We start from the raw sequence: 47,835 nt of genomic DNA, 5'->3' as shown, positions 1-47,835 counted from the left end.
CGTTGGGGGGGTTGTTTATAAACACACTCGGGGCCCCACCCCCACACCTTTTACGTCTTCCCGCCGCCCCCCCCCGCCGGGGCGCGCCCCCCCCCCCCCCCGGGGGGGGCCCCCCTCCACCGGGAGGGGCGATACGACGCGGGACCGCCCAGGTGACCTCCAGGGCGACGGGGACGTGACCGGTCGCCGCGCGGCCGACGGGGACCTACTGTCACAGGGCTGCCCGCCTGGGCGAAGACGATGGTGTGGTCGCCGTCGCGGATCAGCCCGAGCGGCTCACCGGCCTTGCGGAAGGCCTCGTGGACAAGGGCCGCGTGCTGCCTGGGGCCGACGAACTCGAAGCCGGCCCGGCCCGCCATGCCGTGGCGCAGCGCCTTGAAGGTACGACCGTCCAGGGTGACCGGGATGGAGTGGAAGAACCTGGTCTCGGCCGCCACCCATTCGCCGGGGGCAAGCGCTGTCCGTTCGCTCCACCGGACGGGCCACCGGGCGAGGCGGATTCGCCCGGTGGTCCGTGCGTTGACCACCGATGGTTTTGATTGAGCTTTGTACCACTTCGCTGGAAACCGCTTCACAGAAACACCGGTCACAGCCGATCGCTGGGTGTTAGAACTTGGCCACAGAACGTCGGGCTGTGAACGGCCCTGCGCACCCTCCCTGTTGTGAAGTGGAACGACCTTGTCCAAGTTCAGACCTCTGACCGGCAACTGGCGCGTCGCCAGACGCCTCCAGGCCATCCTGCTCATCCCGGTGCTGGTCGCTCTCGGTCTCGGCGGTGTCCGGGTGAAGAACTCGGTCGACACCCTGCGGGACGCCGACGACGCGGTGCGCGTGGCGGAGTTGGTGCAGGCGGCGAACACCTACGCCAGTGACGCGATCAACGAACGGGACGTGTCGGTCATCCCGCTGCTGGAGGGCGAGCGGAACGCAACGGCGGTGGCGGCGGCGCGCAAGGTGACCGACGCGGACGCCGGGACGTTCGACCGGGCGGTGGCCCGCGCGCCCAGGACCACGGGCCTCATCAGGCGGATCGAGCTGGTCCGGGCGGGCGAGAAGCAGTTGCCCGCGGTGCGGGCCGACGCGTTCACGGCCCGGCTGACGGGGGTGCAGACCGAGGAGAGCTATCACGCCGTCCAGCACCCGCTGATGGAGCTCTCCAACGAACTGGGTTTCGGCAGCAACAACCAGGCCAGCTTCGGACGCACCCTCTACGCCATCTCGCTGACCCAGGCGGCCGAGTCGCTGATCCGTTCCATCGGCACGCATCTGCTGGTGGAGGACCGCACCGCCCTCGCGGAGGGCGAACTGCCGATCCAGCTGGGCTCGTTCAGCTCGTACGCCTACCTGGAGCAGGTGGCGCTCCAGGAGTACGCGGGCGCCGGTACCGCGCAGGACATGACCAGGCTGCGGGCCGCCTTCGCGGACGCCGAGAAGAAGGGCGCGGAGCAGACCGCGAAGGCGGCCGAGGAGGCCAAGGCGGCCGGGCGGACGTTCGTGGCACCGCCGAAGCTGGCGAAGATGATCAGCGAGATCGCCGGCGGGAAGACGACCGAGCAGCTGGCCGCCGAGGGCATCACACCCGAGTCGTTCTTCGCCGCGTCCACCCTCGCCTTCGACGCCTGCCGGGGCATCGAGGTCCACCTCACCGACACGGCGCTCGCCGATGCCCGGAGCGTCGCCGCCGAGGCGAAGCGGAACGCGATCACCAACGGCTCGCTCGCGCTCGGCGCCGTCCTCGCCGCGCTGCTGCTCGCGGCCTGGGTGGCCCGTTCGATGAGCCGGGGCATGCGCCGGCTGAGCGCCTCGGCGATGGCGATCGCCGAGCAGCGACTGCCAGCGGTGATCAGCCAGCTGTCCCAGGCCGTGCCCGGCCAGGTGGACACCAGGGTCACGCCGATCCCGATCACCACCACCGACGAGATCGGCGAGGTGGCCCGGGCCTTCGACCACGTGCACCGGGAGGCGGTCCGGCTCGCCGCCGAACAGGCCCTGCTGCGCGGCAACATCAACACGGTCTTCACCAACCTCTCCAGCCGCAACCAGTCGCTGGTCGAGCGTCAGCTGGCCCTGATCACCGAACTGGAGGGGCGCGAGGCCGACCCCGAGCAGCTGGCGAACCTGTTCAAGCTGGACCACCTGGCCACGCGGGTGCGGCGCAACGGCGAGAACCTCCTGGTGCTCGGCGGTGAGCGGCCCACCCAGCAGTGGGACCACCCGCTCCCCCTGGTGGACGTCATCCGGGCGGCGGCCTCCGAGGTGGAGCAGTACGAGCGGATCGAGCTGTCGGGCGTCCCGGAGACCGAGATCCACGGCCGTGCCGTCACCGACCTCGTGCATCTGCTGGCCGAGCTGCTGGAGAACGCCACCGCGTTCTCCTCGCCGCGCTCGACGGTCCGGGTCACGGCGACCCGGCTGCCCGACACCCAGATCATGATCGAGATCCATGACCAGGGCATCGGCCTGATGTCCGAGGACTTCGCACTGATCAACCACAAGCTGGCGAACCCGCCGACCGCCGACGCCGGCGTCTACCAGCACATGGGCCTGTTCGTGGTGGGCAGGCTGGCCGACCGGCACGGCGTCCGCGTCCAGCTGCGGCCGGCCGCCGGGGAGTCAGGTACGACCTCGCTGGTGATGCTGCCGGGCACCGTCCTGCGGCGGGACGGCGCGCAGTCCGACGCCGACACGCTGACCCTGGCCGCGGTCAAGACGCGCGCCAGGCCCGGCCTCGACATCGAGGCGCTGCTCGCGGAGGGGTCCGCCGACCCGTTCGGCGCCCACGAGGCGTGGGGCGACGGCATCCCGGCGCCCTCCCCCGCCGCGCCGTCCGGGTCCGCCGACCCGTCCGAGGCGCCCGCCCCGGCCGCCCCGTCCGGAAGGTCTCGCCGGGCCCCCAAGCGCACCCGCCGCCCCGCCAAGGACGGCTGAGCCCCGGGAGCCGGGTCAGGGCGGTGGTGCCGGCCGCAGGGCCCGCACCACCGCCCAGACCACAGAGACGAACGGCACGGCCACGACGGCGCCGATCACCCCCGCGACGATGCTGCCCGCGATGACGGAGACGGCGACGACAAGGGGGTGCAGGCGCACCGCCCAGCTCATCACCAGGGGGTGCAGCACATGTCCCTCCAGCTGGCCGATGACGACGATCAGCACGAGGACGGCGACGGCGGTGAGCGGCCCGCGCCCGGCCAGCGCCACCACGGTGGCCACGCCCAGGGCGATCGGTGAGCCGACCAGCGGGACGAACGCGGCGAAGAACTCCAGCAGGGTCAGCGGCAGCGCGAGCGGGACCCGCAGCACCAGGAGGGCGACGCCGACGAGCACGGCGTTGACGGCGGCCACGATGATGATGCCCCGGGTGTACCCGGCGAAAGTCCGCCAGGCGGCGCGCCCGGCCCGGTCCCATGCGCTCCGGGCGCCGGCGGGCAGCAGCTCGCGGCTGGTCCAGGCCCACAGCCGTTCGCCGGAGTTGAGGAAGAAGACGGAGGCGAAGAGCGCGAGCGCGCCCCCGGCGACCACTTCGACGAGGGTTCCCAAGCCGCTGAGCGCCCTGCTGGCCAGGTTGGAGCGGTTGGCCTGGATGTAGTTCACGATCTGCTGCTGGAGATGCGACAGGGCGCCGGGGCCGAGGCGGAAGGGTGGCCGCTGGAGCCAGACCTCGATGCGGTGGATGCCGCCGCGGAACTCGTCGGCCTGTGTCGCCGACTCCTGGGCGACCGCGTTGCCCACCAGGGCCAGCAGCCCCAAGAACACACAGATGCTGCCGATCAGGCTAACCGCCACCGACAGGGGTCTGGGGAGCCATCGGCTCAGCAGGTCGGTGAACGGGCGCAGCACCGAGGTGACGACCAGGCCCAGGAACAGGGCGACGGCGATCAGCTGGAAGCGGCCCAGGACGATGAAGACGCCGTAGACGACGATGCCGAGCACAATGAGCCGCCAGGCATAGGCGGCGGCGATCCGCAGGGTGGGGACGACGATCGCGCTGACGGAGGCGGCGGCACGCGGATCCCGGGCGCGCTTGGGGATCCACACCGGGCGGGCGGACCGGGCGCCCTGCACCGCGCCCCGCGCCCGGCGCGCCGGGCCCCGCCCGGCCGCCGGCCCGCCCGCACCCGCCACCGCGCCTCCCGTTGCCTGCCTCCGTCACCTCGGGTGCGCGTAAGGGCACCTCTAGTGCACGTTAGGGGCGATTCGGGCGGCGGGCGGGGTGTGCTGGGCCAAGGGGGTCAGTGTGCCGCCGTCGTGGTGACGGCCGTACGGGCGGCTCGTTCGACCAGTTTCACGCCGTCCGGCATGGAGGCGTTGCCGTTGGAGAGGACCGCGACGAGGTAGTGGTGACGGTCGGCCGTGACGCGTCCGACGCTGTTGATGTCCCACAGGTCGGTGGTGGTGCGCATGAGCCAGCCGTTCTTCAGCGCCCACCCGGAGTCGGCGGCGGCCGAGACGCCCCAGGACTGGTCGGCGGCGATCTCGGTCATCAGGGTGCCGATACGGCTTCGGGACGCCGTGTCGAGCGGTGTGGGGCCGGAGCCGAAGACCGCGCTCAGCAGTCGTATCTGATCGCCTGCCGTGGTCCGGGTGAGCCCCCAGCGGCCCGCGACACCGGGCGTGGTCGAGGTCAGTCCCAGCCGCTTGTTCGCCGACGCCAGGCCGGGGGCGCCGCCGATGGAGTGCCACAGGGCGTTGGCCGCGTCGTTGTCGCTGTCGCGGATCATCACCTCCGCCAGGGCGCTCTCCCGCGTGGTGAGGGCGCGCCGGTGGTCACGCGCATGGAGCAGCAGCGAGGCGAGAATGTCGACCTTGACGATGCTCGCCGTGTCGTACGGCGTGTCGTCGCCGTAGACCACGGGTTCCCGGCCGCTGCCGTCCAGGTCGAGGACGGCGGCGGTCACGCGTGCCTCGGCCGGTGCCTGCACGGCCGTACGGAACGTGGAGCTGGAACCGGAGGCGGCACCGGCCGCCAGGGCCGCCGGTGCGGCGCCGGCCAGAAGGGTCACCACCGTGGCCACGACGGCGAGGGGGCGGTTGAGCATGCGGGGCCTCGGCAGTTCAGTGGGAGGGACACAGAACTGTGAACATAGACAAAACGCCCGGTCGGCGACGTGACCACCGCCACGAAAAGGGCGGTTCCGGGCAAATTGTGAGCAGAGCAACAAGGCGGCCGGAGAGGCGGGCATTCCGGGGGACGGAACACGGATTCCGTAGGCCTCATCCGGGCCTTTCCGGGGGAAGAATGTGACCAGAGTGACGGACCGACCCCTGGGAGGTGCCCATGAGCACATCGGCGGAACCGCGGGTGAGCGGTCTGGAGGTCCGGTCCATCGACTATGTGCCGCTGGACGAGCGGCACGGCAAGCTGTGGCATCTGGGTCCGCTGTGGTTCATGTCGAACGCGCAGATCGCCACCCTGGCCGTGGGGCTGATCAGCATCACGGAGGGCGGCAATCTGATCTGGTCGCTGCTTGCGATCGTCGCGGGCACCGTGATCGGCACCTTCTTCATGGCCTTCCACTCGGCGCAGGGGCCGCAACTGGGGCTGCCGCAGATGATCCAGTCGCGGCCCCAGTTCGGCTATGTCGGGGCGCTGCTGGTGTGGCTGTTCGCGTATGTGCAGTACGCGGGGTTCAACGTCTTCAACACCAGCCTGGCCGGTGAGGCGCTGAACTCCACGATCCACGGCGGCGTGAAGCTGTGGGTGATCGTGGTCACCGTGGTCGCGTTCGTCATCGCACTGGTGGGCTACGACATCATCCACAAGGCCGAGCGGTTCCTGACCTACACCTTCCTCGTCATCTTCGGGATCTTCACCGTCGGCGTCCTGGTCACGCTGCACTACCCGGCGGGCTCCTTCGACCTCGGCGCCTTCAAGTGGACGCCGTTCCTGGCTCAGTTCGGCGTGGTCGCCGGCTACCAGATCAGCTGGGCCATCTACGTCTCGGACTACTCCCGCTATCTGCCGCCGGACGTGACGGTCCGCAAGACGTTCTACTGGACGTACTTCGGTTCGGCGCTCGGCGGTATCTGGCTGATGGTGCTCGGCACCCTGCTGGCCGCCTGGGCGGGCGACAGCTTCGACACGATCCCCTCGATCAACGCCGCTGGCGACAAGGTCTTCAACGGCTTCGGCGCGATCGTGCTGCTGTTCGCCGCCCTGGGCCTGATCTCCGTCACCGCGCTGAACATGTACGGCGGTTCACTGACGCTGATCAGCGCCATCGACTCGTTCAAGCGGGTGCGGCCGACGCTCGGCGTGCGGCTGATCACGATCGGCGTGACCGCGGCGCTCTCCCTGATCGGCGCGCTGGCGGCGACCTCGAACTTCCTGACGAACTTCAACAACTTCCTGCTGCTGGTGCTCTATCTGTTCATCCCGTGGACCTCGGTCAACCTGATGGACTACTACGTGGTGCGCCGCGGCCACTACGCGATCGCCGAGATCTTCAAGCCGAACGGCATCTACGGCCGTTGGGGCTGGCAGGGGATCATCTCCTACCTGGTCGGGTTCGCGGTCATGATCCCGTTCTTCTCCGTCGGCACGCTCTTCGTCGGCCCCGCCGCCAAGGCCCTCGACGGCGCCGACATCTCGCTGTTCGTGGGGCTGCCGGTCTCGGCGCTGCTGTACTGGTGGCTGACCCGCTCGATCGACGTCGAGGCGGAGACCCGCATCGCCGAGGCGGAGGCCACGGCGCTGGAGCAGGCGGCGCACGAGCACCGGGAGCCCTTCTAGCCGGGAGGCGTCACAGCCGGCAGCTGATCTCCATGCCGTCCTCGACCGGGAAGCCGACGCTGCGGTAGCCGTTCGCCGGGTCGCGGACGTAGTCGAGGTAGGGCCGCATGCTCGCGAAGGTGGAGTCGTCGCCCACGACGAGCGTGCCGGGCGCGAGGCGCGGCTCCAGCAGCTTCAGCACGGGCAGGCAGAGGCCCTTCCAGCCGTCGAGGAGCACGAAGTCGGCTGGGGCGTCGAGGCCGGCGAGGCTGTCGCGGGCGTCTCCCTCCAGCACGGTGATCAGGTCGTCAAGAGCGGTCTCGGCGAAGGTGCGCCGCGCGGCGGCGATCTTCTCCTTGCTGAGCTCCGTGGTGACCACCCGTCCCGCGCCGTTGTCCCGCACCGCAGCGGCCAGGTAGAGCGTGGAGATCCTGTACGACATCCCGAACTCGACCACCGTGGCCGGGCGGACGGCGCGGACCAGGCTGTAGAGGAGTTCACCGCCGGCGGCCGAGATCGGCATGTGGATCTCCGCGGCGGCGTCGGCGTGTTCCTGGGGAGACATCGACTTCGACCCGGATCCCCAGTCGACCCGCTCCGCGACGGCATCGTCCTGCTCGGCCTGCGCGAACATCCGCCGCAGGGCTGGCGTCCTCGACCCGGGGGTCGGCAAGTGTGTGCGTGTGCGTCATGGGCGCTGGAGTAGACGTGACGTTGCGTCTACTCTACGGAATTTCGGTCGCCTTCCGAGGCGCACACCTTGCCGAGGGGGCGAGATGACAGCCGGTGCGGAACGACGGCATCACGGCAATCGGCACGGCCGCAGTGAAGAGGCCCGGCTGGCCGTGCTGGAGGCGGCCGACGACCTGCTCGTCGAGAAGGGCTTCGCGGGCGTCACCATGGAGGGCATCGCCGCACGGGCCGGGGTGTCCAAGCAGACCGTCTACCGCTGGTGGGGGACGAAGACCGACGTCCTGATGGACGCCTTCCTCCAGGACGCGGACGAGGATCTCACCCCGCCCGACTCCGGGGACTTCGCCGCCGACCTGCGGGACTGGCTGCGCAGGCTCGCCCGGTTTCTCGGCGAGTCCGACTCCGGCGCCGCCTTCCGGGCATTGCTCGCGCAGGCCCAGCACGATCCGGCGTTCGCGGTGGAGTTCAGGTCGCGCTGCCTGGCGCCGCAGCGCCGGCGCGACCGTGCCCTGCTGGAACGAGCCGTGGCGGCGGGCCGATTGCCCGCCGGGCTCGACCCGGAGACCGAGACGGACCAGTTGGTGGGCCCGCTCTACTACCGGGTGCTGGTGTCGACCGGGCCGGTCGGTGAGGAGTTCACCGACGCCCTTGCCGACGCGTTCCTGCTGCGGCACGACGGGCCGGCATCGGCCCGGTGAGTCATCGCCACGCTCAGTACGCGGAGTTGACGTTGTCGATCGAGCCGTAGCGGTGGGCGGCGTAGTTGGCGGCCGCGGTGATGTTGGCCACCGGGTCGGTGACGCTGTGCGCGGTGCCGTTGACGTGGTACGCGTTGAAGGTGGGGTCGATCACCTGGAGCAGGCCCTTGGAAGGGGTGCCCTTCTGTGCGTTGACGTCCCAGTTGTTCTGGGCGCCCGGGTTGCCGCCGGACTCGCGCATGATGTTGCGCTTGAGGCCGTCGTAGCTGCCCGGAATGCCCTTGGACTTCATGATCTGCAGGGACTGCTTGATCCAGCCGTCGAGGTTGCTCGAGGAGCCGGACTTGTGGCTGTCGTTACTGGAGGCCGTGACCGCGGTGGAGGTGTGCGCCTGCGTCGCTTCGGCGGCCTGCGCGGTCGTCGGCATCAGGGTGAGGGCTGCCGCCGCGGCACCGGTGGTGGCGAGGCCGGTGAGGCCGATGGTGCGGAGGCGAGCAATGCGGGTGCGAGTGGTCATGGTCATGTGAACGAATCTCCGGTGGGGACGGCGTCGGCGCCGGCCGCTGTGTGCGGCGGCGTGGGGCGGAGCCCCGTACAACCGGCGGGAGTGGGCGGACCCGGCGGGGATCCGCTCGGTCCATCGCCCGTCTCCCGGCGACGACAGCAATGGTTAGCGGTGCCCGGAGCAGGACGCAATGATGTGACGTACTACGTAACTTCGTATAAACCGGCGAAATGCACCTTTTGGTGCAGCTTGCATGGCGTTCAGGGCGTTTTCCCTCTACTACCTCCGATAGGATGTGATCTGGCTCCTATGGGTGGCGTCACGCCTCCGGGGCCCCTCAGAGGGAGAAAACCGAGCGGTCCGCCATGATCATCGAGGGGCCCGAAGGGGCTCAGAGGGGGGGCGGAGAGGGGCGCCCCCCCCAGCTCGCGTACAGCCCGCCGGGAGAGCATCGGGGGCATGTCTGCCACCCCCACACGCGCGGCGGACGCGATCCGAGTGCTGATCGTCGACGACGAACCCGAGCCGACCGAGCTGCTCTCGGTGGCGGTCACCGCGGCGGGCTGGCGGCCGTTCGTGGCGCAGGACGGGTACGGCGCGCTGCGCACCGCCCGCAGATACAGCCCGCACGCCGTCGTGCTGGACGGCATGCTGCCCGACCTGGACGGGATCCAGGTACCGCGCCGGCTGCGGTACGAGAACACCCGGCTGCCCGTGCTCATGCTGACCGCCCGGGACGCGGTGGAGTACGTGCGGGTGCACAGCCCGGTGGTCTGGGTCGAGGTCGGCTGCCAGGCGCCCGGCCCGCTGCGCGGCGCGTACGGCGGCACCCAGGGCGTCCCGACCCAGATGCACGTCCACTCCGTCATCCGCACGCCCAACGGCAACGACTACGGCAAGGAGCTGATCCGCCGGCACTGCCTGACGTCACCCCACCACCGGTAGCCCCTCCCTCAGGGGCTTCCACCGCAGGTGAACGCTCTCCCCCGCCGGGTCCGCCCGCAGCAGGGACAGGCGGGGGCGAACGGCGTCGGTGCGTGCGGTGGGCGGTTTGCGGCGCCCGGCCCCGAACTGGACCGGCCACTCGGCGGCCGGGCCCCGGTACTCCTGGTCGGCGGCCGCGTGCAGGGTCCAGTGCGGGTCGTACAGATGGGTGCGTCCCACGGCGCACAGGTCGGCGCGGCCCGCCAGCAGGATCGAGTTCACGTCGTCGTAGGAGGCGATGGCGCCGACCGCGATCACCGCCGCGCCGCTCCCGGCGGCCACCTCATGGCGGATCCGGTCGGCGAAGGGGGTCTGGTAGGAGCGGCCGTAGGCGGGGCGCTCGTCCTTGGTGACCTGGCCGGTGGAGACGTCGATGGCGGCCGCGCCGTGCGCGACGAAGGCGCGGGCGATCTCCACGGCGTCGTGCTCGGTGTTGCCGTCGGGGGCCCAGTCGGTGGCGGAGATCCGCACGGTCATCGGCCGCTCGGCGGGCCAGACTTCCCGGACCGCGTCGAAGACCTCCAAGGGATAGCGCAGCCGGTTCTCCAGCGAGCCGCCGTACCGGTCGGTGCGCCGGTTGGCGAGGGGCGAGAGGAAGGAGGAGAGCAGGTAGCCGTGGGCGCAGTGGAGTTCGAGGAGGTCGAAGCCGGCCTCGGCGCCGCGGCGGGCCGCCGCGACGAACTCGGCCGTGACGGCGTCGAGTTCGGTGCGAGTGAGCTCGCGCGGGACGGGCGATCCGGGGCCGTACGGCAGCCCGGACGGGCCCACGACCTCCCAATTGCCGTCGGGGAGTGGTTCGTCCATGCCCTCCCACATCAGGCGGGTCGAGCCCTTGCGGCCGGAGTGGCCGAGCTGGAGGCCGATGCGGGCGGTGCTGCGGTCGTGGACGAAGGAGACGATCCGCTGCCAGGAGCCGAGCTGTTCGTCGTTCCACAGGCCGGTACAGCCTGGGGTGATGCGGCCCTCGGGCGAGACGCAGACCATCTCCGTCATCACCAGACCCGCCCCGCCCATCGCCTTCGAACCCAGATGGACGAGATGGAAGTCACCGGGCACGCCGTCGACTGCGGAGTACATGTCCATCGGGGAGACGACCACCCGGTTCTTCAGCTCCAGCCGCCCGATGCGGAACGGCTGGAACATCGCGGGCGCTTCGGTGTTCAGTCCCTGCGCCGCGGCGAAGGCGGCGTCGACGCGGTCGGCGAACTCCTGGTCCCGGGTGCGCAGGTTGTCGTAGGTGATACGGCGGGAACGGGTCAGGAGGTTGAAGCAGAACTGGGTGGGTTCCTGGTCGGCGTACATGCCGATGTTCTCGAACCACTCCAGGGAGGCCTGCGCGGCCCGCTGGGTGGACTCCACCACCGGACGGCGCTCGTTCTCGTAAGCGGTCAACGCGCTTTCCGCGTCGGGGTGTTCGTGCAGGCAGGCGGCCAGGGCGAGGGCGTCCTCCATGGCCAGTTTGGTGCCGGAGCCGATGGAGAAGTGGGCGGTGTGGGCGGCGTCGCCGATGAGGACGAGGTTGCCGTGGTGCCAGTGCTGGTTGCGGACGGTGGTGAAGTTCAGCCACTTGGAGTTGTTGGCGAACACCTGGTGCCCGCCGAGTTCGTCGGCGAACAGCTCCCGGATGCGGGCCACGGCCTGCTCGTCGGAGACGCCCGGCGCGAACGCGGCGTCCTCCGTGACATCGAAGCCGGCCCGTCGCCAGACGTCCTCGTGCATCTCCACGATGAAGGTCGAGCCGGTGTCGGAGTAGGGGTAGCCATGGACCTGCACGACCCCCCACTCCGTCTCCTTGACAAAGAACTGGAAGGCCTCGAAGACCCGGTCCGTGCCCAGCCACATGTACTTGCTGCGCCGCCGGTCCAGGGAGGGGCGGAAGGCGTCCGCGTGTGCCGCCCGGACGCCCGAGTTGACGCCGTCCGCGCCGACCACGAGGTCGTGCGAGGCGCGCAGCTCGGCCACCTCGGGTGCCGGGGTCGAGAAGTGCAGGGTGACGCCCAGCTCCCGGCAGCGCTCCTGGAGGAGGTGCAGCAGTTCCTTGCGGCTCATGGCGGCGAAGCCCTGGCCGCCGACGGTGTGGCTCTCGCCCCGGTAGTGGATGTCGATGTCCGTCCAGCGGGCGAAGCGGCGGGCCATGGCCTCGGAGAACACGGTGTCGGCGTTCTCGATGCCGCCGAGTGTCTCGTCGGAGAACACCACGCCGAAGCCAAAGGTGTCGTCGGGGGCGTTGCGCTCCCACACGGTGATCTCGTGGGCGGGGTCCAGCTGCTTCAGCAGCGCCGCGAGGTAGAGCCCTCCCGGGCCACCGCCGATGATCGCGATCTTCAAGGGAGTTCCTCTCACTGCTCAGCGGTCTGTTCGGCTTCGATGATCTTGCGGAGCGCGAACCGCTGGAGTTTTCCGCTGGTGTTGCGCGGCAGGGCGTCGTGGAAGCGGACGTCACGCGGGTACTTGTAGGGCGCCAGGACCTGCTTGACGTGGTTCTGGATCTCCCTGGCCTTCGCCGGGTCCCCGGTGACGCCCTCGCGCAGGACGACGAGGGCACAGACGACCGAGCCGCGTTCGGGATCGGGGCGCGCCACGACCGCCGACTCGACGACGTCCGGGTGGGTGTCGATGGCGGCCTCCACCTCGGGGCCGCCGATGTTGTACCCGGAGGAGACGATCATGTTGTCGCTGCGGGCGTGGTAGTGGAAGTAGCCGTCCTCGTCGCGGTGGAAGATGTCGCCGGTGACGTTCCAGCCGTTGACGACGTAGTCCTGCTGGCGCTTGTCGTCGAGATAGCGGCAGCCGACCGGGCCGATGACGCCGAGCCGTCCCGGCTCGCCCGGGCCGAGCTCCTCGCCGTCGAGACCGAGGATCGTGGCGCGGTAGCCGGGCACGGGACGCCCGGTGGCGCCGGGCCGGATGTCGTCGCCCGCGGCGGAGATGAAGATGTGCAGCAGCTCGGTCGCGCCGATGCCGTCGATGACCTTCAGCCCGATGCGGTCCCGCAGTTCCTGCCAGGTGGTGAGCGGTATGTGCTCGCCCGCCGACACGCCGACCCGGACGCTGCTCAGCTGCCCTTCCTTGCCGTCGCGCACGATCGCCTTGTAGGCGGTGGGCGCGGTGGCGAGGACGGTGACCCGGTGTTTCTCGACGAGGTCGGCGAGCTGGGCCGGGGTCGCCGTCTCGGTCAGCAGGGCGCAGGCGCCGGCCCGCAGCGGGAAGACGACCAGCATGCCGAGGCCGAACGTGAAGGCGAACGGCGCGGTGCAGGCCACCAGGTCGTCCTCGCGCAGCCCCAGGAGGTGCCGGCCGAAGGTGTTGTCGATGGACAGGATGTCCCGGTGGAAATGCATCGTGATCTTGGGGACACCGGTGCTTCCGGAGGTGGGGCCGAGCAGCGCCACGTCGTCGGCGGCCGTCTCCACGTCCCTGAACTCGCCGGACTTGACGGCGCACCGGGCCACCAGGTCGTCGGGGCCGGGCCCGCCGTACTCGACCAGCGTCAGGTCGGGCAGGACGGTGCGGAGCTCGTCGGTGAAGCGGTGGTCCACCAGGGCGATGGCCGGCTTGGTGCGTTCGGCGATCGGGGTGATCTCGCGGGCGCGCAGGGCGGCCATCGTGGTGACCACCACCCCGCCGGCCTTCAGGACGGCGAGCCAGCAGGCCACCGTCCAGGGGGTGTTGGGCGCGCGCAGCAGGACACGCCCGCCGGGCACCAGGCCCAGGTCCTCGGTGAGGACCTGGGCGACCTGGTTGGCGCGGGTACGCAGTTCGCCGTACGTCCACAGCTCCCCGGTGGGGGTACGCAGGGCGGGACGGTCGGGGCCGTGGCGTTCGACAGCCCTGTCGATGAGCTCGGTGGCCGCGTTGAGGCGGGCCGGGTAGCTCAGTTCGGGCGTGCTGAACTCGATCGCGGGCCACAGTTCGGCGGGCGGGAGATGGTCCCGGGCGAAGGTGTCCAGGTGCGAGGTCGGTGAGAGCGGAACAGCCAACGTGGGGTTCCTTCCGGGAGCCCGCCGGTGGATTGCGGCGGGCGGTCAGGCGGGGCGGATCATGCCCTCCTGGACGACTGTGGCCAGGTGACGGTGGTCGCGGGTGAAGAAGCGTCCGGTGCCGAGGCCGCGGCCCGCGTCGGCGGCCACCGCTTCCTGGGCGTAGAGCAGCCAGTCGCCCATCGGTGCGGGACGGTGGAACCACATGGCGTGGTCGAGGCTCGCGGTGACCAGGCCGGGGTCGGCCCAGGCCAGGCCGAGGACCCGCAGGACGGGTTCGAGGATGGTGTAGTCGCAGACGTAGGCGAGGGCGGCGAGGTCGCGCTGGGCGTCGGCGAGACCCTCGACGGGGCGCAGCGCGTCGAACGGCCGTAGCCAGACCGCCTGGTGGGGCAGCCGCTCGCCCTCGACGGTGAGGTAGACGGGGCCGGGGACGTGGCGCATGTCGAAGCCTCGGCCGCCGCGCCAGTAGTCCTTGGACTCGGCGGTCATGGTGCCGCCGGTGCGCTCGGCGAGGTACTCGGCCGAGCTGGGCAGGGTCTCGGGGGCGGGGAGCTCCCCGGCGAACTCGGTGTGGAAGGAGCCGCCCGGCTCCCCCGCCGCGAAGTTGGCGAGGCACACGTAGAGCGCCTTGCCGTTCTGGTAGCCGCGTACCTGGCGGGTGCTGTAGCCGCGGCCGTCGCGCACCACCTCCACCTCGTAGCGGATCTCGGCGCCGATGTCGGCCGGGCGCAGGAAGTAACTGTGCATCGAGTGCAGCGACTTGCCGTCGGTCACCGAGCGCATCGCGGCCGCGGCCGCCTGGGCGACGAGGTCGCCGCCGTAGGCCTTGGGCCAGGGGCAGGGCTGGGTGGTGGCGGTGAAGGCGAGGTCGAAGTGCTCGGGCGCGGCGGGCTTGAGGGTGAGGGCCGCGGTGACGGTCGCGGAGGTCGGGGCGGCGGTCATCGGTTCAGCCAGTCGCGCAGGTCGGTGTCGGCCACGTCGGGCAGGTTCACCACGATGTTCTCCGGGGTCCGGGTGGTCATCCACACCAGCGGCTTGCTCCGGGAGAGGTTGCACTCGACGTGCGGCATGAAGGGCGGGACGAAGACCCAGTCGCCCTCCGTCATGTCGACGTAGTCCTCGAACTTCTCGCCGAAGTAGATCCGGGCCCGGCCCGAGAGGACGTATCCGCCGGTCTCGGCCTCGCCGTGGTGGTGGGTGACCGAACGGTAGCCGGGCTCGTTGCTGACCTTGCCGTACCAGAGGCGGCGCGCCGGGGTGTGCTGGGCGCTGACGCCCGACACCCGGACGGCGCCGCCCGAGTCGGCGGTGTTCACGTCCTCCTGACCGGCCCGGGTGACGACGGGCGCGACGATGCCGGTGGGCAGCCGGTACATCTCGCTGTCGCCTTCGAGTCGGTACTTGCTGAGGTCGGGCTCCATGGAACGGCTCCGTTTCCGTGGGCTTGCCGGGATCGTCGGCCTGTCGGGGTCGTCGGCGCATCGGGGGCGTCGGCCTGTCGGGTCCGGACAAGGACCGCGCCCTATCTCGTATTTTTCACGGTCGTCATTTATTGTCAATACGACCGGCCGTGCGGCCGGAGCCGGACACCACCGAACCGGAGGCCTCATGACTCCCGTCGCCGTGAACCCGCCCGAACTGCCCGCCCCGAGCGGCTACTCGCACGGAACGCTCGCGGGGAACACGCTCCACCTGGGCGGCCAGACCGCGCTCGACGCCGACATGAAGATCGTTCCGGGCGGGATCGTGGAGCAGTTCCGCCAGGCATTCGGCAATGTGCTCACCACGCTGCGGGCGGCGGGCGGCGAGCCGGCGGACCTGGTGAGTGTGACGATCTATCTCACCGACATCCCCGACTACCAGGCCCACGGCAAGGAGATCGGCAAGGTGTGGCGGGAGCTGGCGGGGCCGGTGTATCCGGCGATGGCGGGCATCGGCTGCACCGCGCTCTGGCAGCCGGAGGCGATGATCGAGATCCTCGGGGTGGCCGTGATCCCGGAGGAACGGCTGGTCAGGCCGTAGGCCTAGGCAGTGTGGATGACCGCCAGGGCGTGTTCGCGGGCGGGCGCCCGGAGCGTCCTGTCGAGTTCTTCGAAGAGCGCGCCGGCGGTCTCGCCGCGCCAGCCCTGCGGCAGCAGGGAGAGCGGCAGGCCGGGGTCGCGGTACGGGAGCCGGCGCCACTCGGTGAGCATCGGCAGATAGATCCCGAACGCCTCCTGCGGCGCGATCCCGCCCACGGCGGCGCGCTCGCGCACCGGCGCGTACCGCGCGAGGAAGTCCGCGTAGAGCGCGGTGAGCTCGTCGAGGTCCCACCACTCACGAACCTTCGCCGACAGGTCGCCGAAGGCGAAGTGGTCGCCGGTGAAGATGTCGACGTACGGGGTCAGTTCGAGGCGTTGCAGGGTGCGGCGGGTCTCGTCGGCGAGGATTCCGGGGGCCACCCACACGCCGGGGGCGGCGGTGCCGAAGCCCAGCCGGGTCAGGGCCGTGCGCAGGGCGTGCCGCTTGTCGCGCTCGGACTCGGGCACCGAGAAGACGACGACGAGCCAGCCGTCGTCGGCCGCGGCCCGGTTCCGCTCGAAGATGCGTATGTCGCCCTCCGCCAGCACCTCCAGCGCGGTGTCGGCGACCGCGTATCCGGCGGCTCCCTCGTGGCGCTCGCTCCGCAGCACCCCGCGCCGCTTCAGCCGGGAGACCGCCGAGCGGACGGCCTGCGCCTCGACGCCGAGGTCCGCCATGAGGCGTATCACCGAGGCCACGGAGAGCCAGTTGTGCTCACCGCGCGCATACAGCCCGAAGAGGGTGATGATCAGCGGGCCCAGCCGGCTGTCCCGGCCGCCCGCGCCGACGGCGGACGACGGCTCGGCCTCCGCTGTCATGTCCACCCACCTCCGGCCGCTGTCACCCTTCTGATCGCCAAGCAGCCTACCGCGCATGCCGACACGCCACCGGCGCTGTGGATGGCCGCAACCCGGCGGTGCGGACCGCCGCTCGCCACGGCTGTGGAGCACCGCGCCCGCCCGCGCGGACCGCCACACCCCGACGGGGCGGACCGCCACACCCCGCCCACGCGGACCCCCACACCCCGACGGTGCGGATCGCCGCCCCCACCCGTGCGGACCGCCGCACCCCGGCGATGCGGGCCGTCGCCCCCGCCCGTGGGGACCGCCGCTCCCCCGGTCGCGTGCCCGCCTCGCGCTGCGCGTCGGCCGTGTGCGGCACATCGTGGTGTTACGGCGCGGGAAGCTGCGTACCCACGCCTCGCCTGGGCAGAACGAGTGACCTCTGCGGGTCAAGCGCGAGAGACTGCGTGGCGCCCGTACCGGGCATCGTATTCTTCCGCGCCACCATTGCCTCAGATGCCTCTGTCGCCATCTCTGTTGGGGAGTCCGACATGACCACACCCCGGGACCTGTTCATCGTCACCGTGTACGACGCCGCAGGCCGGTCCGTCGAGCAGGGCGACCTCTCGCTGGCGCTCGCGGGAGCCGAACTGGTTGATCTCCTCGGCGCCGGGGCGGTCACCCTGGACGACGAGATCGTCGTGCCCGCTTCCCAGGGCGGGACGGGCGACCGGCTCCTCGACGAGGCGGCGGCGGCGCTGAAGCGCGAGGCGCCGTACGAGTCGGTCGAGGACTGGCTGTGGCGCCGGGGGCGTGGCCTGTCCGCCGCCTATCTCGCCGAACTGGAGGAGGACGGGACGGTCACCCGGCAGCGGCGGCGCTGGCTGCCGCTGCCGACCGGGCGGACGGCGCCCGCCGACTCGCCCGAGCATGCCCGGGCGCGTGAGCGCTGGACGTCCGGTGAACCGGTGCTCGCCGCGTTCGCGGCCGCCGTCGGCATCCAGGACGAGACGCCCAAGGACCTCGCCAGTGCCGTCTCCGACGCGACCGTGACGGTGGTCGCCGCCGTGGACGGTGCCGTCACGGAGCTGGCCGCCGTCCGGCAGCGGCGGGAGATCGAGGACGCGGCCTTCGACAACGTGTGGCGCGGCCTGTGACGGCCGCCGTGCGCGGCCGCCCGCCGATGAGGCGCCTTCTCCCCGGTTGACCCGACCGCGAACCACTTCCCGTCGAGTCCCTGGCCGTTCAGGTCACCCGGCTCTGCGGTGGAGCCGAGCACCTGGAGCGCCGAGTTGCCCGCGCCCCGGCCGGGTGCCGTGGTGGAGGAGGACAAGGAGGCCGGGACTGCCGGGGTGGTCCTGCCGGCGTCGGCCACGCCGCCGATGGCGTTGATCATCACCGCCGACGCCGGTTCGTCGGTCGCGGGCAACATCGCCCGGGCGCGGGCGAGTTCGCTGTGGCGGCCGGTGAAGGCTGCGGTCTCCGCCCGGCCGGCCGGGTCAGGTGTCGTCGAGGTAGTCCCGCAGTACCTGGGAGCGGGACGGGTGACGGAGCTTGCTCATCGTCTTGGCCTCGATCTGCCGGATGCGTTCGCGGGTCACGCCGTAGACGACGCCGATCTCCTCCAGGGTGTGGGGGCGGCCGTCGGTGAGTCCGTAACGCAGCGCGATGATGCCGGCCTCACGGGCGGTCATGCCGGTGAGCAGGCCGCGGATGGTGTCCTGGAGGAGGTGGTGGGCGACGGCCTCCCAGGGAGCGGGCGTGTCGGTGTCCTCGATGAGGTCGCCGAACTCGCCGTCGCCCTCCTCGTTGAGCGTGGCGTGCAGGGAGACGGGTTCCCTGGTGTAGGCGTCGATTTCGGCGAGCCGCGCGACCGGGATCTCGGCCTTCGCGGCAACCTCCTGCGGGGTGGGCAGGACGCCCGTGTCCTGTATCAGTTCCCTGCGTGCCCGGGCCACCCGGTTGATGATCTCCACGGTGTGGACCGGGATCCGTATGGTGCGGCTCTGGTCGGCCAGGGCGCGGGTGACCGCCTGTTTGATCCACCAGGTCGCGTACGTGGAGAACTTGAAGCCCTTGGTGTAGTCGAACTTCTCCACCGCGCGGATGAGACCGGAGTTGCCTTCCTGGATGAGGTCCAGGAAGTCCAGGCCCCGGCCGGTGAAGCGCTTGGCCACGGAGACGACCAGGCGGAGGTTGGCCTCGGTGAGGTGGGCCTTCGCCCGGTGGCCGTCCTCGGCGAGCAGGACCAGCTCCTGCCGGGGGTGCCGGTTCTCGCCCTCCGCCAGCAGCCGCTGCGCGTACAGGCCTGCCTCGACGCGCCGGGCGAGGTCGACCTCCTGCTCCGCGCTGAGCAGCTTGACCCGGGCGATGAGGCGCAGGTAGTCCTTGACGGGGTCGGTGCTGCCGCCCTCCGCCGAGAGCCGCGGTTCAGGACCGTCGGTCTCGTCGTCGAACGGGGACAGCGCCTGCGCCGTCGCGGCTTCCATGTGGGCGAGGCTCATAGGGTCTCCTCCAGCAGCGCACCGAGGTACCCGCCGGTGTGCGATCCCGGGTGGGCCGCGATCTGTTCCGGGGGGCCGGCGGCGATCACCTGTCCGCCCCGGTGGCTCCCTTCCGAGCCGATGTCGCGCGGACAGTCGGCCGTCCTGACGACGTCGAGGTGGTGCTCGGTGACAACGACCGTGTTCCCGCCGTCGACCAGTCGATGCAGGGCGGCCGGCAGGCGTTCCCCGTCGGCGGAGTGCGGACCGGCGGTGGGCTCGTCGAGCTGTCCGAGGAATTGCCACGCGTCTGCGGACAGCGATTTCATATACCTCGGCCGGCCTTCCGTGAATACGGTGTCGGACGCCCGGTTCGACTTACCCGAACCGGAAACTCCCTTGAATACGACTTGCGAGTTCTCGGGAGATTCCTCGGAGACATCGCGAAGGTTGTGTCGGCCGGCGCCTTTGACGAGGAGTCGATTGCTCACTCATTTGAGGTTACCACCGCAAAACTGCTGTAGACGGCCGCCCTGGAGCCGCTTTTTCCTGTGAGGAACATCGCGCTTGACAGGTCTTTTCGAGGTGTGTGCACACAAACCACACGAGGGTGACGACGATTTCGGTCACGGAGCCCACGTGCCACACGAGCCCCGGCGGTTCGCCCCCGTACCCTCGTTCGGTACACGCCTCACCCATCCATATGCCGGCCCAGCTGCCGAGAACGAGGGGAATCCGTATGCGGATCGCGATCCTGGACGACTATCAAGGCGTGGCCCTGGGCCTGGCCGACTGGGATTCGCTCCGGGCCGACGTGCACGTCTTCAGGGATGCCTTCGAGGACGAGGAGGCGGTCGTGGCGGCGCTCGCCGAGTACGAGGTGGTGGTCGCCATGCGGGAGCGGACGCGCTTTCCGGCCTCGACGCTCGACAGACTGCCGCACCTGAAGCTGCTCGTGACCACCGGGCCGGTCAACGCGGCGATCGATCTGGACGCCGCACGCCGGGCGGGGATCACCGTCTGCGGTACAGGCTATTTCGGATACCCGACGGTCGAACTCACCTGGGCGCTCATCCTCTCCGCGGCACGTATGGTCCCGCAGCAGGTGGACTCCGTACGCCGGGGCGGCTGGCAGGAGGGCCTGGGGACGAGCCTCAGGGGCGCCACCCTCGGGGTCCTCGGCCTCGGCCGGCTCGGGACCGCGGTCGCGGAGATCGGGCGCGCCTTCGGTATGCGGACCATCGCCTGGAGCCAGAACCTGACGCCCGCGGACGCACAGGCGAAGGGAGCGGAATACGTCTCGATGGACGAACTGTTCGCCCGCTCCGATGTGCTGAGCATCCACCTCGTCCTCAGCGAGCGCACCCGGGGCCTGGTCGGTGAGCGCGAACTGGGCCTCATGAAACCGACGGCGATCCTGGTGAACACCTCGCGCGGGCCCCTGGTGGACGAGGCGGCACTGGTCGACGCGTTGACCGGGAAGAGGATCGCGTCGGCGGCGCTGGACGTATTCGACCGGGAACCGCTGCCCGCCGGTCACCCGCTGCGCACCCTGCCGAACGCCGTGGTCACTCCCCACATCGGCTATGTCAGCCGGGATCTGTACGAGGTCTTCTACCGGGACGCGGTCGAGGACATCGCGGCCTGGAGCGCGGGCACGCCCGTGCGCACGCTGTTCTGACGCCGCGTTCCCGGCAGGACAAAAAGGCCGGCAGGCCGCGGGCTGCGGCTTGCCGGCCCCTTACGGGAGGGCGGTTCAGGACGGCAGTGTCCAGCTCTGGTTGGCGGAACCCGAGCACGACCAGATCTGCAGTCGGGTGCCGTTGGCCGAGCTGGGGCCGGTCGCGTCGAGGCACTTGCCCGACTGCGGGTTGACCAGGGAGCCGTTCGCGCCGGGCTGCCAGACCTGGGAGCCGGTGCCGTTGCAGTCGTAGAGCTGTACCTTGGCGCCGTTGGCGGTGGAAGCCCCGGTCACATCCATGCACTTGCCGAGCGAGCTGACGGTCCCGGCCGTGGAGACCGTCCAGTTCTGCGCGCTGGTGCCGTTGCAGTCGTAGAGCTGTACGGCGGTGCCGTTGGCGGTGGCGGCGCCTGCCACGTCCACGCACTTGCCGCCGTAGCCGTGGATCGGACCGGTGGCATTCGTGGGCGGGGTGACCGGACCGGACTGGCCGGACGCCCACTTGATCTCCTGGAGCAGGAGCTGGTTCTGCTGGGCGCTCCCGAACGTCGAGGACAGGGTGGTGTTGGTCGCGTAGTCCATCGCGTTGTGGCCGAAGTTGTTGTAGACCATCTTGTAGTTGCGGTTGGACCAGACGATCGGGTAGTAGCCGCTGTACCAGGTCTGGTTGGGGTCGGTGCCGATCGGGAAGGTGGACGGGGCCATCGAGGCGAGGATGTCGATGGCAGGGTTCTGCCGCAGGTCGTTCTGCCAGCTGTACCACTCGCTGACCGAGGACGTGATGGTGGCCGGGAGGTTCGCGGTCGCGGGGTGGGTGGGGTCGTCGATCTGAAGGGTCTCCGCGGTCGGACCCCAGCTGTTGCTCTTGAAGGTGCCGGTGCCGAGGAACGTGTTGTGGTACCAGGGCCAGTCGCTGGTGTTGTCGTTGTACGCCGAGACGTGGAAGCCGATGAATCCGCCGCCGCCCGCCACGTAGCTCTGGAAGGCGGACTGCTGCGACGCGGTGTGCGGGTAGTCGTCGAGGAACATGACCACCTGGTAGTTGGCGAGCGTCGCGGTGTTGAGCCGGCTCCAGTCCGTGGTCTGGGTGTAGGTGAAGCCGTTCTGGGCGCCGGCCTGCGGGAACCAGGTGCTGGCCTCGTGGTCGAAGCTGATGTGCGCCGCGTCGTATGTGCCGTCGTAGAAGGCGATCACATTGACGGGCGTGGCGGCCCGGGCGGTGTGTACGGGCGCTGCCTGGACGCCGAGCACCACGGCGACCAGGGCGAGGAGTCTCAACAGGGTGCGGGGCCAGGCTATGTCCGGGTGGGGGGTGATCATGCCAGGACCTTCCTCATACGTGAACGCCGGAAGACATACGTAGACGTGCCGCATTGAAGGCCCTGGTCCGTGGGCATGTCAATGGTTCAGACCAAACCTCGGTGAGCGTCCTGTCGGCGGGAACCGGGACGCGCGCGTCCCGGCCGGTGCGCGCTCACGCCGTGCGGAAGCGGTTGATGGCCGGCTCGTGCCGTTTCCGCAGTTCGGGGTCGGTGACGCCGAGGCCCTCTCGCGGGGCCAGGCACAACACGCCGACCTTGCCGTGGTGGTGGTTGCGGTGGACGTCGGTGACGGCCCGGCCGGTCTCGGTGAGCGGGTAGGTACGCGAGAGGGTGGGGTGGATGCGGCCCTTGACGACGAGCCGGTTGGCCTCCCAGGCCTCCCGGTAGTTGGCGAAGTGGGAGCCGATGATCCGCTTGAGGTGCATCCAGAGGTAACGGTTGTCGAACTCGTGCCGGTAGCCGGAGGTGGAGGCGCAGGTGACGATCGTGCCGCCCCTGCGGGCCACGTAGACGGAGGCGCCGAAGGTCTCCCGGCCCGGGTGCTCGAAGACGATGTCCACGTCGTCGCCGCCGGTCAGTTCACGGATGCGTTTGCCGAACCGCTTCCACTCCCGCTGGTCCTGGGACTCCTCGTCCCGCCAGAACCGGTAGTTCTCCGCGCCGCGGTCGATGATCGCCTCGACGCCCATCGCCCGGCAGATCTCCGCCTTCTGCTCGCTGGAGACCACGCAGATCGGTATCGCGCCGCCCGCCAGCGCGTACTGGGTGGCGTACGAGCCGAGACCGCCGCCCGCGCCCCAGATCAGCACGGTGTCGCCGACCTTCATGGCGGCGCCGTTGCGCGAGACGAGCTGACGGTAGGCGGTGGAGTTGACCAGGCCGGGGGCCGCGGCCTCCTCCCAGGTCAGGTGCCCGGCCTTGGGCATCAGCTGGTTGGCCTTCACCAGTGCCAGCTCGGCCAGCCCGCCGTAGTTGGTCTCGAAGCCCCAGATCCGCTGCTCCGGGTCGAGCATGGTGTCGTCGTGGCCGGCCGCGTCCTCCAGCTCGACGGACAGGCAGTGCGCGACCACCCGGTCACCGGGCTGCCAACGGCGCACCCCGGGCCCGGTGCGCAGGACCACACCGGACAGATCGGAGCCGATCACGTGGTACGGCAGGTCGTGCCGGGCGGCCGGGCCGCCGGTGCGGGCGTAGCGTTCGAGGAAGGCGAAGGTCGGCACGGGCGAGAACAGCGCGCTCCACACCGTGTTGTAGTTGACGGAGCTCGCCATGACGGCGATCAGCGCCTCGCCGGGGCCGGGCTCCGGGGTCGGTACGTCAGCGATGTGCAGGGCCTTGGCGGGTTCGCGGTCGCCGACCGGGACACCGTCGAACATGTGCTGTTCGTCCTTGCGCAGCACGGCGGCCCGGTAGGACTCCGGTACCGGCAGGGACGCGAAGTCACGTGACGGCGCGTCGGGGGACTCGATCGCGGCGGCCAGGTCGGTCATCACCACAGGCTTCCTTCGGTCTGGGGGCGTGCTCGGGGAAGGTTCGGTCAGGCGCCGTGTCCCGGGCCCGGGCCGAAGGCCGCCAGGTCCTCGGTCAGCGCCCGGACCACCCCGGCCTGCTGCTCGGCCAGGTAGAAGTGGCCTCCGGGGAAGTCACGCAGGGTGAAGGCGCCCTCGGTGTGCTCGCGCCACTCCTCGGCCTCGGCGAGGGTGACCTGCGGGTCGTCGTCGCCGACGAGCACACTGATCGGGCAGCGCAGCCGTGGCCCCGGCAGGTACCGGTAGGTCTCCACCGCCGTGTAGTCACCGCGGACGGCCGGCATGATCATCTGGATGACGTCCTCGTCGAGGAGCAGCCGCTCGTCGGTGCCGTTGAGACGGCGGATCTCGGCGACGACACCGGCGTCGTCCATCGAACGGACCCCGCGGTCGCGCACCTTGGGCGGGGCGGTGCGGCCGGACGCGACGAGCCCCAGCAGGTCGAGCGAGGAGCGCTGCTCGATCCGGCGGGCCACCTCGAACGCCACGCAGGCGCCCATGCTGTGCCCGAACAGCACCGGCCGGCGCGGCGCCAGGGACTCCAGCACGGTGAGGATCTCGTCGGCCAGTCGGTGGATCGACGTGCGAGGCGGTTCGGCGCGCCGGTCCTGGCGGCCCGGGTACTGCACGGACAGGACGTCGGCGACGGGGGCCAGCGCGTCGGCGAGCGGCCGGAAGTAGCTGGCGGAGCCGCCCGCGTGCGGGAAGCAGATCAGCGACAGGTCGGTGTTCCGGGTCGCCGGCCGGTAGCGGCGGATCCATAGTTCCGGTGCGGTCAGGGTGTCGGTCATCCCCGTAGTCTCCGTGTGCGGTGAGGCCGTCGGCGGGTGGTCGGGTGCGGGACGCCGTGCGGATGCGGTGCGTGCCCACCGGAGGCCTCCGGTGGGCATCCGCCCGGCGTTCTGCGGGTCAGCGTCCTGCGGGTCAGCCGGTGACCCGGACGGGCAGTTCGGCCAGGCCGCGCATGATGATGTTGGGTACCCGGGCCGGGCTGTCGGTGACCGGCTCCAGGTCGAGGGCGGCCAGGGCGGACACCGCGGCCTGTGCGGTGAGCCGGGCCAGCGGCGCGCCGACGCAGAAGTGGATGCCGAGGCCGAAGCCCAGGTTGCGGCCGGCGGGCCGGTCCAGCCTCAGCTCGTCGGGGTCGTCGTAGACGTCCGGGTCGTGGCTGGCGGCGCCGATCATCAGCATGACCTGCTCGCCCGGCTGGATGGTGTGCCCGGCGATCTCGGCCTCGGCCAGGGCGACCCGGGAGATCATCTGCACCGGCGTGTCGAAGCGCAGCATCTCCTCGACCGCGGCGGGCAGCTGGCCGGGGTGGGCGCGCAGCCAGTCCCGCTGGTCGGGGCGGCCCAGCAGCGCGAACATGCCGTTGCCGATCAGGTTCACGGTGGTGGCGTACCCGGCGGAGAGCAGCAGGGTGCAGGTGACCTCCAGCTCCTCCGGGGTCAGCGTGTCGCCGCCCTCCTCGACGGCGACCAGCTCGCTGATGAGGTCGGTGCCCGGCTTCGCCCGGCGCTCCTCGGCCAGCTCGCCGATGTACCGGTACAGCTCGGCGCGGGCGTTGTCGCGTTTGGCGATCTCCTCGGGCCCGAGCAGGAAGCTCGGGTCCAGGCCGCGGGCGATGTCGCCGGACAGCTCGTCGAAACGGGCCGCGTGCTCGGCCGGGACGTCCAGGAGCGCGTTCTGCATCCGCCCCGGCAGCGGATGCGCCACCGCGCTCATCAAGTCGATCGGACCGTCGCCGGCCTCGGCGCGCGCGGTCTCGATCAGCTCGCGCACGACCTGTTCGGCGGTGCTGCGCATCCGGTCCACCTGGCGGGCCGCGAACGCCTTGCCGACCAGGGCCCGGATCCGGGTGTGCTCGGGCGGGTCGGAGAAGATGAACGGCCGCACCACCGTGCCGTCGGCCTCGGTGCGGAAGTGGTCGGCGACGGTGGCGCCGTCGCCCCAGCCGAAGCGCTGGTCGCGCAGCACGGCCGAGCAGGCCTCGTGTCCGGTCACCGCCCACAGCCCCAGCGGGGTGCGGGTCACCGGGCCCTTCTCCCGGATCTGCGCGTAGATCGGGTAGGGGTCGGCCAGGAAGGCCGGGTCGAAGGGGTCGAAGGGCAGCAGCTGGGCTATGAAACCCGGGTCGAGCATCGGTGCCTCGGTCATCGCTGTCGTTCCCAACCCCGCGCGGGGACGGCCGTCACCACGCGGAAAAGAGTCTCGGTATGGAGAGGGGCAAGGGATACGCGGGAGAGGTCAGCCCGTGGCGGCCGGGGTGGCCGCGGTGAAAGTCACCGGCAGGTGGTCCAGGCTGTTGGCCACCAGGCTGGGCGTCCAGGTCAGCTTCTCGTCGGGAACGGCGAGTCGGAGATCGTCGAACCGGTCGAACAGGGTGCGCAGCGCGATCCGGGCCTTGAGCCTGGCCAGGGGGGCGCCGATGCAGAAGTGGGTGCCGTGGCCGAGCGCCAGGTGCTTGGAGGCGTCACGGTGGATGTCCAGCGTCTCCGGGTCGCTGAACTGGCCCGGGTCGTGGTTGGCCGCGGCCAGCGAGATCATCACGTGCTCGCCCGCCTTGACCTGCGCGCCGCCCAGCACCATGTCCTCCGTGGCGAAGCGGTACACCACGGTGAACACCGGGCTGGTCAGCCGCAGCAGTTCCTCGATGGCCGGGGCCAGCCCCTCGGGGTCGTCCTTGAGCTCGGCCAGCTGCTCCGGGTTGCGCAGCAGCGCGAGGATCCCGTTGGAGAGCAGGTTGATGGTGGTCTCGGCGCCGGCCAGGAGCAGCAGCATGACCGTGGAGCGGATCTCCAGGTCGGCGAGGGCGTCGCCGTCCTCGTTGGCCTGCACCAGACCGGAGATGAGGTCGGGGCCGGGGTCGGCACGGCGCTGCGCGGTCAGCTTGGTCAGGTACTCCTCGAACCAGCCGACCGAGGCGACGACCTCCTCGGGGCTGGAGGAGTTGCCGAGGCCGACGAATATGTAGGTGTTGCGCTCGAACTCCTCGACGTCGGCGAGCGGCACGCCGAGCATCTCGTAGAGCACCGTGGAGATCAGCGGCGAGATGAACGAGGCCTTCAGGTCCGCGGTGCCGGCCTCGGCGACCGCGTCGAGCAGTTCGTCGGTGATCTGCTGGATCCGCTCGCCGAGGTCGGCGACCCGGCGCGGCGTGAACGCCTTGGAGACCAGTCTGCGCAGCCGGGTGTGCTCGGGCGGGTCGGCGAGGTTCATGTGCTGGTTGAGGATGGACTTACGGCCGTCGTAGCCCACGGAGGGCCACAGCTCGGGCAGCGCGTTGTCGAAGTGCTTGCTGAGCTTGCGGTTGTTGAGTGCGGCAAGCGCGTCGTCGTAACGGGTGATCATCCAGACCGGGTTGCCGTCGGGCAGCAACAGCTGCTCCACCGGGCCGGGTTCGGGCAGCCCGGGTGCCCAGGGGCGGGGGGCCGCCGTGGCCTCGGCGTGCACGGGACAGCCGGTGGCCGGCGCGCCGTCGGGGTTGGGCATGTCATGTCCTCTCATCGTGGGGTGCTCGACTCGTGGGGTGCTCGACTCGTGGGGTGCTCGACTCGTGGGGTGCTCGGCCGTCACCGGGCAGGCTCGGCCGGGGACGCCGGGGTGGGGACCAGTGCGGCGAGCTTCGCGGCGGCGCCGGGGAACCGGTCGGCGGGGCCGGCGGCGGCCACATAACCGTCCGGGCGCAGCAGCACGTACTTCTCGGTGGGGCCGTCCAGCGGGAAGTGCGCGACCAGTTCGGGCAGTCGGTCGGCCAACTTCGCCGCCTCGGTGGCCAGTCGGGTGTCCTTGCCGCCGTAGGTGATCAGCTGGAACCGGCCGGCCAGTTCGTCGGACGGCCTGGGGATCCACCGGGGGTCCCGGGTGCCGGGGCGCGGCCGGGCGCGTTCCGTGCTGCCGAAGAGCACGTCCGGGTAGTGGCTGCGCCAGCCGGCCAGCATCGGGGCGTAGCCGCGGGCCAGTACGCCGGTGACGTCGAGCAACCGCCAGGTGAGGTTGCGGATCTGACGGGCCAGCGGACCGATCACGGCCTGCCGGGCCATCCGGCCGGTGGCCTGGAGGGTCTGCTCGATCGCGGCCCGGCGCTCGGGGTCGTAGGTGTCCAGGACCGACTCGTGCAGTCGGCCGTGCACCACGCCGGCGAGCTTCCAGGCCAGGTTGCGGGTGTCGGGGACGCCGAGGTTGAGGCCCTGGCCGCCGATCGGGCTGTGCACGTGGGCGGCGTCGCCGACGAGGAAGCAACGGCCGGAGCGCAGCGCGCCGGCCACCCGCTCGTCGCTGGCGAACAGGGTCACGGTGCGCACCTCGGTGAAGCGGAGCCCGCCGGGGCCGCGTTCGTCCAGCAGTGCCTGGGCCTGCTCGGCGGTGGCCTCGGTACCGTCCGGGACCGCGCCGGAGATACGGAACTCGCCGCCGGGCAGCGGGGCGATCAGCGCGACCCCGGTGTCGGCGAGGAAGTAGTGGATCTCCTCGGTGCTGATCCCGCCGGTGCCGCGCTCGTCGGCGATGCGTCCCTCGGCGAGCAGGAAGGTGGCCGGGAACCGGGCCCCGGAGAAGTCGATGCCCAGCTGGGCGCGGACCTGGCTGTGCAGCCCGTCCGCACCCACCACCCAGTCGGCCTCGATCTCGGTGGTGGAGCCGTCCGCGCGGCTCGCGGTGACGGTGACCGTATGCGCGTCCGGGGCGACCTTGGTGACCCGGGTGCCCCACTCGACGTCGACGCCCCGGTCGGCCAAGGCCTCCGCGAGCAGCCGGCCGGTGTGCTCCTGGGGCAGCACCAGCGGGGCGTTGGCCTCGCTGAGCGGCACGCGCACGCTGCCGCCGGAGCCCAGGTGGTAGTGGAGCGCGGCGGGCTGGACGCTGTCGCGGGCGGCCCGCTCGGCGAGCCCCAGTTCGCCGAGGACTTCCCGTACCGGCGGCCACAGCAGGATCGCCCGGGAGCCGGTGTGCGGGTGGTCGGCCGCGTCGACCACGGTGACCGCCACGCCGAGCCGGCTGAGCTGTGCGGCCATGGCCAGGCCGCACGGGCCCGCGCCGACGACCAGAACGGTGGTACGTCGTTGTGTCACTGTTTCTCCAACCACTCGTGCACCGCCTGGGCAGTACGGTCGGCATGCTCTTCGAGGACGGTGAAGTGGTCGCCGGCCAGCTCCACCACGTCGTGCGGGTATGCCCAGGAGGCGGGCGGACGGGCGAACCCGGTGAGCGGCTCGGTGGCGCGGGCCACCAGCACGGGCGTGCCGGAGTCGGCGGGTTCCCAGTCGGTGAGCAGTCGCAGATAGCCGCCCATGGCCGTGAGCCGGGCGTCGGTGACCGTGCCGTTCTCGGCCAGCTTCGCGAACATCTGCTCGAACAGGGCGGCGCCGTCGGTGGTGAGTTCGGGGCCGAAGACGAAGGTGTCGACGAGGACCAGCCCGGCGGCCGGCCGGCCCCGCGCGGCCAGTTCGGCGGCGACGCCGTCGGCCAGCAGGCCGCCGGAGGAGTAGCCGACCAGCACCACCGGCCGCTCCCCCGCCGCCGCCTCCAACTGCCGGGTGGCGGCCTCGATCGCGGCGGGCCGGTCGGCGGGCAGCGGTTCGCCGTCCAGGTAGCCGGGCAGGGCGAGTGCCGAGACCGCGCGCCGGCCGCGCAGCCCGGCGGCGAACCGGGCGTACTGGTGCGGGCCGGAGGTGGCCAGCACGGTGGGCAGACAGACCAGGAGCGGGCCCTCGTCGTGGGCGGTCAGCTCCACTGTTCCGGGCAACGGGCCGGCCTCGTCGGCGGAGCCGAAGGTGGTGCGCAACTTGGCCGCGGCGCCGAGCAGTTCGATGAACTCGCCGGTCTTCCCGGCTGCGGTCGCCGCGCGGCTCAGGCCCGTGAACATCCCGGCCTCGGGGGCGGCGGCCGGGTCCGGGCCGAGTTCGCCCCGCAGGTGCCGGGCGAGCGCCTCAGGGGTGTCGTGCTCGAACAGGGTGGCCGCGGTCAGCCGTAACCCGGTGGCCGCCGACAGCCGGTTGCGCAGCTCCAGGGTGGTCAGCGAGTCAAAGCCGTGTTCGAGGAAGCGGCGGGCCGGGTCGATCGCGGAGCCGTCGGCGAAGCCCAGGACGGCCGCGGCCTGCCCGGCGATCGCGGCCAGCAGCGCGCCGTACCGCTCGGCGGCGGGCAGGGCGGCCAGCCGGCCGGCGTCCGAGGTGTCCGGGCCGGTGGGCTCGCGCCGGCCGCGGTCGGGGGTGAAGTCGGCGATGAGCGGGCGCGGTCCGGTGAAGGTGTACGCGGCCCGGAACCGCGGCCAGTCCACGTCGGCGAGCAGCAGCCGGGTGTCCCCGGCGGTGAGCGCGGCGCCGAGCGCGGCCAGGGCACGGTGCTCGTCGAGGATCGCGATGCCCCGGCCGGCCAGCCGTTCCCGGCGGGTGGCCGCCACCCCGGTGGTGTCGGCCGGGTCGTCCCAGGGCGCCCAGGCCACCGAGAGGGCGGGCAGCCCGGCGGCGGCACGGTGTTCGGCCAGCGCGTCCAGTGCGGCGGCGGCCGCGGCGTAGCCGGCCTGGCCGACGCCACCGAAGGTGCCGGACACGGAGGAGAACAGCACGAACGCGGTGAGCGGGGTGTCACGGGTGAGGTCGTGCAGGTGCCGGGCCGCGGTGACCCCGGGGTGGGGCGCGGCGGTGCCGTCGAGGGCGGTCAGCGGCGCCTCGGCCAGCGGTACGGCGGTGTGCAGTACGGCGGTGACCTGCTGCCCGGCGAGCAGTTCGGCGACGGACTCACGGTCCGTCAGATCACAGGCCACGGCATGTACTTCGGTGCCCAGGTCGCGCAGTTCGGTGATGACGTCCGCGGCCACGGTGGCGTCCGGGTCGGCGGTCAGCAGCAGCGCGGGGGCGCCGGCGGCGGCCAGCCAGCGGGCCGTGGCCGCGCCGACGGCGGTGTCCGCGCCGGTGACCAGGGTAGTCCCGGTGGGCCGCCAGGCGGCGCCGGTCGGCACGGTCAGCGGGCTGCGTACCAGACGGCGGGCGAACAACCCGGCCGGGCGGACGGCGAGTTGTTCCTCGCCGGTCCGCCCGGACAGCGCCGCGCACCAGCGGGTCAGCGCCCGTTCGTCGGCCTGGGCGGGCAGGTCGACGATGCCGCCGGCGAGGGCGGGGTGTTCCAGGGAGACGGTCGGGGCCAGGCCCCACAGCCCGGCCCGGTCCGGGTCGCCGTCCGGCTCGGCGTCCAGGGCCACCGCTTCCGTGGTGGTGAACCACAGTGGGGCCGTCACGCCCGCTTCGACGAGGGCGCGGACCAGGGACACGGCGGCCGGCCAGGCCAACAGGGCGAGCACCCCGGCGGGTTGCGCGCCGGCCAGCGCGGTGCGCAGTGCTTCCGGGTCCGGCGGACCGGCGGCGACCTCGATCCTGATCGCCCGGGCGCCGTGCCGGGCCAGTGCGTCGGGTTCCGGACCGGTGTACCCCGGGGGCACGGCGACCAGCCAGTCCCCGGAGAGCCGGGCGCCGGCGGGGTCGGGCACCGGCCGCCAGTCCAGGGTGTGGCGCCAGGAGTCCACGACGGACTGCTCCCGCCGCTGCCGCCGCCACGCCGACAGCGCGGGCAGTACGGCGGCCAGCGGTGCGGTGTCCAGTTCCAGAGTGTCGCTGAGGCCGGCCAGGTCGGCGTTCTCGACCGCTTCCCAGAAGCCGGACTCCATCGGATCGGAGGTCGCCGTGGCGGCGGTGGGGTCGGGCTCCGGCCAGTAGCGCTGCCGCTGGAAGGGGTAGGTCGGCAGGTCCACCCACGCGGTGTCCCGGCCGGCCAGGGCGGCGCCGAGGTCGACCGGGGCGCCGCGGCTGTGCGCGTCGGCCGCCGAGCGCAGGAAGCGGTCCAGGCCGCCCTGGTCGCGGCGCAGCGAACCGGTCGCGGCGACGTCGGCGCCGGCGTCCTCGGCGATCTCCTGGACGGCGGTGACCAGTACCGGGTGCGGGCTGACCTCGACGAAGAACCGGAACCCGGCGGCCAGCAGGGTGCGCACGGCCGGGTCGAAGGCCACCGGCCGGCGGGCGTTGTCGAACCAGTACTCCGCGCCCAGGGCGCCGGTGTCGGTGAAGGCGCCGGTGACGGTGGAGCAGAACGGCACCTCGGCGGGGGTGGGCCGTACGTCCGCGAACATGTCCACGATGCGGTCGTGCAGCGGGTCCACCTGGTCGCAGTGCGAGGCGACGGTGGAGGCGACCAGCCGGGCGCGCAGCCCGTCGGCGGTGGCCTCGGCGACGAACCGGTCGAGGCCGCCCGGCTCGCCGACCACGGTGACCGCGTTCGGGCCGTTGACCCCGCCGATGTGCAGCGCGTCGCCCTGGGCGGCCAGCCGGGCGCGGACCTGCTCCTCGGGCGCGGCCACCGACACCACCGCGCCGTTGCCACGCAGTTCGTCGGCGAACAACTGGCTGCGCAGCACCACGATCTTCAGCGCGTCGTGCAGGGACAGCGCCCCGGCCGTGTAGGCGGCGGCGATCTCGCCCTGGCTGCTGCCGACCACCGCGGCCGGGGTGAGGCCGTAGGAGCGCCACAGTTCGGCCAGTGACACCATCACCGCGAACAGCACCGGTTGCAGGATCTCGATGCGCTCCATGTCGGGCGCGCCGGGCGCCCCGCGCAGCACGTCGGTGAGGGACCAGTCCACGAAGGCGCGGGCCGCGGTGTCGCACTCGGCGAGGTGCGCGGCGAACACCGGTGCGGAGTCGAGGAGTTCGGCGGCCATGCCGACCCACTGGGAGCCCTGGCCGGGGAACACGAACACCACCCGGTCGTCCGGTGCGGCGGTGGCGCTGACCAGGGTGTCGTGCGACCGGCCCGCGGCCAGGGCGGCCAGGCCCTCGGCGGCGGTGTCCGGGTCGGCGGCGACGACCACGGCACGGTGTTCGAGGGCGGCGCGGGAGTGCAGCAGGGCCGCGGCCAGGTCGGACAGCGGGGTACCGCTCCGTATCAGAGGGAGCAGGCGTTCGGCCTGAGCGCGCAGGGCTTCGCGGGAGCGGGCGGAGACCAGCAGGGGCACCGGCGCGGGCCTGCCGATCGCCTTGACCGCCACGGCCGTTCCCGGCTCCGGTGCCTGGAACTCGTCGGCCTGTTCCAGCAGTACGTGTGCGTTGGTGCCGCTGATGCCGAACGCGGAGACGCCGGCGCGGCGCGGTCGGCCGGTTTCCGGCCAGGGCTGCTCCTCGGTGAGCAGCGCCACCGCGCCGGAGGCGAAGTCCGCCTCGGAGGTGGGCGCGTCCACATGCAGGGTGCGCGGCAGGCGGTCGCCGCGCAGCGCCATCACCGTCTTGATGATGCCGCCGACCCCTGCCGCCGCGCCGGCGTGGCCCAGGTTGGACTTGAGCGAGCCCAGCCACAGCGGCCGGTCGGCGGGGCGGTTGCGGCCGTAGGTGGCGAGCAGCGCGTTGGCCTCGATCGGGTCGCCCAGCGCGGTCCCGGTGCCGTGTGCCTCGACGGCGTCGATGTCGGCGGCGGCAAGACCCGCGTCGGCGAGCGCGGCGCGGATGACCCGTTCCTGGGAGGGCCCGTTGGGTGCGGTCAGCCCGTTGGAGGCGCCGTCCTGGTTGACGGCCGAGCCGCGCACCACGGCGAGCACGCGGTGGCCGTTGCGGCGCGCGTCGGAGAGCCGTTCCAGCACCAGGATCCCGGCGCCCTCGGCCCACGCGGTGCCGTCGGCGGCCTGGGCGAACGCCTTGGCACGGCCGTCCGGGGCCAGGCCGCGCTGCCGGGACAGTTCCACGAACCCGGCCGGGGTGGACAGCACCGACGCGCCGCCGGCCAGCGCCAGCGAACACTCACCGCGGGCCAGCGACTGGCGGGCCAGGTGCAGGGCGACCAGGGAGGCCGAGCAGGCGGTGTCCACGGACAGCGCGGGCCCCTCCAGACCGAGGGTGTACGACAGCCGCCCGGAGAGCACGCTGATCGCGTTGCCGGTCAGCAGGTATCCCTCCAGGTCCTCGGCGGCCTGCGCGGCGAGCATCCCGTAGTCCTGGGCGCCGCTGCCGACGAACACGCCGGTCCGGCTGCCGCTCAGCGACAGCGGGTCGATGCCGGCCCGCTCCAGCGCCTCCCAGGACGTCTCCAGGAGCAGCCGCTGCTGCGGGTCCATGGCGAGGGCCTCGCGCGGCGAGATCCCGAAGAACGTGGCGTCGAAGTCGGCCACGTCGTACAGGAACCCGCCCTCCTTGACGTAGGTGGTGCCGGGCCGGTCCGGGTCGGGGTCGAAGAGGCGGTCCAGGGGCCAGCCCCGGTCGGTGGGGAAGGCCGACATCACGTCCCGTCCCGCGGCCACCACCTCCCACAGGTCCTCGGGCGAGGCGATGCCGCCGGGGAAGCGGCAGGCCATGCCGACGACGGCCACCGGCTCGGTGTCGCGCTGCTCGTAGTCCCGCAACCGCTGTCGGGTCTCGTGCAGGTCGACGGTGACCTTGCGCAGGTAGTCGCGGAGACGGTCGACATCACTCATGATCAGCTCAACTCCGAGTCGATGAACCGGAAGATCTCTTCGTCACTGGCGGCCCCGAGCTGTTCGGTGACCGACTCGCGGCCGCCGTCGGCGCGCGGGGTCAGCCGGCCGACCAGTCCTTGCAGCCGGGTCAGTGCCCGCCGCCGGTCGTCCTCGCCGGACACCTCGGCCAGCACCCCGGCCAGCCGGTCGAGTTCCTCGTCCAGCGAGCCGACGGCGGTCGCGGCCGGCACCACCAGCTGTCGGCGCAGGTGGTCGGCGAGTCCGGCGGGCGTCGGATGGTCGAACACGGCGCTTGCCGACAGTCGTACGCCGGTGGCCGCGCCGAGCCGGTTGCGCAGGTTGACCGCGGCCAGCGAGTCGAAGCCGAGGTCGGTGAACGGCCGCCCGGTGGGGAGCGCGTCCGGGTCGCCGTGCCCGAGGACGACGGCCACCTCCCGTCGTACCAGCTCGACGAGTTCGCGCTGCTGGTCGGCTTCGGGCAGCGCGGCCAGCCGGTCGGCGAGCCGGGACTCGGCGGCGTCCGGTTCACCGGTCACGGTGGTGAGCGCGTCCCGTACCTCGGGCAGGTCGCCCAGCAGGGGGCTGGGCCGGGCGGCGGTGAACGCGGGTGCGAAACCGGCCCAGTCCACGTCGGCGACGGTCACGGTGGTGTCGGCGTGCCGCACCGCGTCGGCCAGCGCGGCGAGCGCCTCCTGCGGGGGCAGCGCCAGCACGCCCCGGCGGCGCAGTTCCTCTCGGCGCCGGGCCTCGGTGCCGGCGTCCGCCGCCCCGAACCCGGCTCCTTCCCACGGGCCCCACGCGATGGAGGTGGCGGGCAGCCCGCGGGCCTGCCGGTGCTGTGCGAGGGCGTCGAGGTAGGCGTTGGCCGCGGCGAAGGCGCCCTGTTCGCTGCCGCCCCAGGTGGCCGCGACGGAGGAGAAGAGCACGAAGGCGTCCAACTCGCCGGTGAACCGGTGCAGGTTGGCCGCGCCGCGCACCTTCGCGTCGAGGGTGGCGGCGACCTCGGCGAGGTCCGTGCCGGCCAGCGGGCCGGAGCGCAGGGTGCCCGCGGTGTGCACCACGGCGGTCAGCGCGGTGTCCGCGGGGACGGCGGCAAGCAGTTCGGCGAGCGCGGTCTCGTCGGCCGGGTCGCAGGTGCTGACGGTGACCGGGACGCCGAGGTCGTCCGGTGCGGTGGCGGCCGGGTCGTCGGTGGTGAGGACCAGCGCCTGTGCGCCGTTGGCGGCCAGCCAGCGGGCCACCGGCAGCCCCATCGGGCCGAGGCCGTCGGTGACCAGCACGGTGCCGTTGGGCTGCCACGGCCGGGCCGGGGTGCGCCCGCCCAGCGGGGCGTGCGCGAGGCGCGGCACCAGCAGCCCGGTGTCGCGTACGGCGGCCTGGTCCTCGGTGCCGGCCAGCAGCGCGGGCAGCCGGTGGAGTCCCCGGCCCGGATCCTCGGGCAGGTCGACGATGCCGCCGAACAGCTTCGGTTGCTCCAGCGCGAGGGTGCGGCCCAGGCCCCAGAGCATGGCCTGCTCGGGGTGGAGCAGCCGGTCGGCCGGGGTGGCGGCGACCGCGCCGGAGGTGACCAGCCACAGCGCGGTGCCGGTGTCGGCCAGGGCGCGCACGAGGTCGAGGGTGGCGGCCAGCCCGGCGGGTACGGCGGGGTGGTCCGGGTGCGTGCCCGCGGCCAGGCCGAGCAGCGAGACCACCCCGGTCGCCGTGCCGGCCTCGGCCGCGACGGTGTCCTGGTCGACCACGCGGGCCTCGGCCCCGGCACGGCTGAGCGCGGCGGCGCACTCCTCGGCCAGGGCCGGTGCGTCCGGGCCGACCACCAGCCAGGTGCCGCTCAGCACCGCGTCGGTGGCCTCGACGGGCCGCCAGCCCACGGTGTAGCGCCGGCTGTCGGTGGTGGCGGTCGTCTCCTGGGCGGCGCGCCAGGCGGCCAGTGCGGGCAGGACCTCGGCGAGCGGTTCGGCCGGCACCCCGAGCAGGTCGGCCAGTGCCTTGGGGTCGGCCGGGTCGACGGCCGCCCAGAACGTGCCGTCCGCCGCGTCGGTGCCGGTGTGCTCCGGGGCGGCCAGCCAGTAGCGCTGTCGTTGGAAGGCGTAGGTGGGCAGGTCCGGCGGGGCGGGCCGGGTGCCGTCGAGGGCGGCGGCCAGCCGCACCGGGAGCCCGGCGACCTGTGCCTCGGCCACGGAGAGCAGGAACCGGTCGAGGCCGCCCTCGTCGCGCCGCAGCGAGCCCACGACGGTCACCTCGTCCAGCGTCTGGTCGATGCCGGGTGTCAGCACGGGGTGCGGGCCGACCTCGACGAAGCCACGGTGACCCTGCTCGGCCAAGGCGCGCACGGCTGCTTCGAAATGAACGGTCTGCCGGAGGTTGCGGTACCAGTACCCCGCGTCCAGCGTGGTCGGGTCGGCCCAGTCGGCGGTGACCGTGGAGAACATCGGCACGTCGGCCGCCCGCGGGCGCACCTCCGCGAGCGCCTCGACCAGTCGTGCCTCGATCCGCTCGACCTGCGGGGAGTGGGAGGCGTAGTCCACCGCGATACGACGGGCACGGGTGCCCCGCTCCTCGCAGTCGGCCAGCAGCCGGTCCAGGGCCGCCGGGTCGCCGGAGACCACCGTGGAGGCGGAGCCGTTGACCGCGGCGACCGTCACACCCGGCGTCAGCAGGGCGGTCACCTGGTCGGCGGGCAGCGTCACGGACGCCATCCCGCCGTGTCCGGCCAGTTCCCCGGCGATCAGCCCGCTCCGCACGCAGACCACCAGCGCGGCGTCGCGCAGGGACAGCGCCCCCGCCACACAGGCGGCGGCGATCTCCCCCTGCGAATGCCCCACCACCGCATCCGGCTCGACGCCGAACGACCGCCACAGCGCGGCAAGGGACACCATCACCGCGAACGACACCGGCTGTACGACGTCCACCCGCTCCAGGGACGGCTGACCGGCCTCGCCTCGCAGCACACCCAGCAGCGACCAGTCCACGAACTCAGCCAGTGCCGAGGCGCATTCAGCCATCTGCTCGGCGAACACCGGTGAGGAGTCCAGCAGTTCCACCGCCATCCCCGCCCACTGCGCCCCCTGCCCCGGAAACACGAACACCGTGCGGCCGGTGGCCCCGGCCGTACCGGTGGCGATGCGCGGTGCGGTGTCCCCGGCGGCCAGCGCGGTCAGCCCGGTGAGGAGGTCCTCGCGGTCGGCCGCGACCACCACGGCGCGATGGGTCAGCGCGGAGCGTCCGGTGGTCAGGGCGGCCGCCAACTCACCGACTCCGGCGTCCGGTTCGGCGGTCAGCCAGGTGCGCAGCCGGCCGGCCTGGGCACGCAGTGCGGCCTCGGTGTCGCCGGACAACGGCACCGGCACCACCCGCCGGGGCGCCGGCTGCGGGACCGGAACCTCCGGGCCCTGTTCGATGATCACGTGGGCGTTGGTGCCGCTGATCCCGAACGAGGACACCGCCGCCCGCCGCGGCCCCTCCCGTTCCGGCCACGGCCGTGCCTCGGTGAGCAGCCGTACCGCACCGGCCGACCAGTCCACGTGCGAGGTCGGTTCGCCGATGTGCAGGGTGCGCGGTAGCACCCCGTGGTGCATCGCCTGGACGACCTTGATCACACCGGCGACGCCGGCGGCGGCCTGGGTGTGCCCGATGTTCGACTTCACCGATCCGAGCCACAGGGGCTGTCGGCGGTCGGCGCCGTAGGTCTCCAGCAGCGCCTGGGCCTCGATCGGGTCGCCCAGGGCGGTGCCGGTGCCGTGTGCCTCGACCAAGTCCACGTCCGCGGGGGACAGCCGGGCCGCGGCGAGCGCGGTGCGGATGACCCGTTCCTGGGAGGGCCCGTTGGGGGCGGTGAGCCCGTTGGACGCGCCGTCCTGGTTGACCGCCGAGCCGCGCAGCACACCGAGGACACGGTGGCCGTTGCGGCGCGCGTCGGAGAGCCGCTCCACCACCAGCAGACCGACGCCCTCGGACCAGACGGTGCCGTCCGCGTCGGCGGAGAACGCCTTCACCCGGCCGTCGGCGGCCAGCCCGCGCTGCCGGGAGAACTCGATGAAGGTGCCGGGGGTGGACATCACGGTAGCGCCGCCGGCCAGCGCCAGCGAGCACTCCCCCGCGCGCAGCGCCTGAGCCGCGAGGTGGAGGGTGACCAGGGAGGAGGAGCAGGCGGTGTCGACGGTGACCGCCGGGCCCTGCAGACCGAAGGTGTAGGCGACCCGGCCGGAGGCGACGCTGCCCGCGGTACCGGCGCCTAGGTAGCCCTCGACGTCCTGCGGGGTGCTGGGGAGCCGGGTGGCGTAGTCGTGGTACATGACGCCGACGAACACGCCGGTGTCGGAGTCCCGCAGGGACATCGGGTCGATGCCGGTGCGTTCCAGTGCCTCCCAGGAGGTCTCCAGGAGCAGCCGCTGCTGGGGGTCCATGGCGAGGGCCTCGCGCGGTGAGATACCGAACAGGCCCGCGTCGAACTCGGCCGCGTCGTGCAGGAATCCGCCCTTGGTGAGATAGGTGCGCCCGGCGCGGTCGGGGTCGGGGTCGTAGAGCTGTTCGGTGTTCCAGCCGCGGTCGGCGGGGAACGGCGAGATGCCGTCGCCGTCCGCGGTCACCAGTCGCCACAGGTCCTCCGGGGAGCGCACTCCGCCGGGGTAGCGGCAGGCCATGCCGATGATGGCGATCGGTTCGTCGGCCGGCCCGGCGCGGCGGGGTGCGGTGGGCGCCGGGGCGGCGGCCGCGGTGAGCCTGCGCAGCAGGTAGGCGGCGGTGGCCGCGATGCTCGGGTGGTCGAAGGCCAGGGTGGCGGGCAGCGCGAGGCCGGTGCCGGCGGCCAGCCGGTTGCGCAGTTCCACCGAGGTCAGCGAGTCGAAGCCGAGGTCGGCGAAGGCGCGCCGGTCGCCCAGGTCGGCCGCGTTGCCGTGGCCGAGGGTGGCGGCGACCGCGGTGCGTACGGTGTCGTGCACCAGCCGGCCGCGGGCGGCCTCGTCGAGCCCGGCGAAGGCCGCCCGGAGCGCGCCGGTGCCGGTGATGCGGCGGGCCGGGACCCGGACCAGACCGCGCAGCACCGGGGCCGGCGGGACGGTGCGGGCCTGCTCGCGGAGCGCGGCCAGGTTCAGCCGGACCGGTACGGCCAGGGCGTTCGCGCCGGGTACGGCGGCGTCGAACAGCCGCATGCCCTCGGCCGGTTCGAGCGGCACCACCCCGAGGCGTTCGATGCGCTGCCGGGCGGCGCCGTCCGCCGTGTCGCCCATGCCTCCGGCCCACAGGCCCCAGGCCAGCGACACCGCGGGCAGGCCGGCCGCGCGACGGCGGGCGGCGAGGCCGTCCAGGACCGCGTTGGCGGCGGCGTAGTTGCTCTGCCCGGGACTGCCCAGGATCCCGGCGGCCGAGGAGAACAGCACGAACGCGGCCAGGTCCTGACCACGGGTCAGCTCGTCCAGGTGCAGGGCGGCGGCCGCCTTGGGCCGCAGCACCCGGTCGATGCGCTCCGGGGTCTGCGCGGCGAGCATGCCGTCGTCCAGCACACCGGCGGCGTGCACCACGGCGGTCAGCGGGTGCGCGTCGGGGATACCGGCCAGCAGCGCGGCCAGCGCGTCCCGGTCGGCGACGTCGCAGGCCACCACCCGGGCGGTGGCGCCGAGTTCGGCGAGATCGGCGATTAGTTCGGCGGCGCCCGGGGCGTCGGGTCCACGGCGGCCGGTGAGCAGCAGATGCCGTACGCCGTGCTCGGCCGCGAGGTGCCGGGCCAGTACCGAGCCGAGGGCGCCGGTACCGCCGGTGATCAGTACCGTGCCCTCCGGGCGCCATACGGCGGGCTCGCCGGCGTCGGCGCGGATCAGCCGGGGTACGCGCACCACGCCGTCCCGGACGGCCAGTTGGGGCTCGCCGGTGGCCAGGGCAACGGGGTCGGGCAGGCTGCCGTCGCTGTCGAGGAGCACGATCCGGCCCGGGTTCTCCGACTGGGCGGAGCGGGCCAGACCCCAGACGGCGGCGGCGCCCAGGTCGGTGCCGTCGACGGCTCCGGTGGTGCGCAGGGCGAGCGTGGTGTCGGCGAACCGTTCCTCGGTCAGGAACGTGCGCAGCAGGGCCAGGACGCGGTGGGTGGCGGTGGCGATGCCGGCCGGGTCGTTCGTGGCGGGGGGCGACGCGGCGAGCAGCCACCCGCCCGGGTCGGTCACCGCGGTGAGGTCTAGGTCCGCGCCGAGTCGGACGGGCGCGGGGTCCTCGGTGCCGGTAGTGGGCTCGGTGGGTGGGGCGGCAGACGGTTCGGTGGACGCTTCGGCAGACGGTCCAGTAGACGCTTCGGCAGACGGTTCGGTGGACGCTTCGGCAGACGGTCCAGTAGACGCTTCGGCAGACGGTTCGGTGGACGAGTAGCCCTCGGTTCCGGTGCTCGGTTCGGTCGGGGAGGAACCCTCGCCTGCGGTGCGCACCGGCGTCCACGCCACCGTGTGCAGTGCCTCGGTCCCGGCGTGGCCGGCGCTCAGTCCGGCGGGGATCGGGCGCAGCGTGAGGCTGTCCGCCGTCAGCACCGGGGCGCCGTAGCCGTCGTACGCGGCGATGGCGTAGCCGCCGTCGGCCGGGGTCAGCCGCACCCGCAGCGTGTCGGCGCCGGGCTGCCGCACGGTCACCCCGGTCCAGGCGAACGGCAGGGCGGCCGAGGACGCCTCCGGGTCGGTGGCCAGCGCGTGCAACGCGGCGTCCAGCAGCGCCGGGTGCACCCCGAAGCCGGCGGGCTCGCCCGGTGCGGGCAGCGCGACCTCGGCGTACAGCTCCTCGCCGTGCCGCCAGACCCGGCGCAGGCCCTGGAACGCCGGTCCGTAGGCCAGGCCACGGTCGGCCAGCAGTTCGTACAGCCCGCCGGGCTCGCCCCACTCGGACTCGGCCGGGGGCAACTCGCCCAACGGTGGCGCGCTGTCGTCCGCCGGTCCGACGGTGCCGGTGGCGTGTCGGGTCCACGGCTCGTCGGCGGTACCCGCCTCGGCCCGGGAGTACAGGTTCGCCGTCCGGCGGCCCCGCTCGTCGGGCGTGCCGAGCACCAGCTGGAGTACGGCGCTGCCCCGCTCGGGCAGGACCAGTGGTGTGTCCAGGGTGAGTTCGGTGATCCGGCCGCAACCGACCTCGTCCCCGGCGCGGGCGACCAGGTCGACGTACGCGGTGCCGGGCAGCACGATCCGGCCGGCCACCACATGGTCGGCCAGCCAGGGCTGGGCGCTGGTGGAGAGCCGCCCGGTGAACAGCACCCCGGCCCCGTCCGCGAGCGTGACGGCCGCGCCGAGCAGCGGGTGCCCGATCGTGCCGAGACCGGCCGCGCCGGCGTCTGCGGCCGTCTCGCCGGTCATCCAGAACCGGCGGTGCTGGAACGGGTAGGTGGGCAGCGGAACCGGCGTCGGCGCGCGGTCCTCGGCGACCGCGGCCCAGTCGGCGGAGATGCCGTGCACATGCAGGCGGGTCAGCGCGTCCAGCAGGGCCGGGATCTCGTCCCGGCCGTCACGCAGGGTGGGCAGCACGACCGTTCCGGCGGCGGGCTCGTCGGCAGACCCTGCGGCGGGCTCGTCGGCGGACCCGGCGGCGGGCTCGTTGGCGGACCCGGCGGCGGACCCGGCGGCGGGCTCGGTCGCGGTCAGGCAGTCGCGGGCCATGGCGGTCAGCGCGGCGGCCGGACCGATCTCGACGAACGCGGTGGCCCCCGCCTCGGCCAGGGCGCGTACCGCGGGCAGGAACCGCACGCTGTCACGGACGTTGGCCACCCAGTGCTCCGGGTCGGTGATCTCCCGCTCGGACAGCGGTGCCCCGGTCACCGTGGACACGACCGGCAGCCGTGGCGCGCTGAACGGGATACCGGTGACGATCTCCCGGTACTCGGCCAGGATGGCGTCCACATGCGGCGAGTGCGGGGCCATGGTGACCCGCAACTGCCGGGTACGGCGGCCGCGTTCACGCCAGTGCGCGCCGATCTCGGCGACCGCGCCCGCGTCGCCGGACACCACCACCGCACTCGGACCGTTGACGGCGGCCAGCCGTACCAGCCCGGCGTACTCGGCCAGCAGCGGGGCGAGTTCGGCCTCGGTGGCCTGGACGGCGACCATCGCGCCGCCTGTCGTGGCCGCCGCCATCAGCCTGCCGCGGGCGGTGACCAACCTGGCGGCGTCGGGGAGGGTGAGCGCCCCGGCGATGTGTGCGGCGACGATCTCGCCGACGGAGTGGCCGGCCACCAGGTCCGGGCGCAGCCCCCAGCTCTCCGTGAGCCGGACCAGGGCGACCTCGACGGCGAACAGCGCGGCCTGGGTGAAGTCGGTGCGGTCGAGCAGGGCGGCCTCGGGGCTGCCCTCGGCGGCGAACAGCACCTCGCGCAGCGGCCGGGGCAGGTGCCGGTCGAGTTCGGCGCACACCGCGTCGAACGCCTCGGCGTAGGCGGGGAACCCGGCGGCCAGTTCACGGCCGGCCCCGAGGCGCTGGGAGCCCTGGCCGGGGAACAGGAAGGCCAGTTTCCCGGCGTCCGCGGCGAAGCCGGTGACCACGTCGGCGTCGGGGGTGCCGTCGGCGAGGGCGGCCAGTCCGGGCCGGGGATCGGCCGGACCGGGGTGATCCCCGCCATGGTGGCCCCCGGCGCGGGGACCGGTCAGCACCGCCGCCCGGTGCGGGTGCGCGGCGCGGGTGGTCAGCAGCGAGTGCGCCAACGCGGCCGGTTCGACATCCGGGTGGTCGCCGAGGTGGGTCAGCAGCCGGGCCGCCTGTGCGCGCAGGGCCGCCCCGGTGCGGGCGGAGAGCACGACCGGCAGCGGCAGGGGGGTGCGGGCCGGCGGTCGCGGCGGTGCCTCGGCCGGCGCCTGTTCGATGACGATGTGCGCGTTCGTTCCGCTGACGCCGAACGAGGACACCGCGGCGCGGCGGGCCCGGCCGGTCTCCGGCCAGGGCCGCGCCTCGGTGAGCAGGGACACCGCGCCGGAGGCCCAGTCCACGTGCGGGCTGGGTGCGTCGACGTGCAGGGTGCGGGGCAGCAGCCCTTCCCGCAGGGCCAGGACCATCTTGATGATCCCGGCGACACCGGAGGCGGCCTGGGTGTGCCCGATGTTGGACTTGACCGACCCGAGCCACAGCGGCTCGCCGTCCCGGCCCTGGCCGTAGGTGGCCAGCAGGGCCTGCGCCTCGATGGGATCGCCCAGGATGGTGCCGGTGCCGTGCGCCTCCACCGCGTCGACGTCCCCGGTGGACAGTCCGGCCGTGGCCAGCGCGGTGCGGATGACCCGCTGCTGCGACGGCCCGTTGGGGGCGGTCAGCCCGTTGGACGCGCCGTCTGAGTTGACCGCGGAGCCGCGCACCACGGCCAGCACCGGGTGCCCGGCCGCGCGGGCGTCGGAGAGCCGCTCCACGAGCAGCATCCCGGCGCCCTCCGACCACGAGGTGCCGTCGGCGTCGGCCGAGAAGGACTTGCAGCGGCCGTCGGCGGCCAGGCCGCGCTGCCGGGAGAACTCCACGAACAGCCCGGGGGTGGCCATCACCGTGGCGCCGCCGGCCAGCGCCAGGTCGCACTCGCCGCGGCGCAGCGCCTGGGCGGCCAGGTGCAGTGCCACCAGCGAGGACGAGCAGGCGGTGTCAACGGTCAGGGTGGGGCCTTCCAGGCCGAACGCGTAGGCGAGCCGGCCGGAGGCGACGCTGGCCGCGCTGCCGGTGAGCCGGTAACCCTCCACGCCCTCGGCGGCGTGGTGCAGCATCGGGCCGTAGTCCTGGCGCATCACGCCCACGTACACCCCGGTCCGGCTGCCGCGCACGGCGGCCGGGTCGATCCCGGCGTGTTCGAAGGTCTCCCAGGAGGTCTCCAGGAGCAGCCGCTGCTGCGGGTCGGTGGCGAGCGCCTCGCGCGGGTTGATGCCGAAGAAGTCGGCGTCGAAGTCGGCGGCGGCGCGCAGAAATCCGCCGTGGCGGGTATAGGAGGTGCCCGGCCGGTCGGGGTCGGAGTCGAACAACGACTCCAGGTCCCAGCCACGGTCGGCCGGGAACTCGGTGATGCCGTCACCGCCGTCGAGCAGGAACCGCCACAGCTGCTCCGGGGAGCGGATCCGCGACGGGAACCGGCAGGCCATGCCGACGATCGCGATGGGCTCGTCGGTGTCGACGCCGGCACCGGCCGGAGGCGGCGCGGCCTTGTCCTCCGGCGCGTCCTGGCGCAGGTGTCCGGCGACCGCGGCGGGGGTCGGGTAGTCGAACACCAGGGTCGCGGGCAGGGCGGTGCCGGTGGCCGCGGTGAGCCGGTTGCGCAGTTCCACCGCGGACAGCGAGTCCACGCCGAGTGCACGGAACTCCGCCTGCGGGTCGACGGAGTCGGCGTCGGCATGGCCGAGGACGGCGGCGGTCTCGGCGCGTACCAGGGTCAGCAGTTCCTCGGCGGTGAGCCGGTCGGGCCGGGTGGCCGTACCGGGCCCGGCGGGCGCGGCGGTACGACGTCGCGGGCCGCGTATCAGGCCGCGCAGCAGGGGTGGCAGCAGCGCCGGGTCGGCGGTGTGCAACCGGACCTTGGCCGGCAGCAGCACCGGTTCGTCGACGGCCAGCGCCGTGTCGAACAGCGCCAGCCCCTCCTCGGCGGAGAGCGCCCGCACTCCGGCGCGGGCCATCCGGGCCAGGTCCGCGGCCGAGAGTTCGCCGGTGATGCCGCTCGGCGGGGCCCAGAGCCCCCAGGCCAGTGACTGGGCGGGCAGCCCGGTGGCGCGCCGTCGGCCGGCCAGTGCGTCCAGGCAGGCGTTGGCGGCCGCGTAGTTGGCCTGGCCGGGGCCGCCGAGGATGCCGGTGGCCGAGGAGAACAGCACGAACGCGGCCAGGTCCAGGCCGCGGGTGAGCTCGTCCAGGTGCAGTGCGGCGGCCACCTTGGGCCGCAACGTCGCGGCCAGCCGCTCCGGGGTGAGCGCGGTGAACAACCCGTCGTCGGAGACCCCGGCCGCGTGCATCACTGCGGTCAGCGGATGTTCGGCTGGTATGTCGGCCAACAACGCGGCCAGCGCGTCCCGTTCGGCGGCATCGCAGGCCACCACGCGCACGTCGGCGCCGAGTTCGGTGAGCTCGGCCTCCAGTTGGGGGGCGCTGCCACGGCGGCTGGTCAGAATCAGGTGCCGTATGCCGTGCTCGCGCACCAGATGCCGGGCGACCAGCCCGCCGAGGGTGCCGGTGCCGCCGGTGATCAGGACGGTGCCCTGCGGGTCGACCCGGTGGGGCAGGGTGAGCACCAGTTTGCCGGTGTGCCGGGCCTGGCTGAGGTGCCGGAACGCGTCGACGGCCCGGGAGACCGGCCACACGGACGGCGGCGGTAGGGTCAGCGCCCCCGCGGCGAACAGTTCCAGCACCGCGACCAGCAACCGCTGCATCTCCCGCGGCGACAACCGCATCAGGTCGTACGGCAGATAGTCGATGTCCGGGAAGTCGGCCGGGTCGCGCAGGTCGGTCTTGCCCATCTCCAGGAACCGCCCGCCGACGCGCAGCAGTCCCGCCGAGGCATCGACGAACTCACCGGACAGCGAGTTCAGTACGACGTCCACCGGGCCGAATCGCGCGGCGAAACCGGTGTCCCGCGAGGAGGCGATGTGCGCGTCGTCCAGGCCGAGGTCGCGCAGCACCTGCCATTTGCCCTCGCTCGCGGTGCCGTAGACCTCGGCGCCGAGATGCCGGGACAGTTGTACGGCGGCCATGCCGACACCGCCGGCCGCGGAGTGGATCAGCACCTTCTCCCCGGCCCGCAGTCCGGCGAGTTCGACCAGACCGAGCCGGGCGGTGAGGTGCGCGATCGGCATGGCGGCGGCCTGCTCGAACGTCCAGCCGTCCGGAATCGGTGCCACGGCCGCCCGCTCGGCCACCGCGACCGGGGCGAACGCGTCACCGAAGAGGCCGGTGACCCGAGTACCCGGGGCCAGGTCGGTGACGTCGTCGGCGACCTCGGTGACCACCCCGGCGCCCTCGCCGCCGAGGGCCACCTCGCCGGGGTACATGCCCAGAGCGATGAGCACATCACGGAAGTTCAGCCCGGCTGCCCGTACGGCGATACGCACCTGGCCCGGCCGCAGGGGGGCCGCCGCGGCCGGGGCGGGCACCAGCGCGAGGGCGTCCAGGGTGCCCGGGCGGGTGACGGCCAGCCGCCAGTGCGGTTCCACGGGCGGCACCAGCTCGGGCCTGACCAGCCTGGGAGCACTTAACAGGCCGTCACGCAGGGCAAGTTGGGGCTGACCGGTGGCCGGTACGGCGGGCAGGGCGCGACGGGACCCGGCGGTGTCGTCGAGGTCGGCCAGCACGATCCGCTCGGGCTGTTCGGCCTGCGCGGCACGCAGCAGCCCCCACACCGCCGCACCTCCCGGATCGGCCGGGGCGTCGGCGGGTTCGGTGGCGACCGCGCCGGTGGTGACCACGAGCAGCCGGGCGGGCGCCGCGCTGTCGGCCAGCCAGTCCTGCACCTGCCGCAGCACGGTGGCGGTGACCGCCTCGACGGGCTCCCCCATCGGCACGGCCAGCACGGTGAGGTCGGCGGCCCCGTCACCCGCGAGGTCGACCCCGGTGGCCCGCAGATCGGCGGCCAGGGACTCGGTCAGCGCACCCAGCACCGTCCACCGACCGCCGGCCGGTTCGGCGGGGGCCGGGACGGTGTCCCACTCCAGCCGGAACAGCGAGTCCCTGGGCACCCGGCTCGCCCCCTCTCCGGCGGCGGCCCGCAGAGTCAGCGACTCGACGGAGGCAACCGGAGCTCCGGCGCCGTCGAACAGGTCCAGCGCGAAGGCACCCGCACCGGTGGGTGCGAGCCGCACCCGCACGGCGGCCGCTCCGGCGGCGTGCAGCCGGACGCCGGACCAGGAGAACGGCAGCAGCGCGTTGCCCGTGTCGTCGGTGAGCGCGAGCGCGTGCAGGGCAGCGTCCAGCAGAGCGGGATGCAGCCCGAAACCCCGGGCCCGTTCGCGGAGTTCGTCGGACAGGGCGACCTCGGCGAGGACCACGTCACCCCGCCGCCAGGCCGCGCGCAGCCCCTGGAACGCCGGTCCGTAGCCGAGGCCGCGAGCGGCGAGATCGGCGTAGGCGGCAGCTACGGCCACCGGGGTGGCGTCCCGCGGCGGCCAGACCTCTTCGGCGGCGACGGGTTCGAGTGGTTCGAGGGCGAGGGTGCCGGTGGCGTGCAGCGTCCACGGCTCGTCCTCGGACGCGTCCTCGGCCAGAGAGTAGATCTCCACGGCGCGTCGGCCGGAGTCCTGGGCCTCGCGGACGGTCAGTTGCAGCCGGACCGCACCCGTGTCGGTCAGCACCAGCGGCGCCCGCAGCACGAGTTCCTCGACCCGGTCGCAACCGACACGGTCGGCGGCCTGCACCGCCAGCTCCACGAACGCCGCGCCGGGCAGCACGATCGCGCCATTGACACGGTGGTCGGCCAGCCAGGGCTGGGACGCCACAGAGAGCCGGCCGGTGAGCAGATACGCGTCCGACCCGGCCAGCGCGGTGGCCGCACCGAGCAGCGGATTACCGGCCGGGAGCAGACCCGAGGCGGCGAGGTTACCGCCGGGGGCCGACTCCAGCCAGTAGCGGCGGTGCTGGAAGGCGTAGGTGGGCAGGTCGACCCGGGCCGCGGCGGGCAGATACGACGCCCAGTCGACGACGCCGCCGTGCACGTGGAACAGGGCCAACCCGGCTGCCACCGAACGGACTTCGGGCTGCCCGCGACGCAGCAACGGCACGAACGCCGCCGTCGCGTCCTGCGACAGACAATCCGGTCCCACGGCGGTCAACGCGGCATCCGGACCGACCTCCACGAACCTCGTCACACCCTGCTCGTGCAGGCGGGCAACCGCATCGGCGAACCGAACCGTGTCACGGACATTACGCACCCAGTAATCGATGTCCACGGGCGCGGTGTCGAGCGCCACCGTGGACACGAAAGGAATGCTCGGCGTGCTGAAGGTGACCCCGGCGATCGCCTCACGGAACCGCCCCAACACCGGATCCATCAACGGCGAATGGAA

At 72.8% G+C, this 47,835-nt stretch carries 24 protein-coding genes and 5 pseudogenes; 7 read left to right on the top strand and 22 right to left on the bottom strand.

Going from position 1 to position 47,835, the window contains the following annotated elements; all coding sequences use genetic code 11:
- Nucleotides 1–678: 678 nt before the first annotated feature.
- The gene (locus ACWGJB_RS37105) at nt 679–2,928 is read left to right on the top strand and encodes a sensor histidine kinase (protein WP_453384447.1); all 2,250 of its coding nucleotides are present in this window, start codon (nt 679–681) and stop codon (nt 2,926–2,928) included.
- A gap of 15 nt (nt 2,929–2,943) precedes the next feature.
- On the opposite strand, the gene ACWGJB_RS37100 is transcribed toward ACWGJB_RS37105, so the two are convergent.
- Together ACWGJB_RS37100 and ACWGJB_RS37095 are read right to left on the bottom strand one after the other, a co-directional pair.
- The gene (locus ACWGJB_RS37100) at nt 2,944–4,122 is read right to left on the bottom strand and encodes an AI-2E family transporter (protein WP_453384446.1); all 1,179 of its coding nucleotides are present in this window, start codon (nt 4,120–4,122) and stop codon (nt 2,944–2,946) included.
- A gap of 107 nt (nt 4,123–4,229) precedes the next feature.
- Entirely contained in the window at nt 4,230–5,036 is an 807-nt protein-coding gene (locus ACWGJB_RS37095; RefSeq protein WP_453384445.1) for a serine hydrolase, read from the bottom strand.
- Between the two features lie 239 nt (nt 5,037–5,275).
- Here ACWGJB_RS37095 and ACWGJB_RS37090 point away from each other — a divergent pair, with 239 nt between their 5' ends.
- The gene (locus ACWGJB_RS37090) at nt 5,276–6,730 is read left to right on the top strand and encodes a purine-cytosine permease family protein (RefSeq protein WP_453384444.1); all 1,455 of its coding nucleotides are present in this window, start codon (nt 5,276–5,278) and stop codon (nt 6,728–6,730) included.
- A gap of 10 nt (nt 6,731–6,740) precedes the next feature.
- On the opposite strand, the gene ACWGJB_RS37085 is transcribed toward ACWGJB_RS37090, so the two are convergent.
- A complete protein-coding gene (locus ACWGJB_RS37085) occupies nt 6,741–7,343 on the bottom strand; it encodes an O-methyltransferase (RefSeq protein WP_453384443.1) in 603 nt (200 codons plus the stop codon).
- 142 nt (nt 7,344–7,485) lie between these two features.
- Here ACWGJB_RS37085 and ACWGJB_RS37080 point away from each other — a divergent pair, with 142 nt between their 5' ends.
- Nucleotides 7,486–8,100, top strand: a complete 615-nt coding sequence (locus ACWGJB_RS37080) for a TetR/AcrR family transcriptional regulator (protein WP_453384442.1) — start codon at nt 7,486–7,488, stop codon at nt 8,098–8,100.
- 13 nt (nt 8,101–8,113) lie between these two features.
- Here ACWGJB_RS37080 and ACWGJB_RS37075 read toward each other — a convergent pair whose 3' ends face one another.
- Nucleotides 8,114–8,617 (bottom strand): transglycosylase SLT domain-containing protein, encoded by a 504-nt coding sequence (locus ACWGJB_RS37075; RefSeq protein WP_453384554.1) that lies wholly within the window; start codon nt 8,615–8,617, stop codon nt 8,114–8,116.
- 447 nt (nt 8,618–9,064) lie between these two features.
- Here ACWGJB_RS37075 and ACWGJB_RS37070 point away from each other — a divergent pair, with 447 nt between their 5' ends.
- The gene (locus tag ACWGJB_RS37070) at nt 9,065–9,550 is read left to right on the top strand and encodes a response regulator (RefSeq protein ID WP_453384441.1); all 486 of its coding nucleotides are present in this window, start codon (nt 9,065–9,067) and stop codon (nt 9,548–9,550) included.
- Here the strand turns inward: ACWGJB_RS37070 and ACWGJB_RS37065 are convergent.
- From ACWGJB_RS37065 to ACWGJB_RS37050, 4 genes are read right to left on the bottom strand one after another with little or no spacing between them, the layout of a single operon-like run.
- Nucleotides 9,533–11,917 carry a bifunctional salicylyl-CoA 5-hydroxylase/oxidoreductase gene (locus ACWGJB_RS37065; RefSeq protein ID WP_453384440.1) on the bottom strand — a complete coding sequence of 795 codons (2,385 nt, stop codon included), beginning with the start codon at nt 11,915–11,917 and terminating at the stop codon, nt 9,533–9,535. The genes ACWGJB_RS37070 and ACWGJB_RS37065 overlap by 18 nt on opposite strands.
- Nucleotides 11,918–11,928: 11 nt before the next feature.
- On the bottom strand, nt 11,929–13,569 hold the full coding sequence (locus tag ACWGJB_RS37060; RefSeq protein ID WP_453384439.1) for an AMP-binding protein: 1,641 nt from the start codon (nt 13,567–13,569) through the stop codon (nt 11,929–11,931).
- 45 nt (nt 13,570–13,614) lie between these two features.
- Nucleotides 13,615–14,514, bottom strand: a complete 900-nt coding sequence (locus ACWGJB_RS37055) for an acyl-CoA thioesterase (RefSeq protein ID WP_453384438.1) — start codon at nt 14,512–14,514, stop codon at nt 13,615–13,617.
- Nucleotides 14,511–14,993, bottom strand: coding sequence for a cupin domain-containing protein (locus tag ACWGJB_RS37050; protein ID WP_453384437.1), 483 nt, complete (start codon nt 14,991–14,993; stop codon nt 14,511–14,513). The genes ACWGJB_RS37055 and ACWGJB_RS37050 overlap by 4 nt, the downstream gene beginning before the upstream one ends.
- 187 nt (nt 14,994–15,180) lie before the next feature.
- On the opposite strand from ACWGJB_RS37050, the gene ACWGJB_RS37045 reads away from it, so the two are divergent.
- The gene (locus ACWGJB_RS37045) at nt 15,181–15,594 is read left to right on the top strand and encodes a RidA family protein (protein ID WP_351702235.1); all 414 of its coding nucleotides are present in this window, start codon (nt 15,181–15,183) and stop codon (nt 15,592–15,594) included.
- A gap of 2 nt (nt 15,595–15,596) precedes the next feature.
- Here the strand turns inward: ACWGJB_RS37045 and ACWGJB_RS37040 are convergent, their stop codons facing one another.
- Complete coding sequence (locus ACWGJB_RS37040; protein WP_453384436.1) at nt 15,597–16,451, bottom strand: PaaX family transcriptional regulator; 855 nt, start codon at nt 16,449–16,451, stop codon at nt 15,597–15,599.
- Nucleotides 16,452–16,966: 515 nt separating this feature from the next.
- On the opposite strand from ACWGJB_RS37040, the gene ACWGJB_RS37035 reads away from it, so the two are divergent.
- On the top strand, nt 16,967–17,572 hold the full coding sequence (locus ACWGJB_RS37035; protein ID WP_453384435.1) for a GOLPH3/VPS74 family protein: 606 nt from the start codon (nt 16,967–16,969) through the stop codon (nt 17,570–17,572).
- A 342-nt stretch (nt 17,573–17,914) separates the two neighbouring features.
- Here ACWGJB_RS37035 and ACWGJB_RS37030 read toward each other — a convergent pair whose 3' ends face one another.
- Together ACWGJB_RS37030 and ACWGJB_RS37025 are read right to left on the bottom strand one after the other, a co-directional pair.
- A complete protein-coding gene (locus ACWGJB_RS37030; protein WP_453384434.1) occupies nt 17,915–18,919 on the bottom strand; it encodes an RNA polymerase sigma factor in 1,005 nt (334 codons plus the stop codon).
- Nucleotides 18,916–19,389 (bottom strand): hypothetical protein, encoded by a 474-nt coding sequence (locus ACWGJB_RS37025; RefSeq protein ID WP_453384433.1) that lies wholly within the window; start codon nt 19,387–19,389, stop codon nt 18,916–18,918. The genes ACWGJB_RS37030 and ACWGJB_RS37025 overlap by 4 nt, the downstream gene beginning before the upstream one ends.
- 248 nt (nt 19,390–19,637) lie before the next feature.
- Between ACWGJB_RS37025 and ACWGJB_RS37020 the strand changes: the two genes are divergently transcribed.
- Complete coding sequence (locus tag ACWGJB_RS37020; protein ID WP_453384432.1) at nt 19,638–20,579, top strand: D-2-hydroxyacid dehydrogenase family protein; 942 nt, start codon at nt 19,638–19,640, stop codon at nt 20,577–20,579.
- 75 nt (nt 20,580–20,654) lie between these two features.
- On the opposite strand, the gene ACWGJB_RS37015 is transcribed toward ACWGJB_RS37020, so the two are convergent.
- The 11 genes and pseudogenes from ACWGJB_RS37015 to ACWGJB_RS36965 form a co-directional block, all read right to left on the bottom strand.
- Complete coding sequence (locus ACWGJB_RS37015) at nt 20,655–21,899, bottom strand: ThuA domain-containing protein (protein ID WP_453384431.1); 1,245 nt, start codon at nt 21,897–21,899, stop codon at nt 20,655–20,657.
- A 154-nt stretch (nt 21,900–22,053) separates the two neighbouring features.
- On the bottom strand, nt 22,054–23,391 hold the full coding sequence (ccrA, locus tag ACWGJB_RS37010; RefSeq protein ID WP_453384430.1) for a crotonyl-CoA carboxylase/reductase: 1,338 nt from the start codon (nt 23,389–23,391) through the stop codon (nt 22,054–22,056).
- 47 nt (nt 23,392–23,438) lie between these two features.
- Nucleotides 23,439–24,221, bottom strand: coding sequence for a thioesterase II family protein (locus tag ACWGJB_RS37005; RefSeq protein ID WP_453384429.1), 783 nt, complete (start codon nt 24,219–24,221; stop codon nt 23,439–23,441).
- A gap of 133 nt (nt 24,222–24,354) precedes the next feature.
- On the bottom strand, nt 24,355–25,587 hold the full coding sequence (locus ACWGJB_RS37000; RefSeq protein ID WP_453384428.1) for a cytochrome P450: 1,233 nt from the start codon (nt 25,585–25,587) through the stop codon (nt 24,355–24,357).
- A gap of 90 nt (nt 25,588–25,677) precedes the next feature.
- Nucleotides 25,678–26,922 carry a cytochrome P450 family protein gene (locus ACWGJB_RS36995; RefSeq protein WP_453384427.1) on the bottom strand — a complete coding sequence of 415 codons (1,245 nt, stop codon included), beginning with the start codon at nt 26,920–26,922 and terminating at the stop codon, nt 25,678–25,680.
- Nucleotides 26,923–27,002: 80 nt separating this feature from the next.
- The gene (locus ACWGJB_RS36990) at nt 27,003–28,499 is read right to left on the bottom strand and encodes an FAD-dependent oxidoreductase (protein WP_453384426.1); all 1,497 of its coding nucleotides are present in this window, start codon (nt 28,497–28,499) and stop codon (nt 27,003–27,005) included.
- A gap of 23 nt (nt 28,500–28,522) precedes the next feature.
- A pseudogene (locus ACWGJB_RS36985) lies at nt 28,523–33,877 on the bottom strand (type I polyketide synthase); the annotation flags it as partial.
- Between the two features lie 233 nt (nt 33,878–34,110).
- A pseudogene (locus tag ACWGJB_RS36980) lies at nt 34,111–40,011 on the bottom strand (type I polyketide synthase); the annotation flags it as partial.
- A 142-nt stretch (nt 40,012–40,153) separates the two neighbouring features.
- Nucleotides 40,154–40,297, bottom strand: a pseudogene (locus ACWGJB_RS36975) (hypothetical protein); the annotation flags it as partial.
- Between the two features lie 53 nt (nt 40,298–40,350).
- Nucleotides 40,351–46,008, bottom strand: a pseudogene (locus tag ACWGJB_RS36970) (type I polyketide synthase); the annotation flags it as partial.
- Between the two features lie 18 nt (nt 46,009–46,026).
- A pseudogene (locus ACWGJB_RS36965) lies at nt 46,027–47,823 on the bottom strand (polyketide synthase dehydratase domain-containing protein); the annotation flags it as partial.
- Nucleotides 47,824–47,835 lie beyond the last annotated feature (12 nt).

The organism is Streptomyces sp. NPDC054813 (assembly GCF_053611365.1).
Note: the sequence above shows the minus strand (reverse complement) of the source record. Positions and strands in the feature narration are given on the sequence as shown.

Coding starts and splice junctions, on each gene's coding strand:
- ACWGJB_RS37050 (WP_453384437.1), bottom strand. CDS start 14,993: ATGGAGCCCGACCTCAGCAAGTACCGACTCGAAGGCGACAGCGAGATG.
- ACWGJB_RS37095 (WP_453384445.1), bottom strand. CDS start 5,036: ATGCTCAACCGCCCCCTCGCCGTCGTGGCCACGGTGGTGACCCTTCTG.
- ACWGJB_RS37035 (WP_453384435.1), top strand. CDS start 16,967: ATGACCACACCCCGGGACCTGTTCATCGTCACCGTGTACGACGCCGCA.
- ACWGJB_RS37030 (WP_453384434.1), bottom strand. CDS start 18,919: ATGAGCCTCGCCCACATGGAAGCCGCGACGGCGCAGGCGCTGTCCCCG.
- ACWGJB_RS37085 (WP_453384443.1), bottom strand. CDS start 7,343: ATGTTCGCGCAGGCCGAGCAGGACGATGCCGTCGCGGAGCGGGTCGAC.
- ACWGJB_RS37015 (WP_453384431.1), bottom strand. CDS start 21,899: ATGATCACCCCCCACCCGGACATAGCCTGGCCCCGCACCCTGTTGAGA.
- ccrA (WP_453384430.1), bottom strand. CDS start 23,391: ATGACCGACCTGGCCGCCGCGATCGAGTCCCCCGACGCGCCGTCACGT.
- ACWGJB_RS37005 (WP_453384429.1), bottom strand. CDS start 24,221: ATGACCGACACCCTGACCGCACCGGAACTATGGATCCGCCGCTACCGG.
- ACWGJB_RS37000 (WP_453384428.1), bottom strand. CDS start 25,587: ATGACCGAGGCACCGATGCTCGACCCGGGTTTCATAGCCCAGCTGCTG.
- ACWGJB_RS37070 (WP_453384441.1), top strand. CDS start 9,065: ATGTCTGCCACCCCCACACGCGCGGCGGACGCGATCCGAGTGCTGATC.
- ACWGJB_RS37090 (WP_453384444.1), top strand. CDS start 5,276: ATGAGCACATCGGCGGAACCGCGGGTGAGCGGTCTGGAGGTCCGGTCC.
- ACWGJB_RS37055 (WP_453384438.1), bottom strand. CDS start 14,514: ATGACCGCCGCCCCGACCTCCGCGACCGTCACCGCGGCCCTCACCCTC.
- ACWGJB_RS37045 (WP_351702235.1), top strand. CDS start 15,181: ATGACTCCCGTCGCCGTGAACCCGCCCGAACTGCCCGCCCCGAGCGGC.
- ACWGJB_RS37040 (WP_453384436.1), bottom strand. CDS start 16,451: ATGACAGCGGAGGCCGAGCCGTCGTCCGCCGTCGGCGCGGGCGGCCGG.
- ACWGJB_RS37020 (WP_453384432.1), top strand. CDS start 19,638: ATGCGGATCGCGATCCTGGACGACTATCAAGGCGTGGCCCTGGGCCTG.
- ACWGJB_RS37080 (WP_453384442.1), top strand. CDS start 7,486: ATGACAGCCGGTGCGGAACGACGGCATCACGGCAATCGGCACGGCCGC.
- ACWGJB_RS37075 (WP_453384554.1), bottom strand. CDS start 8,617: ATGACCACTCGCACCCGCATTGCTCGCCTCCGCACCATCGGCCTCACC.
- ACWGJB_RS36995 (WP_453384427.1), bottom strand. CDS start 26,922: ATGCCCAACCCCGACGGCGCGCCGGCCACCGGCTGTCCCGTGCACGCC.